We start from the raw sequence: 42,157 nt of genomic DNA on the forward strand, positions 1-42,157 counted from the left end.
CGGGGCCAGTTCGGTTTGACCGAACAGATTGTGTACCGCCGCACCGAAAACCCGCGCCGCGCCCTCGATCATCACCTGCGGCACATTCGCCGCACCACCGACGATGCTGCCGATTTTCGGTGCGCCAGACTCGTTTCCGCGAGTAGTTTCCAGCAAGGCGCCGAGGATCGTGGGCACGAAGAACAGCACGTCGGCGTTCTCGGCGGCGACCAACTCGAGAACCTTGCTGGGGACGAAGGTCTCCACCAGCACGGTCGTGCCATTCATCCAGACAGGTCCGAGGGTACCGATCACACAGGCCGCGGTGTGGAACATCGGCAACGGGTTCACGAACACCGATCCATCCGAGAGTTCGGCGGCCGCCATCGTCATCCTCGCGACATTGACCAGCGAACGATGCTGCAGCAAAACACCTTTCGGGTTGCCTGTAGTGCCCGAGGTGTATTGAAGCATCGCCGGATCGCCGGGATCGATGTCCGGCGAGACGAAGTTCGGCGTGTCCGACCTCCAGCGTGCGGTGTCTGCCAGGCTGATCCGCTGCCGAACGCTCGGTACCCGATCGACTGCCGCCGCGGCGACCGTCGCCATGTCGTAGCCTCGGTATTCGTCGGCGTGGATGAGCACGGCTGCTCCAGAATGCTCGAGTGTGTAGACCAGCTCGCCTTCGCGGAATGCAGGGTTGAGCGCCACGAGCACCCGGCCCGCCAATGCGGCGCCGAATTCGATGATGGGCCACTCGATAACGTTCGGTGCCCACAGAGCCACGAACTCGCCCGGCTCGGTGAGTTCCGTCAATGCAGCCGCAACTCGCCTCGCCTCGTCGTAGAACTCACCGTATGTGAGGTGGCGAAGTTCCGAACCGCCATGCGGTGTTCCGACCAAAGCTACTGTCGCGGAATGGTTCTGGGCTCGATCGGCAAGTAGCGAACCGACAGTGTGGTCCGAGAGCGGCACGCTGTCGTCGGCCGCCCAATAGGACTCAGTGAGGTTGCGTTCAGCCACGGCTGTCATAGGCATGCGCTTCCGCTATTTCCCGCGAAATACGGGAGTTCTCTTCTCATGGAACGCCGAGACACCCTCGGCGAAATCTTCGGAGTCGAACAGCTTCACCTGGTTGTCGACTTCGTTGGCCAGCACCGTCATCGGATCGCGCGGCCAGCGCACGAACATCTCCTTCAGCGCGGCGACCGCCAGCGGCGGCGCGATGGCCATGCGCTCGGCATCGGCGAGCGCGGACTCCAAGGCTGTGCCCGGAGCCACGACCGCGTCGGCGAGGCGGATTTCGACTGCCTCGGTACCGGTGAGCCGGGTGGGCAGCAGCATCAGTTCGCGGGCCTTGGCCATGCCGACACGCGCAGGCAGCGAGGCGAAAATGCCCATGTCCCCGGCCAAGCCGACACCGGTGAACGCGGTGCTGAAAACGGCGTCCGCCGCAGCGACGACCCGATCGCATGCCAAGGCCAACGACACACCCGCGCCGAACGCTGCGCCCTCGACCGCTGCGATGACCGGTTTGCCGCCCTGCCAGATCGCGCGCACCACCCGCTGTGCAGCCTCGGCGCGCGGGCGAGCCTGCGCCTCGTCCATACGGCGCATGGTCGAAATATCACCGCCCGCACAGAATCCCGCTCCCGCGCCGGTCAGCACGATCACCCGCACACTCGGGTCGGCCATGGCCTCCTCGAGCCGTTCGGCCAGTGCGTAGCGCAGCGGCAGATCGATGGCATTGCGCCGCTGCGGCCGGTTCAAGGTGATGATCCGGATCGGCCCGCGGTCCTCGGTCAGAACGGGTGAATCATTGCCGGACAATGCTATTCACCTCGAAACTTCGGTGCGCGGCGCTCGATGACGGCGGCCAGACCCTCGCGGGAATCGGCAGTGCCCGACAGCTCGGACACCGTGCGGGCTTCTTCCGGCAGCCGGTCGGCCAGCGTCGCACCAACACCGCCCCACAGCAAGCGCTTCGTGGCACCGATCGCTTTCGGCGCGGTCGACGTGAATTGGCGTGCGTAGGTGAGAGATTCGGTTGCCAAGTCAGCGGCGGGCACCACCTTGGTCAGCAGTCCGATCTCGAGCGCCTCGGCGGCGTCGAGAACCGGGTTGGTCAGCAGAATGTGCATGGCCCTGCGCAGGCCGACCAACTGAGTCAGGGTCACCGAAACGCCTGCGTCCGGGGCCATGCCCACGCGAACCGCCCCGGACATGAATTTCGCGGTGTCGGCGGCGATCACGAAGTCCGCGGCACAGACCAGGCCGAAACCACCTCCGCCGGCGGCGAACCCGTGCACCGCTGCGATGACCGGCACGTTCAGCTGGGTGAGAGCGGACACGGCGATCTGCAACCAAGCCGTGGCCTCGCGCAGATAGTCGGGCAGCTGTTCCCCTTTGGACGCGAATACCCGCACGTTGCCGCCGGCGCAGAAGTTCTTCCCGGCACCGGACAGCAGCACCGCCCGGACCCGCGGGTCACCGTGGGTACGCAGAATCGCGGAATGCAATGCCTGCAGGAACGGGACGTCCATCCCATTCGAGGTGTCCGGGCTGTTCAGCAGCACATGGGCAATACCGTCGTCATCGACATCGACACGGACCAGATCATTCATCGGTTGCTCCCTGTGGTGAACGAGCCGATTCCGTCGGCCGCGGACGGACTGGCGAGATGGTCCAGGACCGTCTCGAATTCCAGGCCCAGCCCTACCTCGAGCGACGTGCCCAGACCCTGGTAGACGAGCCGTTTGCTCCTGGCCAGTGCGGCGGGATTCTTCGTGGACAGCTGCTCGGCGAAAGCCCGCACACCGGATTCGAACTCGGATGCGCAGTATTTCCGGTACGCCAGTCCCCAGGCCACCGCGTCGTCGGCCGTGAGACGGTCTCCGGTGAGAATGTGCGCCAGTGCGCGTTGCCGTCCGACCAGCCGCGGGAGTCGTTGCGTACTGCCGCCGCCCGGGACCTGCCCGTACCGCGAGTGGATGTCCGCGAGCACCGCGTTCTCGTGGACCAGCACGATATCGGCGGCCTGAGCGAGTTCGAACCCACCGGCCGTGGCATAACCCTCGACCGCGCACATCACCGGCACCGACAGCTCGGCGATCGCGTCGCAAGCGGCCCGGAAGTTGGCGAACAGCGGAGCCATGGCGTCTCGGCCTTCTTCCCGCAGCCGTTCCAGTTCATGGAAATCACCTCCGGCGCAGAAGTTTCCACCGCTGCCGCGAATCACGATCACCTTCGCTCGTGCGGCCGCCTCGATCAGCGCCAGGTGCAACCGCGCACCCAATTCGACGGTGATGGCGTTCATCTGTTCGGGCCGGTTGAGGGTGATGGTGCCGACGCCGTCGGTCACCTCTGTCAGCACCACCTCCGCCGACGCGGCGCCGAGACCGGCCTGTGGCTCCGGTTGACTCACATCAATCGCCCTCCCCCGACCTCGAGCACCGCTCCGGTCATATAGCTGGACAGATCCGAGGCGAGAAACAGTGCGGCCCCCGCCACTTCGTGCGGCTCACCGGCTCGCTTCATCGGAATGGCCGCCTCACGTTCGGCGAAAACCTCCGGCGGCATGGCCTCGGTCATGGCCGTGCGGATGAGTCCAGGTTGGATGGCATTGACGCGAACTCCTTTGTGCGCCAGTTCCTTCGCACCGGCCTTGGTCATGCCGACGATGCCGGCCTTGGCGGCGCTGTAGTTGGTCTGCCCCGGATTCCCTGACTTGCCCGACAGCGAGGACATATTGATGATCGCCCCATGCCCGGCCTCGCGCATGACCGCCGACGCCGCCCGCAGCCCAAGCCAAGTGCCGCGCAGATGCACTGCGATCACAGTGTCGAAGTCGGCCACGGTCATCTTGCGCAGCGACGCGTCCCGGGTGACACCGGCATTGTTGACAAACACATCCAAGCCACCGGCCCAGCGCACCGTCTCGTCCACCAGCCCCTGCACCGAATCCTCGTCGGTCATATCGCAGCCGATCCCGATCGCGTGTCCACCGACCGATTCGGCCGCCGCATGGGCACCCTTTTCGTTCAGATCGGCCAGCACCACCCCAGCACCGTGCTCATGGAACAGCTGCGCGATGGCCAGCCCGATACCTCCTGCGGCACCGGTGACGACGGCGGTCTTCCCGCTGAGCAGCTTGGTCATGCGATGAACCGTGCGATCGACTCGGCGACACAAGCCGGTTTCGCCGAACCCTCCGCCTCGATGGTGGTGATCAGCTTGGCCTGGATGCCGCCGGGCACCTCGTCGACCGAATCGATACTCGTCGTGGCACGCACTCGCGAATTGACCGGCACTGGCGAGATGAAGCGCACCTTGTCGAAGCCGTAATTCACGGCCATGGACAGCTTTTCGATGCTGTAGAGCTGGTGATTCAGCACCGGCAGCAGCGACAGTGTCAGCAGCCCGTGCGCGATGGTGCCCTTGAACGGCCCCTCCGCGGCGCGCTCCGGATCCACGTGGATCCATTGGTGATCACCGGTCGCGTCCGCGAAGGTGTCGATCCGCTTCTGATCGACCTCGAGCCACTCGGTGGTACCCAGCGACGTCCCCGCAGCGGCGGCGAACTCCTCAATGGTGGCGAAAACTCGCACGTCAGCACTCCTCACTAGACTTTGAATTTAATATAGATTTGAATGGAGGCCAGGTCAATCCTGCAGCACAGCCGGACCGCCCCGGGAACCGGGCGCAAGCGAAGATCGGAGGCACCGACATGGCAATGCCCGTCATCGACGAGGGCCCGGAGTCGAAATCGGCCCGCACCCGCAAGCGCATCCTCGACGCGGCGGCATACACGCTCAGCCGTAAGGGCTATGCGGGCACCCGACTGTCCGATGTCGCCGAACGAGCCGAACTGCAGGCGCCAGCCATCTACTACTACTTCCCCTCTCGCGACGATCTGGTCGAGGAGGTGATGTGGTCCGGCATCGCCGAAATGCGCGAGCACATCTCGGAGATTCTCGACGCGCTGCCGGAAGCGACTCCCCCGATCGAGCGGATCATGGTCGCCGTCGGAGCCCATCTGCGCCACGAACTCGAAATCTCCGACTACACGACCGCCGCCATCCGCAACGCCGCACAGGTTCCGGAGAAGATCCGCGCCCGGCAGGTAGCCGAAGAAGCCGCCTACGGCCAAGTCTGGAAACAGCTATTCCAGGACGCCGCAGAAGCCGGAGACCTGTCCGATCATCTCGATCTGCGCACCGCACGCATGCTGACGCTCGGCGCCTTGAACTGGGCCTCGGAGTGGTGGACTCCCTCCGCCGGCCCGCTCGACGTGGTAGTCCATACAGCGCAGACCATCATCCGCAGCGGACTCAGCGGCACAGCCCACCCCTCGACCTAGATATTTAATTGAACATAAATTAGACTTTGTCATCGGTCCTGAACGAAGGAGTTAGACCGCATGGATCTGCAGCTGCGCAATGCCCGTGTTCTAGTCACCGGCGGTGGTTCCAATATCGGCCGCGGCATCGTGCACGGCTTCGCCCGCGAGGGCGCGCGCATCGTCATCAGCGATATCGACGCCGAACAAGCGGAGAAAGTTCGAGCCGAAGCGCTCGAGCTCGGCGCCGCGGCAGTCGAAGTCGCAGCCGGAGACCTCACCGCCGAGGGCATTGCGCAAGTCGCTGTAGATCGCACTGTGCGGGACTGGAAAGGGCTCGACGTCCTGGTCAACAACGCCGGGTGGAGCGTACCTGGGTTCATCGCCGAGGACACCGATCGTGCCAAATGGCAGCGCACCGTGGAGGTCAATCTCTACACCGCCATCGCGACCACCCAGGCTGCCATCGGGGTGATGCGGGAGGCCGGCCAAGGTTCGATCGTCTTCATCTCGAGCGATGCCGCGTTCGGGCAGATCCGGCAGGGCGTGTACGGGGCCACCAAAGCCGCGCTCATCGCGTTGGCGCGAACCACGGCCCGCGAGCACGGCCGCCACGGGATCCGCTCGAATGTGGTCTGCCCGGGATTGGTCATCCCCGAAGGGCCCGACGCCGTTGGCAAGGAGAGTCTCTGGGCCGCCGGCGAGGACTCGGTGTTCAACGAGAAGCAGATCGAATTCCTGCGCAAGGACATTCCGCTGCGGCGCCTCACCACGGCCGAGGACATCGCCAACGCTGTCGTGTGGGTGTCGTCCGAGACCGCCGCCCGCCAGGTCACGGGTCAGGTGTTCTCGGTCAGCGGCGGCTACACCATGCCGTAACGCACGTCCATGCGCAGCCCGTCCGGTCGCAGTTCAACTCTCTCACAACAGTATTCGGAGGAATACATGCCGGAGGCATACATCGTCGATGCCGTTCGCACCCCCGTCGGACGCCGTAAGGGCGGCTACGCCGATGCGCACCCCGCCGACATGGCCGCCCATGTCATCGGCACGCTCGTCGAGCGCGGCAGTTTCGATCCGGCCGCGATCGACGACGTCGTGCTCGGTTGCATCGACCAGATCGGTTCGCAGGCGGGCGATATCGCGCGCACCGCCGCCCTCGCCGCCGGTCTGCCGGAGACAGTGCCCGGCGTCACCATCGACCGGCAATGCGGATCATCCCAGCAGGCAGTACATTTCGCCGCCATGGGCGTCATGAGTGGCGCCCAGGATCTGGTGATCGCCGGTGGCGTGCAGAAGATGACCCAGTACCCGATCCTTTCGGCCTTCGCCGCCGGAGCGCAGGCATGCGGCGGCCCCGAGGATCCGTGGACCGGTTCCAAGGGCTGGGAAGCGCGGTACACCACCGAGATTTCGCAGTTCAAATCCGCCGAGATGATCGCGGAGAAGTGGGGCATCTCCAGGGAGGAGATGGAGCTCTTCGCGCTCGAGAGCCACGCTCGGGCCATCGCGGCGCGCGCCGAGGGCCGTTTCGATCGGGAGATCCTGGCGTTCGGTGACATGAAGCAGGACGAGGGTCCGCGCGACACCAGCCTGGAGAAGATGGCGGCACTCGACACGCTGGTGCCTGGTGGGCGTCTCACTGCCGCGGTCTCCAGTCAGGTCTCCGACGGCGCGTCGGCCATGCTCATCGCTTCCGAGGCCGCCGTGAAAGCCCATGGCCTGACACCACGGGCTCGCATTCACCACATCTCGGTGCGCGGCGCGGACCCGGTGATGATGCTGCACGCACCCATCCCGGCCACCCAGTACGCGTTGAAGAAGACCGCGATGAGCCTCGACGACATCGACCTTGTAGAGATCAACGAAGCCTTCGCCTCCGTCGTCATCGCCTGGGAACGGGATCTGAAGGCCGACCACACCAAGATCAACGTAAACGGTGGCGCCATTGCCCTGGGCCACCCGATCGGCGCCACCGGCACCCGCCTCATGGCCACCCTGTTGCACGAACTCGAGCGCACCGGCGGCCGCTACGGCCTGCAAACGATGTGCGAAGGCGGCGGCCAGGCCAATGTCACCATCATCGAGCGGATCTGACATGGACACAACAGCATTCGACCTCTCTCCCACCCAGGCCGACATCCAGGACCGCGCCCGTGCCTTCGGCGAGAAGTGGGCGCAGCTGGCCACGCAGATCGACCGCGACGACGCCGCGCCCATCGCCGATATGGTCCGCGACACCGTCGACATGGGTCTGGCCGGGATCACCATCCCCACCGAATACGGCGGAAAGGGACTGTCTGCCATCGAATTCGCACTTGCTGTCGAATCCGCCTGCCGCGCCATGAAATCCTGGATGGCGGGCGACATCCTGTTCGCCACCACCTGCACCGGACCGTCGGTGATCATGATGTCGGACAACAAGACCGCACACGCGAAGTACCTGCCGCGCATTGCAGCCGGCGAGCTGACCGCCTCCATCGCGTTGTCTGAGCCCGCGCACGGCTCGGCGGTCACCGATATCGAGACCACCGCGGTGATCGAGGGCGACGAGATCGTCATCAACGGCAGCAAGCGCTTCATCACTGGTGCACCGGATTACGACCTCTACATCACGTTTGTCCGGTTGAACGAAACACTAGGGATGAAGGGCATCGGCGCCGTCGTCGTCGAAAAGGGCACGCCCGGATTCACTCTCGGCAACGGACCGGAGTACATGGGCTCGCGCGGCTCCAAGCACGGCGACCTGACATTCACAGATTGCCGCATCCCCGGGGAAAACCTGCTGATGGGCGAAGGCTCTTTCCCCACCCTCATGCAGGCGTTCAACATGGAGCGCCTCTACATCTCCGCGCTGTGCCTCGGCTTGGCCGAAGGCGCATTCGACGAAGCCGTGGCCTACTCCAACGAGCGAATTCAATTCGGTCGCCCGGTCAACGAGTTCCAGGCGATCTACCATCTGATCGCCGAGATGTGGACGCAGATCGAGTCGGTCCGCTACCTCACCTACAAGGCCGCCATGACCGCCGAAAAGGGCAAGTTCCCACAGCCTTTGGATGTCTCAGTCGCAAAGCTGCACGCCGCTGACGTAGGGCGCGACGTGTGCTGGAATGCCATGCAGATCCTCGGCGGGAACGGCTTGGTCACCGGATTCCCACCGGAACGATGCTTCCGCGACGTCATCGTCTCCTCCATCGCCGGCGGAACCATGCAGGTTCTCAAGAACACCATCGCCGCACAGGTTCTGGGTAAGAAGCTCGATCAGCGCCGGTAGCCGACGGCGCTCGAACCGCACCGTGCGGAATCGGCATCGCGCGGGCTCGATAGGGACGCGATGGCCGGATAATGCCACGACAACGCCGTCATCGAATCCTTCTGGGACAGAATGCAAACCGAGCTACTGAACAGGCAACGATGGAGACCCAGAATCGAGCTGGCGAACGCAATCTTCGAATACCTAGAGATCTTCCACAACCGTCGACGCCGTCATTCGGCCCTCGGTATGCGATCTCCGCTCGAGTACGAGATGATGCAGCCATCCAACCCGTGGCCTGAAGTCCAGTACCCCGACTCCACGAAACCCGGGGAACATCATCTCCAGACAAGCCGGGGGGATTCAACTACCAGCACCGACTCAAACAAGTGTCGTTGCAGTACTAAGCCCGCCCACAGCCATGGGTGCCGTCGATACAACGCCCGACCTTGCTCCAGCATGACGAAGACGTCGGTGCGCACGTTCCCGGTCAGGGGCGGGTATTCGTATTCCGCGGCGACGCGGTTCACCATGAGCGCGAGTAGGTCGTTCTTGCCGTCGACGTACCGATAGAGCGAAGCCGCGGCGGCCCCGAGGTCATCCGCAATGTGACGCATCGATAGCGCGCAGCCCCTCCGCGTCGGCGAGCCGGATACACACCGCGAGCTGGTCCAGGGTGTAGGTGCGACGCGGCCCCGGTTTGGGATCGTCGCCTCGCAACCACAACGAGGTCGAGGAACCGGCAGGTGTCATGCCAGTCAGCATGTCCCTACTGGAGTGTTGCGAACGTCGTTAGCAAACACCTAGACTGCAACTGCTAACATCGTTCACAGTTGATAGGAGGTTTGGTGCCCGCCATTGAAGCCGCGGCGCTGACCAAGCGATATAGCTCAGGCGCCGCACCGGACGGAGTGGATTGCGGATGCTCATGGCCAGGTCCATACCTGCTCGGACTGAACAGTTCGAGCGAGATCCACCGTGCGCATACTGGCAACACGTGTCGCACGTCAGCGTCCATATTTCCGACCGGGGTCGATGCAGGGTTACCGCGGTTTCGTCGCGTTCGCCATTGCCGGGGAAGTGGTGCGTTGCATCACCGGGCAGTAGATTCAGAATATTTTTGAGGAACGCATCCGAGAGCCAGATCACTCTAATCGCCCGTCGGGACAACCGGCAGGACCGACCGATGTTCACTTTTTGATGCGATAAACGACGAACATGTCGAGGTCTTCGACACCATTCGAAAACCGGTGGCGATGTTTCCACGGCACCGCAATCGCCATTTCGAGGCCTGAAAGAATCGTGAAGATCTGCAGACAGGCTCCACTTCGATCACTCGAATGGAGTTGACTGGAGTGGTAGCGATCGAATCATACAACCGCACCAGGCTGGTGAGGAAAACGCTACCTGACCTCACTCCAGCCAACGCCGATAAACGGGAGTCGAGTGTCGCCATGACACCAGAGTCACACGAAGGAATGATGGAGCGAGCAGCGGCCCTCGCGTCGAGCTTCTTCCCCGCAGGTAACGAGAGCACACTGCGCCAATACTCGGAAGCATGGATAGACATCGGCGAACGCTTGGAGGCCATGGCGCAAATTCATGAAAATATATATCGTCAGTATTCTGCCCGGAACTCCTCCGGCCGGACCGACAGGTCGATCGCCCAGCTGAACGTCCGATTGTTCGCAGATCTACACCATCAGGTCCTGTACTGCTACGGCATGGCGACGCACCTGGACAAGATTTCCGACATAATCGAGCTGGGAAAACTTGAGATCACCGCTATCGCTTGGGCCCTGATAGCCGATCTTGATTCGGACATGTCGACACTTCCAGCAGGCCACAGCACGAATTCCAAGCCAGACCTCGCAATCGCAGAACAAGCAATGCGGAAGATAGCGAGACGCACACAGCAACAGGTCGATGAACTTCCTCCCCCGACCGTGGGCACCCTCGAAAAAATGTAGATTCCGCAGAAGTCGAACTACCCCCGGCACCATAAGAACGGCCGACCGCGTGACCACCCGTTCGACCATTGACAGCCCGATGTTGCGTGAGTCCTCGCGTATCCGACGGTGAAGTACTCATGCGCTCCTGGGTCAAGTGATATACGGCGTTGACAGCCGGTTGGGCACCGAGATGTAGCAAAGACCGATCCTGTGATATGCAGGTCGGGGTTCTACCTTGCATTTGAGCTTCGAAGATCTGAATAGGTTTCGCGCAGCGCGGGCCCGTCGACCTCCAGGCTCGATGCCGAGCTCACGGCATCTCGAAATCTGAATTACTCCAGGTAATTACGAGTCCGGAAAGGATTTCTGCGTAGATATTCGCACGACTGGGGGCCGTGGTGGTCCACAATCCGTGGAAGGTGATCGGCCTGTGGGCGCTGCTCGCCATCGCGGCGGTGGCTTCGGCGCCGGAACTCAAATCAACGACCGATCAATCCGCTTTCCTGCCTTCGTATTATGAGTCGATCCAGGCGTTGGAGATGCTGCAGGAGGCGTTTCCGCAGAGCTCCGCGCCAGCGGCGATCATCGTGTTCGCCCGGCACGACGGGGCGCCGCTGACCGAAGGCGATTCGGCCTCGGTCGTCGCGATCGGCACCGAACTGCTCGGCGAGCAGATCAAGGACGTCACCGCGATCCAGGCAACGCCGCCGTCGGAGAACCGGCTGATCCAGATCATTGCCGTGCAGATGACCAAGGTGACCAATCCGAACGACACCACGCAGAGTGACGCGGTCAAGGCGCTGCGCGGAACTGAAAGAGCGCGCGGCGGGCACGGACCTGAAGGCGGGTATGACCGGCCAGGCGGCTCAGGTGCTGGACCAGCAGGAATCCAGCGAAAAGGGTAGGGCGATCATCGGTGTCGCCACCATCGTGCTGATTCTGGTGCTGCTGGTCATCTTCCGCAGCCCGGTGATCGCGTTGCTGCCGATCGTCGTCATCGGCGCAATCTCCAGCATGGTCAATGGGTTGATCGCCATGGTGGCCAAGGCATTCAACTTGCAGATCGACGCCTCGATCAACGCCATCCTGCTGGTCGTGCTGTTCGGCGTCGGCACCGACTACATCCTGTTCCTGATGTTCCGCCACCGCGAGCGGCTGCGTGCGGGCGAAGATCCGAAGACCGCCATGGCCAGTGCCGTCACCCGCGTCGGTGAGGCCATCATCTCGCCTGGCCGGTGCGTCAGCTTCGATTCACGTTCACCAGAACCTCCCACTAACCATGAACAAAGTTTGAACGAACGTTTGCCAACGGTGTTCGCAACTCTGGGTGGTGGCATGCTGACTGGCATGACATCCGCTGCTTCCTCGACCTCGTTGTGGTTGCGAGGCGACAACCCCAAACCGGGACCGCGCCCCGCCTACACCCTGGACCAGCTCGCTGACGTGGGTGTCCGGCTCGCCGACGTAGACGGGCTGCGCGCGTTATCGATGCGCCGCATCGCGGACGAACTCGGCACCGCCGCGGCCTCGCTCTATCGGTACGTCGACGGCAAGAACGACCTGATCGCGCTCATGGCTGACCACGTCGCCGCGGAATACGACTACCCACCCCTGACCGGGAACGTGCGCACCGATGTCTTCGCTATGCTGGACCAGGCGCGGGCGTTGCATCAACGGCACCCATGGTTGAGGGAGGGCTTAGGGGAGGTCGCTTCGTTGTCGTCGAACCTCGGTCCGAATTCGATACGATTCCTCGACCGTATGGTCGGCGCCTTGGCCTCGGCGGGACTCGACGCCAACGCGACCATGGTGGGTGTCAGCCTCCTGTCGGCGTGGGTGCGCACCTTCACCGGGATAGAAGCAGCGGGGTTTTCCGCCCCCGTCATGGATGCGTCCGACCACCCTCCGGCAATGCTGGCACACGGCGACTACCCCCATCTGACCAGGCTGCTTGCCACCGCCGAGTCCGAGACCGCACCAGTCGACAATGACGCCGTGTTCCGGGCCGGCGTCGAAGCACTGCTGTTCGGCATCGTGCGATGAGGTCCGCACACGGTGCTCCGCGCATGGTAGCCATTGCACCTCAACCGAATAGTGTTCGTCGCCCGAGGGCGTGATCAGCGCTTATGGCAGCGGCAGTGGAGCGTTTGCGTTCGAGGCGGCGTTACGCAGGTCGTGCACAATCGCTTCCGCCGGCATCGAGCGTCATCATTACCCCTGCCGATCAGGACTCTTCGGCCGCGCGTATCGGCGCGGCTGCACCCGCGGAGTCACCGCCGGGCGTCAGCGCACCGCCCGTCACGGTCTTGCTCTGCCTCTGCTCTGCGGCCGCTTCGATGCCGTGCGGGTGGTCGAACCCGGTGAACACGCCGAACTCCGCCCGTCGCTGGTTCAGATCCTGATCGGCGAGACGCCGCATCTCGGCTTGCCGCGCGATCATCGGCAGAATCGTCCCCACCAGCAAGTCCAAACCCGGTCCCGGGAACGACCCGCCCTCGGCCCCAACCACACCCGTCCCCGGCATGGCTCCGGCCCGGCGCTCGGCATCTGGCGCCGCGCCTGTACGCCCGGCGAAATGGTCCTCTCGCACACCAGGATCCGGTCCGATCGGTGTCGCCGCATTCACCCGATCGGCCACACGGTTCGTTGCACGCGTCTGACCAGGCCTTCCACTATTTCTTCGTGTCACTGGTATTACCTTCTTGCTTGATTCACGGAGTAGAGGAATAGATCCGAGATTGCGGCGACTCCACGCTGTGTCCTTCGATTCGTCGAAATAAATCGGCCAGTGCTGCGCCGCCGGCGTCAGGTCGCGGGCACCGCAGCTTCCGACGCCGCGGTAGCAGCCGACGCATCCGCGGGCGGCGAAGCCGGGGCGGCCGAATCCGGCGCGGGAGCGGTGACCTCGATGCCGCGTGGGTGGCGGAATCCGGCGAACGCGCCGAAGTCTCCTGCGCTGTCGGACATTTCCGCGGCGAACGGCCGCAGCTGCCCGTTGACGACGACCTCCGGCGGGCCGCCCTCGAAGGAACCGAAAACCACAACGATCGCGGAATGATCCTTCTCCCACGTAGCGACATCGCCGGTCATCAACTGGTACGGGTCGACCGGATCGATCTGCTTGTTGTCCGACCACTTCGCCGACGTATTCGCGTACGCGGCTTTCGCATCGGTACCGCTCGCGTTGCCGAAAGCCGCATCCAATGCCTGAGCAACCACGGCGGAAACCCACTGTCTCTCCCCGCCCGGGAACGGGTAGTACCTATCCCCACTCCCGTCCTGCGCGGGCGTCCGCGTCGGCAGCCCACTCTGCGCGGACGTGACATTCGGCCCGATCGGCTGGCTGTGATTCGGCACCGCGCCAGCGGGGGGTTGGCTCCCTGCCGTCGCCACAGGAGCTGCGGTGACCGCTGGAATCGGCGACGGCGCGACTGCTTCGTCGTCGCGGGGGAGCCTGTCCGGATCCGGCTCGTTGCGCACGCCGGGTTGCATGCTGTTGGCCAGTGCTGGGATCATCCAAGGGTTAATCCCCGTTGTCTGGTCGTCTCGGGAGCCCATCGCCGAGCCAATAGGTGTCGCCGCTGGAGCCGCCGGTCCAGCGACCGCTTCTTGCGGATCCAGATCCACATCGCTCCGATACGGCGACGCACCAGGATCTTCCGTCAAGTCCGGATCCAGTGACTGGTTCGAATCCAGCGGCAGGCGTGAATCCATCGGAGGACTCGGGTCGTACGGGATGCCCGGGTCAAACGGCATACCGGGCTCTTTCGGCACGCCCAGATCCTTTGGATCCAGCTCCCCGGGCCGTGGGTCGCCCTCATCCCCGACCTGCTGCTTCAGCTTTTTCACCTGCTGCGCCAGCGTTTCCGACTGCTGCGTCAGCTTCTCCACCTGCTGCGCCAGCTTCTCGATCTCGTCTGCTTCTTTCTTCTGGCCGTTCACTGCGTCGGCCATGATCGCGTTCAAGTTGTCGATCGTCTTGGTGATTTCATTCATGCAGTTCTCGTCGTAACTCACACCGCCCGGAGGAGGTTCACTTATAGCCGCGTTGTGATCCTCGATGAATTTTGACGTCCACACTCTCACTTCCTTGGAATACTCAGCTGACCTGCGTATCCGGTCCGGCACATCGCCGTACGCCTCCACTAGTTTGACCCCCGTCATCCGGAGCTTCTCTTGCTTGACTTCATAATTCTCGATACCACTGAACTGTTTGTCGCCCTCAATGTCCAGCTCCGGCGGCTTCAGATCCGGCGCTTCCTCCGGGGACTCCTCACCCGTACTCAAATAATGATCACGCAAGCTCACAGCGAGCCCCTGCGGTCCCTCGTAATAATTTTGGACCGACGGGGAGAGATCAACTTTATCCGGGTCGGGCATAAACAATCGCGGCAATTTATCAGGCCATGGCGCCGACATCGTCTTCCATCGCTCACGCAGTCGGATTTACTGGGACGAGAGGAACAGGACCACGTTTCTCCTTATCATATAAAAATGGTGCCACAAAGTGGTTACCCAACGCGCTACCTGCGCCGGTGGCAAACGCGCCTCGTACGGGGTGGGCCACAGCGCCACGACCGTACCTGGCCGCAGCACCGACTCTGGCTTTACCCATTCGGATCCAGCCGCCCTCTGTCCAGCCCTCCACGCCCACTCCACGCAAGCCGTTCTTGATACCGTTGGCATTGTCTGCCAGCCCCCGAATTCCCTGGCGCAACCCTCGAGCGACTCCACCAGCCGCGGCATCCGCCGCTACGGTCCCGGCGCGACCAGCAAATGCGCCTCCGGGGATTGCGCCAGTCGCAGCATCGACTACAGCGGTTTCGAACGCGTCTTCCAAACTCTTGCCCTGCGTCATGGCAACCGCGCCGCCTACGAGGCCACTCGCGACCGCGCCGCCGACCGGCCCGGCCGCACTTCCAATGAGACCTGCTGCTCCAACCAATGCATCCTTCCAATCCATACCAAAAATCCCCATGGTTTCCCTTTCTTGTCGGAGGAATATCTTTGGGAATTCGCCAGCCGCCTTCGACCAGAGACCTAAAACTACGGCCGGGTCGTCGATCTCCGCGTCCGACCGGTCGATGAGATTTGTGTCGACGGTTCCGGCCGGTCAGATCTGCGGTGGTTCAACCGGCGGCGGACCGGCAGGCGATTTCGGTGCTGCCACGTTCGGCGGAGCTGCCGCCGCGAGTACGGGGTCGCCGCCGGCGGCGCTATCCAGGCCGGTCGGGTGGACGTAGCCCGTGCAAAGCCCGTACTTTTCCTCCAGCGGAGGTTTGCCGGGATCAAAGGGAATGAGCTGGCCGTTGTCCAGGACAAATAATTGGTTCGATTCCTTGACGATCAGCGCGTTATGTCTCTCCCACTGGATAATATCGCCCGTATTAAACGCTTGCGGGTCACGACTATTGATCACTGCGGGCGGATGATCCGCTGACAACTCACCCGCAGTTCCCCGGTACGCGGACATCGCATCGATGGCGGTGTTCTGCACCTGCTTCTGCAAAGCCTCCGCCACCGGCTGCGACGCCTTCACGGTATTCTCGCCGATTTGGACATCCACCATCGCGCCCGGTGTCGTCACCGGCGGCGGAGAACCCACATAGGCTGGCGCCACCACGCCGGGAGGAGCTGTCTGGGCCGCGGGATTGGTTGTGGCCGTCTGGGCTGCGCGGTTCCGCTCCCGTTCTCGTTGCCGGTCCTCACGCGATTCTCTGTCTTCGTAGCCCCTGTCATCGCCGGGAACCCGGTTCTGGTTGAGAGCGTTCATCGCCATCATCTGCCCTATCTGCCCCATAGCATCGCCACTGCTATTCGTGGGTTGCTGCGGGGCGCTGGGCGCAACGGTCGATCCCGTTCCGGCATCCTGCGTCGCCGTCCGGATCAGAGAACGAAGGTCTGTGCCCGACGGGGTGTCGCCGCTAGTGCTGTCCGCAATGGGCTGGGTACCGGTCGGGGAATCCGTGCTGTCCGTAGATCCCAGGCCAAGATCGTCCAACGTGGGGTTCGAATCCGGACTCGGGAACATGTCTTGTGGCGTGGGAGTAGTCGGCGGCGGAGTGTAGGAGGGAGGGGTGATGGTCGTAGGGGAAGGGGTGGTTTTTGTGGCGGGCTTTTCCTCCTCCTTCTTCTCGGGCTTCTCCTTCTCCTTCTTCTCGGGCTTCTCTTCCTCCTTCTTCTTGGGCTTCTCCTCCTTCGCGCCCTTCTTCTCGCTGGGGTACCCCGGAAAATCCCCACCCCGTTTTGCGCGTTCCTCAGCCTGCTTCGCGTAGTCGGCGACGTCTTTCCTGCAGTCCAGGACCACTTGCTTGAGGATGGGATAGATAGGCCATTCTTCGACAATGTTCTGGATACCGAACTCGCGGGTTTGCTTCCCCGACTCCAGCCTGACATTATTTTTGAGGATTTTCCAGATATCCTCACGGGCTTCTTGAACCGTATCATACATACGCTTGAAGACCCGCCAATTCTCTTTGGTGAGTTCCCGGTCCTCTTGCTGGAACTTCGAATCCATTTCGTCCCACGTCGACGCCAGGGCGCCGACCTGGCCTGCGGCTGCTTCATACGCCTCTACGGCCTCACCCTTCGCCCCCGATTTGGCGGCCGCCCCGTCTTGAAGCTTCTTGATAAGATCGTCTTCCAGTTTGCCATTCCAGAAGCGACTTTCCGACTGTAAGGCCACCGGCTTCCTCTTATGCCCCATCTGGAAAGCTAAATAGGCAAGCCGATCGTTCACTACACTTATGACGTCCATCAGTTCGGGCGACGCCTTGCCAGGGGGGACCTCGATCCTCAGCCGGAAGTCGGGATCTTCGCCCTTGTCGCCCGCTTCCGGATCGCGAGTGGAGTAAGTATCACCCATTTCCGGATCGCGAGTAAAGCTCTTCACGTAGTTTCGGTAGGCGACCAGTTCGAGATTTGGCCTTTCGTCGAACCAGAGGACATTTTTAGCGTCTGCGCCTAGGTTACCCTTCCAATCACCTAAGGCATGCTTGACCCCAACCACAGCGCCATCGTTCGTAAGAGCGAACTGTCGCACCCTCTGGTCGGCATCATCATCGGTGTCCCACTCGTCATAATGATCGTTGTACCCACCCCCTCGTCTTTTTTTGTCGTCAGGATTCGCCGACCATAGCTCGTCGCCGGCATCATTGTGGGCCTCGAGCCTGTACTCGCTACCGTTTTTTTTGGTTTCGAATACGATTTTGCTGGCGTCTCCGCTATTGTATATTGTCTTGGTATCTCCGGTCGGGACGAAAACCTTGACTACGTCGCCGTTCTTGAGCCCGAACCGGTAATTGCCGTCCGGCGATTCAACCCAGTCGCCTTCATTGAGGCTATCGCCCGGGTTGAGGACCTTGACGACCTTTGAGTCAGCCATTAGAACACCCTTTGATCACATACGTCGCGCCGGGCTGTTCGCGAGTCCCAGCCGCCACCCCGAATCCTTCTACCGAGATACTCACGGACACTAGAGCCTCACATCTCCGGTGCCGTCCGCCGAATCCACGCGCTACCCGCGCAATCGGCTTCCTCGAGACCACCCGCTGTCGTATGTGATTCGTCGCTCAAACTTTGACAACCGTCCGCCACCGAGGTCCAACCGTCTGGACGAGCACTCAGGTACGGCACGGCATATCTCACTAAAAATGCGTGGGCCGCGTAGCCCTTTTCCAAATAGAAGTTGGCCAAATAGTCCGGATCGTTCTTCGCCCGCTCATGATAGACGGGAGCCATACCGTTGTTTATGTCGCGCTGTCGACGCCAATCTTCTGGATCTTGATTTAATTCAGTGCCCATATCGACAGAATCCCTCCATTTCGATCAACTTCGCCATCGGCCGAAGAAAACTTCACCGAACTCAAGTCAGGACTGCGGCCACGGCATCTTCGGCCACGTCGTCTCCTGGATGGCAAGTTCATGCTGCCGCACGGCATCTGAGGTGCTTTCCCGAATCGCAGTCATGATGTCGACCACCAACTCCTGGCTGCTCGCACAGTTCGCGGTCGTCCCGTCGGCGATGTATAGATCGGTGAGTCTGCCCATCCCATCCACTTCGGGAATCACCCGGGAGCTGGGCGAGGGGCGCCGGGCGCGGATCCGGTCGATCCGTTCCATGAGATCATCGATGGCATGCGCCAGGGCTCGGCCGGATTCCAGCGCCGATTCCGTATATGGATGCATCATGATGGCGCGGTCCCTTCGGTTGGTTGTTCTTTCACCATCACGGGTTCCTTCTTTTCACGTCGATGGATTCGAGTCGGTTGCGCCGAGGGTTTGGATCTGACGAACGCTTCCCATCCATCACCGCATGCAAGGCCCTTTATCTTGTCCGGGTGGAAAATGTTGCCGTCGTCGGTGACTAACATATGATTCTTCGCTGGTGCACCCTCGGCATCACGGACATTCATCCAACCGAGCACGTCTATGTTGGCGCCACTACTCGTTGAAGTCCCGGTCTGTCCGTGAGCGATCACATCGAAGATTCCCGGGATAGCGAGAAACGCCGCAGCAAGAAAACCGATCCTCGAACCGTCCGGTCCGGGCAAGGCGTGGACTCGACCGGCGGGCACCCGCAGAGTCACCCGGTCCACCACGGTGCGGTGGGCTTCGATGTCGTTCACCAGAACCTCCAGCCAACCGTGAACAGCGTTCGCAGTCGCGAGCGTACACTTCTGCTAACGATGTTCGCAACTATGATGGCACGCCAGCTGCCGATGACGCCCACTCCCCCGACCCCGCCGTTGGCTACGCAACGACGATCCCGAACCGGGATCGCACCCCGCCTACACCCCAGGTGGCCGTGGCGGTAGCGATGAAGTCGTCACCCGAAAGAGCTGACCTGCCCAAACTCGCCCCCTCCGGATCGACCGGTGAAGTCGCCCCGGGCTGCCGGAATCAGTATTGAATATGAATACATATTCAATTACTATTCCGCCAAGTCGTGAAGTAGCTCAACGAGAGGTCGCTCGATGGTCCAGGTAGAGAGTGTTCGCGGCCCGGTGCCGGTGGACGAACTCGGCACGGTGCTGATGCATGAGCACGTGTTCGTGCTCAGCGAAGAGATTCGCCGCAACTACCCGGAGTTGTGGGATGAGGAGCAGCGGGTCGCGGACGCGATCGAACGTTTGCGCGCGCTGAAGGCCCGGGGCGTGGATACGATCGTCGACCCGACAGTCCTCGGGTTGGGGCGGGACATCGAGCGTGTGGCTCGCATCAATGCCGGGGTGGACCTCAACATCATCGCCGCCACCGGTTTGTACACCTACAACGACGTGCCACTCTTCTTCCGGCTGCACGGGCCCGGCACAATGCTCGACGGTGACGAGCCCATGGTCGATATGTTCGTCAAAGACATCACCGCGGGCATCGCAGGCACGTCGATCAAGGCAGCGTTCCTGAAGTGCGCGATCGAAGAGGAACTGACCCCTGGTGTCGAGCGAGTACTCCTCGCCGTCGCCGAGGCGCACAAGCGCACCGGGGTACCGATCACCGTGCACAGTTCGCCAGCGCACCGGACCGGGCTGATCGCCCAGGACGTGCTCCGGTGGGAAGGTGTCGATCTGGGCCGGGTGGTGATCGGGCACAGCGGCGACACCGCCGATCTGGACTACCTACACGAGGTGATCGACAACGGTTCCTATGTAGGGATGGACCGATTCGGGCTGGACATCCTGCTCCCGGATGACCAGCGCATCGCCTCTGTCGCCAAACTTGCGGCCGAGGGGCTTTCCGACCGGATGGTGCTCGCGCAGGATGCCTCCTGCCATATCGACTGGCTCCCACCTGGTGTACGGGAACAGGTGGCGCCGAACTGGCATTACACCCACATTCACGATGCGGTGCTGCCCGCGCTGCGTGGTGCCGGAGTCACCGAGCAACAGTTGACGACCATGCTCGTGGACAACCCACGCCGCTACTTCAGCATGGGCAAGGAGGGGTGGGCGCGATGAGCACCGACCGGATGATCATCCTGCGGCGAAGCGCGGAGAATCCGTTCTCCATCCACGGTGTCCACCGTGATGGGAAGGGTGTGGCACAGTACGAGGGCTTGCCGGAATCGCTGGTGGCGCTGCTGCGGCAGCAAGCCGACTCAACCCCGGATGCCGAGGCGGTCGTCGAGGTCGACGGGCCTCGATTGAGCTATCGGCAACTCTACGAGCGGGCATCCCAGGTCTCGGGCGGCCTGCGAGCGGAGGGGCTGAAAGCGGGTGACCGGGTGGCATTGCGGTACCCTGCCGGGATTCGCTGGGTGCTGGCCTTCTGGGGCACGCTGATGGCCGGCGGGATTCCGGTTGCCGTTAACACGCGCTTTGCCGTACCAGAGATCGCCTATGTATTAGATGACGCCGGTGTGGCGGTCGACCTCGATGAGAGCGATCCACTACCCGAGGGCGATCCGCATGTCGCCGAGCCGCAGCGTGACGATGTCGCCGCGATCTTCTACACCTCGGGCACCACCGGCAGGCCCAAGGGAGTGCCGACCACACACCGCGCGTTTCTCAGCAACGCCGAGACCGCGATCCGATGCTTCGAGCTGCCCCGCGATCTCGGCGCCGAATTGCGCACGCTGATCTCGGTGCCGCTGTTCCACGTGACCGGCTGCAATTCCCAGCTTCTGGTGGCTACCGCGCTCGGTGGCACGTCGATTATCATGCCGAACCGGGATCTGGCTCGCATGTCCGAGGTTATTGCTGAGGAGCGGATCTCGTTCCTGGTCACGGTTCCCGCGATCTACGCTCTCCTGCTCCAGAACCCAGCGTTCGGTAACACCGATGTCCGGTCGGTGCGCCACGTCGGTTACGGCGGCGCGCCGATCACGTCGACGCTTGTTCGGAAGTTGCAGAACGCGTTTCCGGATGCGGTGGTCTTCAATGGTTACGGGATGACCGAAACCGCCTCGCTGCTGACGGTACTGCCGGATGCCGACGCGGCCGACCATGCCGATTCGGTCGGATACGCGGCGCCAGTGGTGGACTTGGCCATCGATCCGGTCGACGGGCCATATCACGGCGAGCTGCTGGCCAGAGGACCCAACATCACGACCGGCTATTGGAATCAGCCCGGCGCCACAGCCCCAACCTTCACCGACGGATGGGTACACACCGGCGACATCGTCACCGTCGACCAGGCCGGGCGCGTCACCATCGTCGACCGGGCCAAGGACCTGATCAACCGGGGTGGGGAGAATATCTCCAGCCTGGAGGTCGAACAGGTGCTCGGCGGTGCCCCAGGGGTGGTCGAGGCTGCGGTGATCGGTGTGCCCGACGAGGTGATGGGCGAAAAGGTAGGAGCGATCCTGGTCGCCGGAGCCGGTGGCATCGATATCGATGCGGTTATCAGCTACACCATCTCCCGTTTGGCCGACTACAAGATCCCGCAGTACGTTGAAGTGATGCACGGACCATTGCCACGGAACCCTGCCGGCAAGCTCCTCAAAGCTCAGCTGCGTGACAGTATCGTCTGGGCCGATCCGGTGCGATGACCACAGACACCGAGCTGGACAGTCCGGGCGACCCGATCGGTATGGCCGCGCGGGATCTGTTTCACACCCGTGGCTACGTCGGTACCCACATCAAGGACATTGCACGCGAAGCCGGCGTATCGGTGTCCACCTTCTACGCCAGGTTCGGCTCCAAAGAACAGGCATATCGCTCGGTAATGGGTACCGAGCCGCCGCTCGGCGACCCCGCGGAACAAATCCTCACCGGCCGAGCGCAACGCACCAGGGAAGCACTGATAGCCGCCGCTCGTGAATGCATCGAGCGGGACGGCTACCAGGCCGCCAGAATCACCAGCATCGCCGACCTGGCCGGGGTAGCGGTCGGATCGTTCTATACCTACTTTCCGTCCAAACTGGAGGTCTTCACCGAGATCATCCACCGAGCAGTGGCCGAGTTGCGCCAGCTCGCGCCCGAACCGCTCGACAAGCCGATCACCGACGACACAGATGTGCGTGAGCGAGTCCGCGAGCGGATACGGCGCGCTATCGAGCACTATATCGATGGCTACTCCCGCTATGCGGCAATCGTGCTCAGAATCGACGAAGCCGTCGGCGCCCACCCGGAGCTGATCCCGATGCGGCTGGGCGGACATCGCGGATTCGCGCAGCGCATCGAACGCAGCCTGCGTCACTGGCAGGAACTCGGAATCATCGACCCGGAACTCGACCCCGAGCACGCCGCACACGCCCTGGCCGCTATGGTCGGCCACGCCAGCCGGATCTGGATCACCTACGGCGAACCACACGACCGGGACACGGCTATCGCCACGTTGACCCGACTGTGGGTCAACGGAATCGGTTTGGCCCAGCCGGAATAGTCTCGCCCTCTGGTGAGAGTCAAGCGGTATTGCAATCTATTCGATCTCTGCACGAATTCGATCGGCTGTGACGAGAAGGATTGTCCGGCAGCCGATCCCGAGACCGCCGGGCCAGCTGTCGGCCACGCTGGCGACAATCCAGCATGCGCTCCGAAGCCGCGTTCGCCCACCTCGTCGGGATCGCATAGATCGAGACGGCGGTAAATGTCGCCCGCTGAAGAACGCGTCTTTCACCGGCTCCGCCGATCTGGTTCGCCTGTTCGAATCTCCCGGATCACCGGTATCGATGAACGGGCTTCGAGTGCGGTCGCACACCGATGCGCTGTTCGAGAACCACCGCCTGTCGTCGGGTGAATGGGCCAAGTCACCGCAGGGCTCGGAAGCCATGGAGCAGGAGCGCAATCGGCCGCTGACGCCCGTGGAGCAGCGTGCCTACGCCGACCAGATGCAGGATTTGCGCGACGGCATCGCCGCAGGCCGACAGCTGCGCCCCGACGACGAGCACATCTGGGTGCGCTTGTCCAGGGAGGCCGATGAGCTCGAAGCCCTGGCCAGCCCCTTGCTCCGGCCCGGGCCATCCGGCGGTCCGTCATAATGGCCTGCATGACCGCAGCAGCCGAGCTGCCCCCGCAGTGGGAGCGTGTGCTGCGCTACGAGGCCGCGGTCGACATCGTCACGAGCTTGATGGCGCAGTGCACCGCAGTCGAGTGGCTGGCCGAGCGCGCCGACGACGTTGTCGTGCGACAGGATATGCGTTCTTTGCGCCGGGCATATCTCGCCGAACTGTCCGAGCTCGACCCTCGGAACACCACGGCCGTGGCCAGGGCAATTCGCGACTATGGCACAACACTGGCGGGGAAGGTCGAAGCACCACGGCTGCACCTGCCTTCTTGGAACGAACCAGCCGCCTGTCGACTCGACCGCGCGGCGCACGCGGCGGTATTCCGGGATCGGATCGCGTCGGAGACCCTCAGCACGCCACACCCTCGCGAGCGACCGATGGCGATGATCCTCACCGGCCCACCCGGATCCGGAAAGACCACCGCGCTGCGCTGCTGGTATCACAGCTGGGACGATGCCGCCCCGGTGCTGATCGATCCCGGTATCTACCCCGCATTTCACCCGCGCAGCTGGGATCTCGTCCGCGCCGACGATGCGCGCGCCGGCGCTGCCGTCGAGGCAGATGTGCTGGAGTGGGCCGCCATGGCGGTCGACTACACGATCGGCCACCGCAATGATGTGCTGCTCGCAGTCGGGACCAGACGCCCAGGCGACGCGGACGCCTACGCCGCCAGTTTCCGGAATGCCGGCTACCGAGTGGAGAGAGAGGCATTGGCGGTCCCTGAGGCGGTCAGCGATCATGCGCTCACGCTCCCCTACTACTGCCGCCGCGGCAACTGGCCGGTGCTGAACGTGTAGGAGCACCGCCTGGGTGGATTGTGCTCGAGTAAGCCCACGCACGCCGACCACCGTTGCCGGTGGACGGTCCTCGGCGTAATTGCGTTTGCCTCGGTAGTCGCGTGCATCTCGCGAGCCTTGATCAGCTGGAGTTCGGGTGAGGCCAGCGGGTCAGCGCCGACGCGGCAACGCGCTCAGGCGGATTGCACTCCTTCGCCAGCGCCTTGGCTGATGAGGGCGGCCGGCATCTCGTCGGGCGAATCATAAAGCGACTGCTCGGGAACCGGTCCGCGAAAGTCGCTCCGCCTCAGGTCTCGATCGTGTGAAGCCCAAGCTCAGCCACCTGTGCAGCCGATTCGGGCCTCCGTCGGCGGGGCGGAAGTGAAGGTCAAGTGCCCACGAACAGTTGCAAACACTGTTAGCAAACAAGTATCGTGCGAATTGCGAACATTGTTCACAATAGGAGGTCTTGGTGGGCTGTTGTCGACGATCCATGGTCGTCGTGGGAGGAGCCGGTTCCACTCACCTGGCCGTGCCCGCGGAGGCGCTCAGCCGCTGCGTCGTGGTCGATCCGCTCGGGCTGAGTTCGTGCGGAATGTCCGAACTGACTTGGTGGCCACGGAGTCGCAGGTGTTCTGAACCGGGTTCGCTTGGTCCACGACCTCTGGGTGGGCATCGATGAGGTCGCGGATTTCGCGGTGCCGGCTTTCGTTGCCGACGTGGGAGTCGGTGTTCACGGCCCTTGCCGAGTGGCACCCCAGCATGCTCAGCCGACAGATTCCGGCATGGGTTCGCGCCTCGCGGCGGCGGACCAGGATCGTGTGGTTCATCGTTTTGGCCTTCGCGCTGGTTGTTTGGCCCGGCTTACTCGGCGCGGTCGCCATGGCGCAAACCGATACTGTGTCGGACGGACCGCCCGGGATCGCAGGAGTGGGCTGGATGAATGGTCTGCCGCCAGAGGAGACCGGTCTGCCGCCAGAGGATCGGGGGGCTCCGCAAGAAGTAACCGGTGAGCAAGGTTTGAGTGACCTCGGTTTGACTCCAGGAGATGTGGACACTGGCTCGTCGGATTCGACAATGCCATCCAACCCACTGGCGCCGCCTCCACAGACGGGACAACCGGCAGCCGGTTCGGCGCCCCCTCCGAGTCAATCAGTTGCAGCCCCCAGCGGCACGTCCGCAGCGCCCGCGGACAACGGGATGTCGCCGCGGGCGCCTGGCACTGACGGGGCCGTCGACTCTACCTTCCCGGACGGGGAGACTCAGAAGGTCTCGGTGGTGGCAGCTCTGGGACTCACTGCTCCCGTATCGATCGACATATAGGACGCGGGCGGCGATGGCGATCTGGATACGGCGGGTGCGGTTTCGGCGGCCGCCCGCCGTGGTGCCGCCGAGTGGATGTGGTCGGAAGCTGGTACGGACGGTGAGAGGGCCTCAGGGCAGGCGTAGGTGCTCGTCGGCATTGGAGCCGGAGGAGTTCTGGAATCCGGAGCGGTGGCGGCCGGGTGCCGTGGCAGGACGCTGCTTCGTATGGATCAATTCCGGCCTGCGTCGGCGTCGGGTGGTCTGGATCTTGATTGCTGTTGTTGTGTTCCTGGCTATACCAGGGATCTTTGATGGAATGGCACGCGGGCAGACCGGGACTGGGGGCGGTGGCGGCTCCGGCATCGACGTACTCGATTGGATGGATATCCGGGACTCCGAGGGTGTGCCAGCGACGAGCTATCAGATCTCGACAGATGATGGAGGCCTTTTTCACCCGGGTGACACGGTGAGATCTGCCGTGCTCAATTTGGAGGTCCAGTTCTGGCTGTTCCTGCAGATTCCCGCGTGCGAGTTCGTGGGCTTTTCGGCTGGTTACGAATGGCTGGACCCGTTTCATCGTGCTTTGACCGGTGTTGCGGAGAATCTTACCAGGCAGATTGCCACACCGCAGGTGCTTTTCACTGCAGCAGCGATCGGCTCTTTAATTGTTGCACTGTTCGTTGTGCGGGGCTATTTTGCTCGGGCTACGACGCAGGTATGTTTCATGCTGTTGGTGGCAGTGTTGGGTCCGGTATTTCTTGCGGAGCCTCTAGCCGAAGTGCTGGCTCCGAACGGGCTCCTGGCTCAAGGGCGTGATCTCGGCATCTCGGTGGCGGCCGGTCTAAACGGTGATGCTGACCCGAATCCGGCCGATCAGGTGGAAGTCATGCAGGCTGGTTTGGTCGACAACCTGCTGCGGCATCCGCTGCAGGTATTGAATTTCGGTCACGTCGTCGATCGGTCGCCGGCCTGCCGTGATGCTTGGTCGACCGCGACTCTCTCGGGCGATGATTCCGATATCAGGGAAGCAATGCGTGACTGTGGCGACTCGGCTGCTTATGAGAGGGCTTCCGACCCGACCTGGGGACAGGTCGGGTCCGGTTTGGTGATCATTTTTCTGTCCCCACTTGCATCGCTGGTATTGATAATGGTCTCATTCATGATTATCAGAGACGGTTGTTATGCTATCTATCACGGTTTCATGACAATTTTTGGTTTTGCTGCAGGTGGATTCATTTACGGACCGACGCAAACGTTTCTGATTAGGAATGTGGTGGATGCGTTTATAGCTGCCGGTCGAATGGCCGCATACACGATATTCCTAGGTGTATACACACTTTTTCTCAACAATATGTTTCTGCAGGCAGGCGGCTAGGTGATGGAAATATTGTTCCTCTGCGCTGTTGTGAACGTGGTCGCAATCTTCCAGGTCCGCAACCTGAGTCGGGCAATGCGCAGCGGTAGTGACTGGATCGCCAACCGGCTCGGGCTCGCGGCGCAGGGCTCCTCGAGCCCAGGCCATGGTGGTGGAGGCGGTTCTCGCGCCTTGGGGATGGGCGTGGTCGGTGCTGCCCATTCCATGCCGGCCCATGTGCTTGCCGGGTTCGCTGCGGCGAGTACAGTCAACAGTTCGCCCATCGCCGAATGGCTTTTCGGTGGGCGGGGTCGGCCGCTGAGCTCCGATGCGAAACGGCGGCGCAGGGTGGAGAAGAAGCAGCTGTCGGGGTGGGATGAAATAGCCGCCGAGTGGGCCAATTCGTATCAGAATATTCGGCAGTTCAATAATGCTGGACTCCATGCGTTTCGTGACCCGGATCATTTCGCTGCGAATATCGGTCGTGTTGTCGGGCACCGCAATGCTCGGTCGGTAATCGGCCGAGGCGGTGTCAATACGGCGAGGGAAGCAGCCGCGATCATCGAAGCTGTGATCGAGGACGGTGCTGGGTCGATAGAAAGAGTTCGCGGCGCTATGATTGCCGCAGGGTTCACCGATGAGAGAATAATGTACGAGGCCGCCGCGGCTCGCAACCACGTCGACAAAAGTGCCAAGCGTGAGCCATGGCAGAATGATGATTTGTCGATGTATATGGCTGCGTTACGGAACTTTCAAGACGATCGGACTGAGTTCAATCTCGCCGAGGTCGAGACCTCGGCGCTAAGGTTACGCAATAGATACCGCGGGGGTGTTAATTTCGATGATCCGGAACATGAGCGGCTTGCTCGGCATTACTTTGAGAACCCCACTCCTGGTTCATGGCAGCAACTCCGAGATATAGCGGATGGCAAGGACCCCTTAGGTAATAGCGTGCCAGCGAATGCCCGTATACCGATCAATTTGGGTACCGGACTGGTGACTGTGAACAGAGAAGAGGCGCAGCGCATTACCACTTGGGTCGGCAACGAGCACGCAGGGCAGATTGTGGAGTCACTCGACAGGGTCATGGCCTTGCCCGAGGGCGAGTTGCATTCGGCCCGAGCCGACCGTCTGATCGCAGACCTACGGTGGCATAGCGTCCGCGCGAGCAACGACGACGTCAGGGCTGCCGGGCTGCACAGGAATCCGTGGAGCTCGCCGCCCCCGCGGCCGTCCAGCCGGACACCCGGCCGGGTATTTCCCCCGACAGCGTGACAGCAGATGGCTCGAATGCCGAAGACGGGCTGTAGCCGCCGTCAATCCCATCACCTCTGAGAAACGTCATACATTGCGAATCCGAACACCGGACACCGCCCAACTATTTCGGGAGCAGCCACTACCCTCCGGGGTATTCGGTAACACTTCTACCTGCATCGAGACGCCCGCCGCGACCCGGAAGTTTCTCAGCCTGTCGCTGGATCTCTCGGGTATGTTTGCGCGTGATGGCTCACTGCGGCAAACGCTGGTTGGCGGGAGCTCGCCCCAACGGTCTAACGCGGTCCCGCCGTGGACGATTGATGGTCGTGAGGGTGTACTTGTCGCACAATGGTGGCGATGAAATGTCGGCTTATAGTTCGGGGGGCGTAGCGGAAAGCGACGGCGGTGGCGCGATTGATGGTGCCCGGAACAATGATCGCTCGTCCGCGTCGGTAGCCGCGCCAGCCGACCCGAGCGACGGTATCAGCGCTCATCCAGGACATGCGGGACAGGCCGCTCGCATCGACGCCCGCCGCATCCTGTAATTCGGTCCGGGTGTACCCGGGACAGAGGCAGCTCACCCGGACACCGAAGGGTTTGACTTCGTGATGGACCGACTCGCTGAGGGTGATCAGCGCCGCCTTGCTGGCGCTGTATGCGGCCAGACCCGGGCTTGCTTGTAGTCCGGCGGTGGAAGCGATGTTGAGCACGCCGCCGCTGCCCTGCTGCACCAGCTGCGGCAGTATGGCACGCATCAGGCGCATCGGGACCGCGGTATGTAACGCCAATTGTGCTACCGCCCGGTCGATTTCACTGTTGGCGAAGAAGGTGTAGTCGGTGACGCCGGCATTGTTGACCAGGTGCTGGACGGGCTCGGCCCGACTTCGCAACCGATCCTCCACCCGCCGCACATCACTGTCGTCCTGCAGATCGGCGACGAGGACCTCGATGTTCGCTCCCGTGTCCTGCATCTGTTCGGCCAGCTCGTCGAGCCGGTCGGCGCGCCGGGCGACCACGATCAGGTCGTGGCCGCTGCCGACGAGTATCCGGGCGAACGCCGACCCGATTCCGCTGCTGGCTCCCGTTATCAGGACCCCGCCTCGCCGCGTTGTTTCCACGTGTACCCCACTAGCGACAGTCCTCTCTGTGCCGTAGTCGCGAATCGCCGGTCAGAAGCTCCAGCGGCCGATCTTGGCAAGCCGGCGCAACCCCGGAATGTAGCGGGTCATTGCGAATTGCAGTCGTACACTGCGGGAAAATCCGAAATTCTGCCCCTCGGGCGTCCGTGGGTCGAACCAGTCGGCGGCGTCGAGACACGCGGTCGTGTGGTAGCCGAGTTGATCGAGTTCGGTTGGGTCGTCGATGCCCCAGTGCAATGTCGAACCGGTGTTGCGGGCGATCGGTGTGGCCTTCTGCAGCTTGACGCCAAATCGACTGAGCATGTCGGCGATCAGCTCGCCCGACGGGAACCTGCGGGCAAGCTGTCGCAGTAACTCACCGCCTGCTTCCGGCTTCAGGTACACCAGCAGCCCTTCGGCCACGATGAGCGCGGGGCGATCGGAGGGGATGCGGTCGAGCCAGGCGAGATCGGTGATCGGCGTGCCGATGAGTTGATAGTTGGCGCGCTGCGGATAGATACGGGTACGCAGGTCGATCACCTCCGGATAGTCGATGTCGAACCATTGCACCGCTGGTGGTGGGTCGAGCCGGAAGACTCGGCTGTCCATACCGCAGCCCATGTGCAGCACGATAGCGTTGGGGTGGTCGTGCAGATACTCGGCGGCCCAATCGTCGATGACCTTCGCACGAGCTGCGATCCCCTCGGCGGAAGCCGTTGTGACGCCGAGTTTTTCGAAGTCGTAGTCGATGTGCTCGAGAGCATCTTCGGCAGCTTGATCGCCCAGGATCGGGTTCGCCAGCCGGTTGTCGACCGCCTTGCTGTAGAGCGTGGCGAGCATGGTCGCCTTTTCCTCGGTGAAAGTTACTTTTTCCATCTGAACCCTCCTCGAAACATCGGGACGGACCCGAACTCGTTGTAGGACAAGCTTTTCAGCGCAGCAGCCAGATTCCGTTGGGCGCTCGGCGGTCCTGATGCGATCTCGACGGCAAGACGGTGCTGCCGCCTGGCGGATGGGCTCTCACCACACAGCTCGATGTGCCGGGGTCGGCAACAGCCACCAAGACCTCCGATTGTGAACAATATTCGCAATTCGCACGATACTTGCTTGCTAACAACGTTCGCAGCTATTCGTGGACGCTCGACCTTCACCCCCGCCACGCCGCCGGAGGCCCGAATCGGCCGCACAGGTGGCCGGGCCCGGGCTTCACGCGGTCGAGACCCGAGGCGGAGCGAGTTTCGCGGACCGGTTCCCGAGCAGTCGTTTCATGATTCGCGCACCCGATCGGGGACGGTACGGATCGGCAATCGTGCCGGTGACGACGAGCTCGAGGTTGTCGAAGATGCGCTCACTGATAGCGTCGTGGCTGTGGCGTAACGCCACCGTCCACACGAGGTACGGGATGATCGATGGCTCGGCCGACAGCACGTGGCTGATCCGAGTGCCTCCGTCGACGGGCTCCAGGACATATCCGCGACTTCCGTCGATGCCGGGAATTCCACCGAACCACAGCCGCCGCGGTGGCTCGACTTCCGTGATGCGGTAGCCGATCGGGCCGGCACCGTTGTACTGAACCATCCTGGCACCCGAGTGCAGACCGTCGGGAAAGCGCACCCAGCCCCACTCCGGCGGGTAGAGCGGATCGCTATCCGTGCCGAGCAATGTCAATGTGGCCCATACATTTTCGGGAGTTGCCGGAAGCACTCGCCAGTGCAGGTTGTGGATGCGGTGGGACATGACTCACCTTTGCCGGAAGAAAGTTGTCATTGTTCATATCTGACGAGGAGATAATGTGAACGATGTCAACATCGAAAGAAAGAATACATCTCCATCAGCGCACAGGCCGCGTTACCGAGCCGCGCATGGCGGTCGGCCGCATAGTCGGGATCGACTTTCGCCCGCTCGAGATCGGTCTCGACAGAGCTGTAGTGACCGTCGCGTATCTTGTGCACCGCTTCCGGATCATGACCGGAAATATTGCTCATATCGACGAACCCTTCCTCCTCGAAAGATAACTAACGGCAGCGTTCTCACACCGCATCCATGACCGAACCAACCGACCGTCTCGCTCGGCCGGAATCAGAAGCCTTCACCGGACTCAGACCCGGCATCGCCCGATTCGTCCGAATCCGCCACTGCACCACTCCCCCGGGAGCGCCGACCGGACCGACGAACATGGTGGATCCTCAAGGGGTAGGGGACGGGGATGGTCAGGGTGGCGGGCCGACCGCGAGCACGGCCCGCACGGCGCCGCGGAGGCATTCCGCGCATGGGGATCGGCGAGCCGCTCGCGGCGCAGCAGTACGGCGGTGGGCAGGTCGACCAGGCACAGGGTGATCGCGTCGACGGCGCGGCGGTCGCCGCGCTGCCACAGGTGTTGCGACAGCCGGGTCATCAGCTCGATCAGCATCTCGCCGGTCGCGGCGAGTTCGGCGGCGACACTCTCGGGCAGCTCGCCCAGCAACTCCTCACGCCGCACGGCGAGCAGCAGCCGCGACGAGTCCAGATGCCGCTCGACGAAGATCGCGGGCGCCTCGGCGGCCGCGACCACGGCTTCGACCTCGTCATGGCTGCCGAGCGCCGTCTGAACCAGCGTGGTTTGCAGGTCGAGGAAGCGGCGCGCGGCACGTAACCAGGTGCGCCCGAGCAGTTCCGCGCGCGATCCGAAGGTGTGGTAGATCGCGCCGTTGGAGATGCCGGTGGCAGCGGCGACCGCACGCGCGGTGACCGCGGCAGGGCCGCGGCGGACGGCCAGTGATTCCGCTGCGTCGAGGACGGCGATTTCGTGCCGCCGCACAGCGTCGAGCGCGCTCTCCCGAATCGCTCCCATAATCTCGGCCACCAACTCCTGGCGAGCCATGCTCACGATCGTCCCGGGAGCGATATACAGGTCGGCGAGCCGACCGACCCCATCCGATCACCCCTGGAGGTGCACGAAGGCCACCGAGCACGGATCTTGCCGATCCGTTCCTCCACGTCATCGACGGCATAACCCAGTGCCCGGCTCGACCCCAGCGCAGCTGCCGTCTCGGGATGCATCATGCCGACCTCGCTTTCCGTATTGCGCCTTCACCCGAGCCACCGCCCGGGTCCGCCGCGCCGTAGACGGCAGAATCGGACGCTTCCGAGGTCGGGCCGGAGCGGACATTGCCCCTGTTCATTGCGCATCCGCTCGTACTCGGCGTCGAGCAGGCCCCGGCGCTCGCGTCCATTGCAAACATCGTCCGCAGATGCAGAATACGCATCTGCTAACAACGTTCGCAACTATCTGATGATGGCGTGGTTCCTGGAACCCGCTGACGTGCGTAGCGGATGCGATGGGACATGAACTCGCCTCCATCGAAGAATGTTATCTTCGTCAACATATGACGGGAAGGTAATGTGAATGATGTCAACATCGAAGCGCAAGGCATATCGGCCCAGGAATCCTGAAGCTGTCACGAGCCGCAAAGTAGATCCGGTGCGCGGATCACGGGCGTATGTGTCGGCGTCCAGTGGCAGGATCCGGTAGCTGAGGCCGGTGTCTGTCCCCTTCGGGCATCAGTCGGGTAGGGGTAGGAACCGAATACGCCGGAAAGGGGCCGTGGCTGGGTGTAGCCGCTGGCCGGTGGTTGATGGGATGTGTGGGGTGAGGTGGTCTCACGCAAACGGTCGTCTGCGATAGATCGAGATTCGACCTTGATCTTGACGGCGTTGCCCCAGGACAGACCTCAACAAATCCCGCCACACAATCAACCCCGCGAAACCCTGTCCTGTCGGTGAGTTCCGATATGGTCCGGCGGCATGGGACACAAGATCGGCTACGCCCGAGTCTCCACCGCCGACCAGAAACCCTCAGTCGCAACTGGACGCCCTCGCCGCTGAGGAGTGCCTGAAGGTCTACACCGACCATGCCTCCGGAACCAAGGTCGACCGGCCGCAGTGGCAGGCGTGCCTGGCCGACCTGCGCCCCGGTGACACCCTCGTCGTCTGGAAGATCGACCGGCTCGGCCGCAACCTGCGCGACCTCATCGACATCGTCACCGGTCTTGGGCAGCGAGGTGTGGGCGTGAGGTCGCTGACCAACGGCATCGTCGACACCACCACCGCACACGGCAAGCTCGTGTTCGGCATGTTCGCCCTCATGGCCGAGTACGAGGCCGCCCTGATCGCCGAGCGCACCGCCGCTGGGCTTGCTGCCGCCCGTGCTCGAGGCCGCACAGGCGGCCGTAAGCCCAAGATGACCCCAGCCCTGGTCGACAAGGCCCAGCGCATGTACGACTCCCGGTCCTTCACCATGGCCGAGATCGCCCAGTCCTGCGGCGTTACACCCATGACCGTCTACCGCAACATCCGCGTGGACCCGCGCACCACCGCCAGCTGACCACTCGTGCACACGAGTGCGGACATCCCGTGCACTCGACTTCGAAAATCGACAGGAAACCCGCAGCTCACACACCCCACAATTTGGGACACAACCCGTGCGCGGAAACTACGGGACGGAGCCGGAACATGTCAGCCCTTTATGGGGCAGTTCGCGGCATGGGCCGTTTCGGATACGCGCGGGTGTCGACCCGCGGGCAGAAAGACGACTCCCAGATCGATGCACTCGAAGCTGCCGGGTGCGAACGGATCTGGGTCGACAAAGCATCGGGCAAACTCGCACGGCGCCCGGAGTGGGACAAGTGCTTCGAGCATCTGCGCCGCGGCGACGAGCTGGTGATCACCAGGCTGTCGCGGCCGTTCCGGTCGGTGCGGCACATGACCGAACTCGCCGCCCAGCTCGACGAACGTGGCATCGACCTGATCGTGCTCAAACAAGGTATCGACACCATCACCCCGCCGGGCGGTTCCTGTTCCACGTCATCGCCGCGATGGATGACCGCGGACCTGACCAGCGAGGGCACCCTCGAGAGACTGGAGTCAGTGCGAGCCCGCGGCCGGGTCGGCGGCCGGCCACCGGCGCTGACCAAGCTGCAGGCGCTCAAGGCCCGCGAGATGTACGACGAACTCGACCAGCGCGGTAAACGCCGATACACCGTCGCCCAGATCGCCGACACCTTCAGCGTCTCCCACAAAACCATCTACCGCCACCTCACCACAACCTGAAACACAGCCTCTACCACGCGAAATGCTGAAAATCGTTGGATTTTCGGCGATTACTACCGGAACCCCAAATCGCTTAGCCTGAATTTTCACGGATCTGGATCCCGCACCCCCGATCGTGGCGGTGGATAGTGACGTCACTGCACCCCCAGCGATGGGAGCAAGGCACAATCGCGGCATATCGGGGGGCGGCTTCATAGTGCCGCGAACTCACTGGGCGGTGTCGACCCCCCAGCCGAGGGCGTGGTTCCCGCTCCAGACAGATTGAATGTGAAAGGACTGCGGCGTGCGGGAAGTGGCGAGCCACCGTATCGATGAGTGGCGAATGGCCTACGCGCTGGACGGAATCCCCGAGCGCACAAGGATCCACTGGGAGCACTGGTACGACGGCCCGTCTCTCGGGACTCTGCAGGAAATGTGCGACACGCTCCTCGACCACCTCGCCGCGCGCATCGCGCAGGACCCCGAGCTGTGTTCGCCTTCTTCGGCCGTAGTCCTGCGCACTGCAGCGGAGTGCGCTCTCGGGGCTTTGAGCTATGGCGCGTCCCCCAACGGCGACCAAGAGGTGCCTCTCCCGCTCATCGGCGAGACGTTCAGTAGTGAGGTAGCCGGCTACGATCCTCCTGTCGACCAGGCGCCGACCGCACGAACCTGGCGGCAAGTGTTCTCATTGTGCCTGATCAGCGGCCCATGGGAGCGAGACCGAGCGATCGGCGGGCTGCTGCGCGTCGACTTTGCGCCCACGATCCGTGAGGGAGTGCCGTACTCGCCGCTGGAATCACAGTCGGATCCAGCGGATATCGCGGAGATGGACGCGTTGTGCAGCTACCTGGTCGGGCCGTGGCGATCGAACTATTCCGAGTCCGGGCTGGTTCTGTGCAAGCCCGACGCGGACGAGCGCGCCGAGGCAGCACGACAGTTGGACGCAGTCGGTGCGCTGACATCGGATCAGCAGCTGCTCCGGACACTGCTGGAAGACGACCGGTCGACCTTCGAAGACGCATTGACCACCCGTCTCACTCAGTATCGCGATAACGCAGCAATCGACGCGCCTCCACGAACCCTGTTGCCGTTCGGCACGATCTCGCTGGTCAAGCTCGCCACCCAGGTTCACGGGTGGGAGTTGGGCATCCGATCCGACTACCTACCGGGGGGCCTACTGCACGGCGAATACAGCCTTCCCGCGGACCCGGAGGTTGAGGGAGATCTCTGCGAAAAGTGACGTTGAGGATTTATGGCAGATAAGTGCCCACTATCTGCCATAATTCGCTACCGTCGGATTTCTGGCGGAAGAGCCTCTACCGCCGAATACACGAACGCAGGCCAAGCGCCGGACCCGGTGCGGGGACTGGCTCGACGCGCAGGGCTGGCAGCAGACCCCTGCCGGGCCGATCTGCCCGGGTCACCCCGTGTAGGCGGCGCACCGGATGCCGCAGCGCGCCTACGTAAGTTGCAGCTCGTACACCGCGCAAGTCTTACCGGATGCGCTCCGGCATCGAACCGATCCCCGTCGAGCAGTACAGGCAGACCGGCCGCGACTGGGACTACCCGCAACGCTGAAACCCGCTGCTATGCGGCTTGCCTGGCTAGGTCGAGGCGACGGTTCATGTCCAGCAGGAACCGCCCGTAGGGGTTGATGTTGGACCAGAACAGCGCCGACAGGGCGCGGCGCTCGTTGTCTCCCATGAGGTTACGGAACTCCGGGTCTTGCAGCACCCGTTGCAGCAGCAGGGTGTTGATGTGGACCAGCGATGATTGCAGCAGGTGCAGTGCGAGCATGGACACCTCGGTATGCTCGCGGTCCGGGCCGGTCAATGCTCCGTCTTTGCCGTAGTAGATGACGCCGTTGCCGGAGTTCCAGTTCTCCACCACCTGCAACCCGCTGTGGATCTCGTGACGCAGCTCCTCGGAGCTGAGGTATTGGCAGGCGAAGATGGTGCGCACCGCGCGGCCGAGTTCTTCGAGGGCCTGGTAGGTGGGGTGTTTCGGGCCGCCGCGGGTGAACCGGCGCAGGATCGACTCCGACTCGGCGGTGCCCAGCCGCAGCGCGGTCGCGTACTTGACCATCTGGTCGTACTGCTGGGCTATCAGATCCCAGCGGATCGGGCGGCTCAGCACCGGCCCGAGATTCCCGTAGGCGGCGTTGTCGTCGGGTCGGTACAGCCGGATGCTGCCGATGTTCTTCAACCTGGGCAACAGCCGAAAACCCAGCAGTTCGGTGAACGCGAACCCGACGATGTTCGCGCCATGGGTATCGACATAGTTGGATTCGATCTCGGCATCGGTGCAATGCCGCAGCAGGCCCTCGATCATCGACGCCACGTCCGACGACGAACACGACTTCAGCTGCGAATAGATGCAGACCCGGTTGCGCTCGACGTGCCAGTAGATCATCACCCCGGCCCCGCCGTAGCGCTGGTGATACTCGGTCATGAAGTTCGACTCCCACGACCCGAACTTCTTCGAATCACTCGCGCACGCCGTCCCCTGGCCCCACCACTGCGGATCCCGGTCGGCGAACGTCGCGTTGACCAGCTTGACGATCGCCCGGCGCATGTTGTCGCGGGTCACGAAGTGCCGCCGCACATGCCGCAACGTGGCTGCGGTCTCCTCGTGCTCGCCGGTATTCACGATCGCCTTGATGCCCATATTGGTGCCCAACGCGAACAGCACCAGCAGCAACCGCCGCCGCAGCGTGTCGCGGTCCATCGACTCACGCGAGGCCACCGACACGAACTCCATCGCGAAGTCGGTCAGGAAGTCGGCTTCCTTCAACACGTCGAGCAGGTCGATCGTGCCCCAGCGGCGGGCTACCTCGTCCTTGATCGCAGTCAGGTTCTCCGGCTCGACCAGTTTGTCCAGCTTCGGTACCGAGATCCACGGCTCGCCACGGCGCTTGGTGATCCGCACCCCGCCGGTACTCCCCTCGATCAGGCCCCTGTCCAACCCTTCCAGCCCGGCCGTCATCCGTGCGCGCAGATCGGTGATGAACTCGGTCGCATCCAGCGGCTGACGCAGCGCGGCGTAATGGACCTCGCGGGCCTGCTCGAAATCACCCGGCAGGTCGTCTTCCGGGTTGCGCCACCGGTTGCCGCCCTCGACATAGATTTCGCGCCGGCGCAGCGCGTCACGCAACGCGACCAGCACGCACAGCTCGTACGGTATGCGCTCGACCCGGTCGCGGTCGTCGACCACAGCTCCACGCCAGGCTTTCGGGACCACGCCGTCCAACGGCACCAGGGCGTGCTGGTCGTAGAAGCGGACCTTGCCGTCGATCGTGGCATAGCGCTGCAACAGTTCCATCGCCACCATCACCGGCCGGTAGGCGGTGTTGTTGCACCGGAAGTCCAGCGCGGCCAGCAGCGGCGGCAGCATCCGCCGGTAGTGATTGGAGTACGAGCTGCGCAGCGCCGTGCGGACCCGCTCCTGGAATACCTGCTCATTGGCCTTGGCTTCCTTGACCAGCTCCCGCAGCGTCTTCTCCCCCGACCACCGGGAACAGTGCCTTGCGCACTATGTCGTCGGGGTGCTCCACGGCAGCCTCGGCCAGCTTGAACAGGATTCCCTCCTTCCCCCGAACCCGCCGCAGATCCTCGGTCAGCTCGCGCTCCACCCGCCGATCTGCGCGGGTATTGATCCGCAACACCAGACTGATCAGCAGATCCACCAGGGCGTCGGTGATCTCCGAGGACCGCATCCAGCACAGCACCGCCAGCAGCGTCAGCCGCACCGGCTCCGGGGCGTCGCGCAGGTCTGACGGGAACATCCGCGCCGCGCGTGCCCGCCAGGCGTCGACAAGTTTCTCGCTGGCATCGGCGAACAGCTCCGCCGGCAGCTTCAGCGAACGGACCGCAGTCAGCTTCTCGATCTCCCGCAGCAGCGTCTCCAGGCTGACCTTGCCGGGGTCGGACTTCAACTCCGCCAACAGATTCCGGCCACTCGCCAACGGAGTGGCGGTCTCGGCGACCAGCTCGTTCAGAGCCTGGACCGACGCCGCACTCAGACGCGACATCGTGCGGGCGCAGAATCGCTGATCGAACGTCGATCGCGCCGAACCCACCAGGCGATCGATCCGACCGGGTGTCGGCGGCTCCAACTTCTCGGCCCGGCACCGCACCAGCACAGCCTCGCGCAGCCGATCCTCACGCAACTCGACCGGGCACATCTCCTCAGCCAACCAGCCGATCAGCTGGTCCTCGTCGCTGACAGCGAACTCCCGGAAACCGAAAGCAGCACGAACCTGGGCACGGTGATACTCGATCGTCCGACCCGACCACCGATACGAGGCGAACAGCGCCGGATCGACCTTCACCTGCTCGGCGACGTAGCTCACCACCGCAGGCGGCACCTCCGCCGCCGCACGAGGGAACCTCGCCTCGATCTCGAAGAACTTCAGCAATACAGCGAACCCGAGCCTGGTAGCTCCCGACTTGTTGCCCACCAACCGCCAGTCGTTCTTGCCGATCAGCGTCCACGACCCGATCAGATCCTCGGGCGACCACTCCAACTGCACGAAACGAAACCGTAAGGCGGATCAACGGTTACCCTCGCGTCCTACTTTGCGGCTCATGACAGCTTCAGGATTCCTGGGCCATATCACCATGGAGACCTGCGCCGGGCCTTGGTCGATGCCGGACGCGCACTGGTACAGGAGGGAGGAGTCGCCGGGCTGACGCTGCGGGCAGCCGCGACACGAGCGGGTGTGTCCGCAGCGGCGCCGTATCGGCACTTCGCCGACAACAAGGAGGCGTTGCTCGCCGCTGTGATGACTCAGGGGTTCGCGGAGTTGGGGGAAGCTCTCTCCATCATCGAGGTCGATGACCCGCTGCCACGGCTGCACGCCATCGGCCATCGCTACCTGGAATTCGTGGCGGCAGAGCCCGCTCTGTCCCAGCTGATGTTCGGCGGAGCCGTCACCGATGGCGATGCTCACCCGGAGTTGGCCGCGGTGCGTGACACCTTCGCGGGAGCGATCAGGGATGCATGGCGTGCGGGGGCGATCCGTGGGCCTTCAGTGGATGCGATCATGCTCACGATGCGCTGCGTCATGCAGGGCTTGGCCACGTTCGTCGCTACTGGTGAAATCCCCGCCGCACGTGTGCGGTCCCTGGCCGACTCCGTCTTCGCTACCGTCGATACCGGCCTAGTGCCACGCTGATCAGGGGAGCCGATGCCGCTACCGGGAACACCGCGCTGGAGCTGTTCATTGAACGCGGCGCGGAGGCGACCAGCGTCGAGCGGGTCTGGTCCACCGCGATGGTCACGTTGCTGGCCCAGTCGATCCTGAGCCGCTTCGAGATCTGTTCCGGGCTCCACGCTTGCACCCATTGCCGGTCCGAGCGGTGTGGCTTGTTCCGGCCGGTCCAGGATCCTGTCAACGGACCGGCGGCAACCTTGCCGTTGACGTCGGCGATCTGCCCCGCCAGGCGTTGTTGGACATACTCCTGAAGTTGCTGGTTATCAACGAGTTCGCTGTTTTCGGACGTCTGGCGAACAACTCGGCTTTCCACTGTGCAACCGAAGCGCGGTAGTCGAGCTTGCCGCCGCGGGTCGCAGCGGTTCGCCGCAACTCACGCGAGATAGTCGACGGGCTGCGGCCCAGCGCCTGCGCGATCTGCCGTACTCCCTTGCCCTGCGCTTTGAGCAACGCGATCTCCTCGCGCTCGGCGAACGACAGGTAACGGCCTCCGGGCCGACTCCAGGAATACGGCGACATCCCGCCGGCATCGCGGAACCATCGAGTGCCCGCGACAGGCGATACCCCTACTGCGACACCGGCTTCCGTCGGCAGCACACCTTCTGCGATCTTGTCCCAGAAGAGACGTTCCACTGCGCGCTGGTGCCCAGGGTGTCCCGGTGACCTCATCGGAGCCCGTCCGGTGACCTCCCGCATCCAGTCCGATGGCCTTCCCATACCCCCTCCGTGACCTCGGGTGTTGCATCCACCGGTTGAACCTGAGCAATACACATCGATCGCCTTCACCGACCGACTGATCGAAGCCAGTATCGACCCCTCGATCGGCTCGACCGGCGACAGCTACGACAACGCGCTCGCGGAGTCGATCAACAGGCTCTACAAAACCGAATTGATCAAACCCCGAAAACCTTGGCGCACAGTAGAACACGTCGAGATCGCCACCCTCGAATGGGTCGACTGGTACAACCACCGCCGACTCTACGAGTACTGCGGCGACATACCACCAGCCGAACTCGAAGCCCTCTACTACAGTCAACAAGAGACCTCAGCAAACCGCTGAACTCTCAAACCAGAAAATCTCCGGACTCACCGGGGGGATTCACCCGAACACGCCCGCCAGGATTACCAGCCGTGGCCAGGACCCCCACAGCGACACGCCGGACTGAACCTCACAGAGAGTGCGCCAGAACCCCTCCTCCTGGCAACCGACACGGCGCCCGACAGATTGACGAAAACCATAGATCTCCGATCCGCTATGACTTTCTCGGCCAACTGGCCCCGGACCGGCTACGGGCTGCAAATCAGCCCACCGGCTATCCTGTGCTCCCCGGTCCACATCTATTCGACTCCGCCACCGCAGCCCACATAGCGCTGCTCGACCTACCACTGATCATTTGGAGACACAACCAAATCAGCCAGCCGGCCTGAGCTCGTCGAACTTCTCGCGTAAGGTCGGACCAAGGCGATCGACGACGTCGTAGCCGGGTTCGGAGGGCCATGGCAGGTGCATCAGGAACGACGTGCCGATAGCGGCCCTGACCTCCCCGCCGAGCGGGGCCTTCTCGAACTCGGTGGACAGGAAGTGGATCAGTCCTTGCCAGTTGAGGTCTTTGAACTCGCCGTCCTCGCCGACAAATGCGGAAACCACTGCGGGAGTCACATACATACAGAGAAATACGTGGGTGAGTGGCCCGCCGTCGTTCTCGATATGGCACTCGAGGTCCTCGGCCAACCGAGGGAAGCCCTCGGCGATCCTGGATATGAAAGTGGATGGGTTATCGGCGTAGTCGTACATCGACAGTTGAGCTCCTTGCCCTCAGGCCAAACCATCACGATAAACCGCGCTTGTTGAACCGAAACTCCTTGATTGCCTTGCTCGTCGACAATGCGTGAGCGAGTTGGACGTGCGGCGGTCGTCGCCTGCCAACAGGAGGTGGTGCGGCTGCGGGTGGTAGCTGCGCCGGAGTCGCCTGGCCAGATCATGCGGGCTAGCGAGTTCCTGACCTGGCTGAACGTGCAAGACCTCTCGCGGCCGCGCTGCAATCAGGCCGCGCTCGATCGCTGGCACGCAACCTATCTGGGCTACCAACGGGCCAGCACCAAGCCGTTCTTCATCTGGACAATGCACACCGTGTCATTGACACCGGTGCCCAAACTGGGCATCCTGGCGACATCGGTCAAGCCCGGCCAACGGCTCACCCGGCATTCCGCACAGCGACGGCCAGGCCGTCGCTGTGCGTTCGCTCATCGGTGCATGCTCAAATTCGGTTGCGCCGCCGAAGAAATCCACACCGCGCTCCTCGAGGACCAGGACAGCCCGATCAGATGTTCGAGAGACCGCGGCCGAGCCGTTCGACAATCCGAGCGTATCGATAACCCCCGACATGTTGACACTGCCGCGTACAGTGCAACCTCTACAGAAACGACTGAAGGCGGTCTGCGCGGGAACACGCAGCGGTCCAAAGTGTCCCATCAACGGACGCTGATGAGACGTCACATCGAGGTGGGCTGCTCCCAATGAATGAGACCATCTGGTACTAGAGTCCCGTTTGGCCTGATGAGGGCCGAGAAGGGACACTGATCGACATGGCAGGACG

General features: G+C 63.0%; 40 protein-coding genes and 4 pseudogenes (1 of these 44 running past the window's edge). 21 read left to right on the top strand and 23 right to left on the bottom strand.

What is annotated here, in order from left to right; translation table 11 throughout:
* The 6 genes in view from ACIBW7_RS30565 to ACIBW7_RS30590 are tightly spaced (at most 15 nt apart) and all read right to left on the bottom strand, a layout consistent with a single transcriptional unit that may run on beyond the window.
* Window positions 1-1,011 carry the 5' portion of a class I adenylate-forming enzyme family protein gene (locus ACIBW7_RS30565; RefSeq protein WP_397052402.1) on the bottom strand. Its footprint begins 615 nt before the window's first position, so only the first 1,011 of its 1,626 coding nucleotides appear in the window; it begins with the start codon at window positions 1,009-1,011; the stop codon falls past the left edge of the window.
* A 15-nt stretch (window positions 1,012-1,026) separates the two neighbouring features.
* Entirely contained in the window at window positions 1,027-1,809 is a 783-nt protein-coding gene (locus tag ACIBW7_RS30570; protein ID WP_397052300.1) for an enoyl-CoA hydratase/isomerase family protein, read from the bottom strand.
* Window positions 1,810-1,811: 2 nt separating this feature from the next.
* A complete protein-coding gene (locus tag ACIBW7_RS30575) occupies window positions 1,812-2,603 on the bottom strand; it encodes an enoyl-CoA hydratase/isomerase family protein (RefSeq protein WP_397052302.1) in 792 nt (263 codons plus the stop codon).
* Window positions 2,600-3,403, bottom strand: a complete 804-nt coding sequence (locus ACIBW7_RS30580; protein ID WP_397052304.1) for an enoyl-CoA hydratase/isomerase family protein — start codon at window positions 3,401-3,403, stop codon at window positions 2,600-2,602. The genes ACIBW7_RS30575 and ACIBW7_RS30580 overlap by 4 nt, the downstream gene beginning before the upstream one ends.
* Window positions 3,400-4,137, bottom strand: coding sequence for a 3-oxoacyl-ACP reductase FabG (gene fabG / locus ACIBW7_RS30585; protein WP_397052306.1), 738 nt, complete (start codon window positions 4,135-4,137; stop codon window positions 3,400-3,402). Before fabG ends, ACIBW7_RS30580 begins: the two co-directional genes overlap by 4 nt.
* Window positions 4,134-4,586, bottom strand: a complete 453-nt coding sequence (locus ACIBW7_RS30590) for a MaoC family dehydratase (protein ID WP_397052308.1) — start codon at window positions 4,584-4,586, stop codon at window positions 4,134-4,136. The genes fabG and ACIBW7_RS30590 overlap by 4 nt, the downstream gene beginning before the upstream one ends.
* 119 nt (window positions 4,587-4,705) lie before the next feature.
* Here ACIBW7_RS30590 and ACIBW7_RS30595 point away from each other — a divergent pair, with 119 nt between their 5' ends.
* The 5 genes and pseudogenes from ACIBW7_RS30595 to ACIBW7_RS30615 all read left to right on the top strand — a co-directional run.
* Window positions 4,706-5,338 (top strand): TetR/AcrR family transcriptional regulator, encoded by a 633-nt coding sequence (locus ACIBW7_RS30595; protein WP_397052310.1) that lies wholly within the window; start codon window positions 4,706-4,708, stop codon window positions 5,336-5,338.
* Window positions 5,339-5,398: 60 nt separating this feature from the next.
* Entirely contained in the window at window positions 5,399-6,196 is a 798-nt protein-coding gene (locus tag ACIBW7_RS30600) for an SDR family NAD(P)-dependent oxidoreductase (protein WP_397052312.1), read from the top strand.
* A gap of 66 nt (window positions 6,197-6,262) precedes the next feature.
* Window positions 6,263-7,414: an acetyl-CoA C-acetyltransferase gene (locus ACIBW7_RS30605; RefSeq protein WP_397052314.1), complete on the top strand. Its 1,152-nt coding sequence runs from the start codon at window positions 6,263-6,265 to the stop codon at window positions 7,412-7,414.
* 1 nt (window position 7,415) lies between these two features.
* Window positions 7,416-8,591: an acyl-CoA dehydrogenase family protein gene (locus tag ACIBW7_RS30610; protein WP_397052316.1), complete on the top strand. Its 1,176-nt coding sequence runs from the start codon at window positions 7,416-7,418 to the stop codon at window positions 8,589-8,591.
* Window positions 8,592-8,669: 78 nt separating this feature from the next.
* Window positions 8,670-8,846 (top strand): annotated as a pseudogene (locus ACIBW7_RS30615) (IS3 family transposase); the annotation flags it as partial.
* 321 nt (window positions 8,847-9,167) lie between these two features.
* Here the strand turns inward: ACIBW7_RS30615 and ACIBW7_RS30620 are convergent.
* Window positions 9,168-9,323 (bottom strand): hypothetical protein, encoded by a 156-nt coding sequence (locus tag ACIBW7_RS30620; protein ID WP_397052318.1) that lies wholly within the window; start codon window positions 9,321-9,323, stop codon window positions 9,168-9,170.
* Between the two features lie 587 nt (window positions 9,324-9,910).
* Here ACIBW7_RS30620 and ACIBW7_RS30625 point away from each other — a divergent pair.
* The 3 genes from ACIBW7_RS30625 (at window position 9,911) to ACIBW7_RS30635 (ending at window position 12,565) form a co-directional block, all read left to right on the top strand.
* Window positions 9,911-10,540: a hypothetical protein gene (locus tag ACIBW7_RS30625; protein ID WP_397052320.1), complete on the top strand. Its 630-nt coding sequence runs from the start codon at window positions 9,911-9,913 to the stop codon at window positions 10,538-10,540.
* Between the two features lie 377 nt (window positions 10,541-10,917).
* Complete coding sequence (locus tag ACIBW7_RS30630; RefSeq protein ID WP_397052322.1) at window positions 10,918-11,427, top strand: hypothetical protein; 510 nt, start codon at window positions 10,918-10,920, stop codon at window positions 11,425-11,427.
* Window positions 11,372-12,565, top strand: coding sequence for an MMPL family transporter (locus tag ACIBW7_RS30635; protein ID WP_397052324.1), 1,194 nt, complete (start codon window positions 11,372-11,374; stop codon window positions 12,563-12,565). Before ACIBW7_RS30630 ends, ACIBW7_RS30635 begins: the two co-directional genes overlap by 56 nt.
* Before the next feature lie 181 nt (window positions 12,566-12,746).
* Here the strand turns inward: ACIBW7_RS30635 and ACIBW7_RS30640 are convergent, their stop codons facing one another.
* From ACIBW7_RS30640 to ACIBW7_RS30665, 6 genes are all read right to left on the bottom strand, one after another.
* Entirely contained in the window at window positions 12,747-13,160 is a 414-nt protein-coding gene (locus tag ACIBW7_RS30640; RefSeq protein ID WP_397052326.1) for a hypothetical protein, read from the bottom strand.
* A 167-nt stretch (window positions 13,161-13,327) separates the two neighbouring features.
* The gene (locus tag ACIBW7_RS30645) at window positions 13,328-14,830 is read right to left on the bottom strand and encodes a hypothetical protein (protein ID WP_397052328.1); all 1,503 of its coding nucleotides are present in this window, start codon (window positions 14,828-14,830) and stop codon (window positions 13,328-13,330) included.
* A gap of 805 nt (window positions 14,831-15,635) precedes the next feature.
* Window positions 15,636-17,906: a hypothetical protein gene (locus ACIBW7_RS30650; protein WP_397052330.1), complete on the bottom strand. Its 2,271-nt coding sequence runs from the start codon at window positions 17,904-17,906 to the stop codon at window positions 15,636-15,638.
* Between the two features lie 98 nt (window positions 17,907-18,004).
* Entirely contained in the window at window positions 18,005-18,325 is a 321-nt protein-coding gene (locus ACIBW7_RS30655; protein WP_397052332.1) for a hypothetical protein, read from the bottom strand.
* Window positions 18,326-18,391: 66 nt separating this feature from the next.
* A complete protein-coding gene (locus ACIBW7_RS30660) occupies window positions 18,392-18,712 on the bottom strand; it encodes a hypothetical protein (protein WP_397052334.1) in 321 nt (106 codons plus the stop codon).
* Entirely contained in the window at window positions 18,709-19,149 is a 441-nt protein-coding gene (locus ACIBW7_RS30665) for a hypothetical protein (protein WP_397052336.1), read from the bottom strand. The genes ACIBW7_RS30660 and ACIBW7_RS30665 overlap by 4 nt, the downstream gene beginning before the upstream one ends.
* Window positions 19,150-19,497: 348 nt before the next feature.
* Here ACIBW7_RS30665 and ACIBW7_RS30670 point away from each other — a divergent pair, with 348 nt between their 5' ends.
* From ACIBW7_RS30670 to ACIBW7_RS30700, 7 genes are all read left to right on the top strand, one after another.
* The gene (locus tag ACIBW7_RS30670; protein ID WP_397052338.1) at window positions 19,498-20,478 is read left to right on the top strand and encodes a phosphotriesterase; all 981 of its coding nucleotides are present in this window, start codon (window positions 19,498-19,500) and stop codon (window positions 20,476-20,478) included.
* Between the two features lie 11 nt (window positions 20,479-20,489).
* The gene (locus tag ACIBW7_RS30675) at window positions 20,490-22,010 is read left to right on the top strand and encodes a class I adenylate-forming enzyme family protein (RefSeq protein WP_397052404.1); all 1,521 of its coding nucleotides are present in this window, start codon (window positions 20,490-20,492) and stop codon (window positions 22,008-22,010) included.
* Entirely contained in the window at window positions 22,007-22,846 is an 840-nt protein-coding gene (locus ACIBW7_RS30680) for a TetR/AcrR family transcriptional regulator (protein WP_397052340.1), read from the top strand. Before ACIBW7_RS30675 ends, ACIBW7_RS30680 begins: the two co-directional genes overlap by 4 nt.
* A gap of 286 nt (window positions 22,847-23,132) precedes the next feature.
* Window positions 23,133-23,441 carry a hypothetical protein gene (locus ACIBW7_RS30685; RefSeq protein WP_397052342.1) on the top strand — a complete coding sequence of 103 codons (309 nt, stop codon included), beginning with the start codon at window positions 23,133-23,135 and terminating at the stop codon, window positions 23,439-23,441.
* An 8-nt stretch (window positions 23,442-23,449) separates the two neighbouring features.
* A complete protein-coding gene (locus ACIBW7_RS30690) occupies window positions 23,450-24,265 on the top strand; it encodes a zeta toxin family protein (RefSeq protein ID WP_397052344.1) in 816 nt (271 codons plus the stop codon).
* A gap of 1,441 nt (window positions 24,266-25,706) precedes the next feature.
* Window positions 25,707-26,924 (top strand): hypothetical protein, encoded by a 1,218-nt coding sequence (locus ACIBW7_RS30695; protein ID WP_397052346.1) that lies wholly within the window; start codon window positions 25,707-25,709, stop codon window positions 26,922-26,924.
* Complete coding sequence (locus tag ACIBW7_RS30700) at window positions 26,925-28,178, top strand: hypothetical protein (RefSeq protein WP_397052348.1); 1,254 nt, start codon at window positions 26,925-26,927, stop codon at window positions 28,176-28,178.
* A 275-nt stretch (window positions 28,179-28,453) separates the two neighbouring features.
* On the opposite strand, the gene ACIBW7_RS30705 is transcribed toward ACIBW7_RS30700, so the two are convergent.
* From ACIBW7_RS30705 to ACIBW7_RS30725, 5 genes and pseudogenes are all read right to left on the bottom strand, one after another.
* Window positions 28,454-29,278, bottom strand: a complete 825-nt coding sequence (locus ACIBW7_RS30705) for an SDR family NAD(P)-dependent oxidoreductase (RefSeq protein WP_397052350.1) — start codon at window positions 29,276-29,278, stop codon at window positions 28,454-28,456.
* A gap of 51 nt (window positions 29,279-29,329) precedes the next feature.
* Entirely contained in the window at window positions 29,330-30,154 is an 825-nt protein-coding gene (locus ACIBW7_RS30710; RefSeq protein ID WP_397052352.1) for a class I SAM-dependent methyltransferase, read from the bottom strand.
* Between the two features lie 330 nt (window positions 30,155-30,484).
* Window positions 30,485-31,015 carry a hypothetical protein gene (locus tag ACIBW7_RS30715; RefSeq protein ID WP_397052354.1) on the bottom strand — a complete coding sequence of 177 codons (531 nt, stop codon included), beginning with the start codon at window positions 31,013-31,015 and terminating at the stop codon, window positions 30,485-30,487.
* Between the two features lie 65 nt (window positions 31,016-31,080).
* Window positions 31,081-31,263, bottom strand: coding sequence for a hypothetical protein (locus tag ACIBW7_RS30720; RefSeq protein WP_397052356.1), 183 nt, complete (start codon window positions 31,261-31,263; stop codon window positions 31,081-31,083).
* A 225-nt stretch (window positions 31,264-31,488) separates the two neighbouring features.
* Window positions 31,489-32,108: pseudogene (locus tag ACIBW7_RS30725) on the bottom strand (TetR family transcriptional regulator).
* 1,041 nt (window positions 32,109-33,149) lie between these two features.
* On the opposite strand from ACIBW7_RS30725, the gene ACIBW7_RS30730 reads away from it, so the two are divergent.
* The 3 genes from ACIBW7_RS30730 to ACIBW7_RS30740 all read left to right on the top strand — a co-directional run bounded on the left by ACIBW7_RS30730 (window position 33,150) and on the right by ACIBW7_RS30740 (window position 35,585).
* On the top strand, window positions 33,150-33,641 hold the full coding sequence (locus tag ACIBW7_RS30730) for a recombinase family protein (protein ID WP_397052406.1): 492 nt from the start codon (window positions 33,150-33,152) through the stop codon (window positions 33,639-33,641).
* Window positions 33,642-33,769: 128 nt separating this feature from the next.
* Window positions 33,770-34,366 (top strand): recombinase family protein, encoded by a 597-nt coding sequence (locus ACIBW7_RS30735; protein WP_397052359.1) that lies wholly within the window; start codon window positions 33,770-33,772, stop codon window positions 34,364-34,366.
* A 283-nt stretch (window positions 34,367-34,649) separates the two neighbouring features.
* Window positions 34,650-35,585: an immunity 49 family protein gene (locus ACIBW7_RS30740; RefSeq protein ID WP_397052361.1), complete on the top strand. Its 936-nt coding sequence runs from the start codon at window positions 34,650-34,652 to the stop codon at window positions 35,583-35,585.
* Between the two features lie 347 nt (window positions 35,586-35,932).
* On the opposite strand, the gene ACIBW7_RS30745 is transcribed toward ACIBW7_RS30740, so the two are convergent.
* Both ACIBW7_RS30745 and ACIBW7_RS30750 read right to left on the bottom strand, forming a co-directional pair.
* A complete protein-coding gene (locus ACIBW7_RS30745) occupies window positions 35,933-37,837 on the bottom strand; it encodes a Tn3 family transposase (protein WP_397052408.1) in 1,905 nt (634 codons plus the stop codon).
* Complete coding sequence (locus ACIBW7_RS30750; protein ID WP_397052363.1) at window positions 37,803-38,876, bottom strand: DUF4158 domain-containing protein; 1,074 nt, start codon at window positions 38,874-38,876, stop codon at window positions 37,803-37,805. The genes ACIBW7_RS30745 and ACIBW7_RS30750 overlap by 35 nt, the downstream gene beginning before the upstream one ends.
* Before the next feature lie 108 nt (window positions 38,877-38,984).
* Here ACIBW7_RS30750 and ACIBW7_RS30755 point away from each other — a divergent pair, with 108 nt between their 5' ends.
* On the top strand, window positions 38,985-39,521 hold the full coding sequence (locus tag ACIBW7_RS30755) for a TetR/AcrR family transcriptional regulator (protein ID WP_397052365.1): 537 nt from the start codon (window positions 38,985-38,987) through the stop codon (window positions 39,519-39,521).
* On the opposite strand, the gene ACIBW7_RS30760 is transcribed toward ACIBW7_RS30755, so the two are convergent.
* Window positions 39,490-39,873 (bottom strand): hypothetical protein, encoded by a 384-nt coding sequence (locus ACIBW7_RS30760; RefSeq protein WP_397052410.1) that lies wholly within the window; start codon window positions 39,871-39,873, stop codon window positions 39,490-39,492. The genes ACIBW7_RS30755 and ACIBW7_RS30760 overlap by 32 nt on opposite strands.
* Before the next feature lie 101 nt (window positions 39,874-39,974).
* Window positions 39,975-40,277: pseudogene (locus ACIBW7_RS30765) on the bottom strand (helix-turn-helix domain-containing protein); the annotation flags it as partial.
* Between the two features lie 46 nt (window positions 40,278-40,323).
* Here ACIBW7_RS30765 and ACIBW7_RS30770 point away from each other — a divergent pair.
* Window positions 40,324-40,620 (top strand): annotated as a pseudogene (locus ACIBW7_RS30770) (integrase core domain-containing protein); the annotation flags it as partial.
* 351 nt (window positions 40,621-40,971) lie between these two features.
* On the opposite strand, the gene ACIBW7_RS30775 reads toward ACIBW7_RS30770, so the two are convergent.
* On the bottom strand, window positions 40,972-41,355 hold the full coding sequence (locus ACIBW7_RS30775; protein ID WP_397052367.1) for a hypothetical protein: 384 nt from the start codon (window positions 41,353-41,355) through the stop codon (window positions 40,972-40,974).
* A gap of 90 nt (window positions 41,356-41,445) precedes the next feature.
* On the opposite strand from ACIBW7_RS30775, the gene ACIBW7_RS30780 reads away from it, so the two are divergent.
* Window positions 41,446-42,081, top strand: a complete 636-nt coding sequence (locus ACIBW7_RS30780) for a hypothetical protein (RefSeq protein ID WP_397052369.1) — start codon at window positions 41,446-41,448, stop codon at window positions 42,079-42,081.
* Window positions 42,082-42,157 lie beyond the last annotated feature (76 nt).

The sequence above is a fragment of the Nocardia sp. NPDC049526 genome (assembly GCF_044465765.1).
Classification (GTDB): domain Bacteria; phylum Actinomycetota; class Actinomycetes; order Mycobacteriales; family Mycobacteriaceae; genus Nocardia.

Bases quoted from the DNA above. Each gene is read 5' to 3' on its own strand.
- ACIBW7_RS30675 (WP_397052404.1), top strand. From the start codon at position 20,490: ATGATCATCCTGCGGCGAAGCGCGGAGAATCCGTTCTCCATCCACGGT.
- ACIBW7_RS30595 (WP_397052310.1), top strand. From the start codon at position 4,706: ATGGCAATGCCCGTCATCGACGAGGGCCCGGAGTCGAAATCGGCCCGC.
- fabG (WP_397052306.1), bottom strand. From the start codon at position 4,137: ATGACCAAGCTGCTCAGCGGGAAGACCGCCGTCGTCACCGGTGCCGCA.
- ACIBW7_RS30575 (WP_397052302.1), bottom strand. From the start codon at position 2,603: ATGAATGATCTGGTCCGTGTCGATGTCGATGACGACGGTATTGCCCAT.
- ACIBW7_RS30685 (WP_397052342.1), top strand. From the start codon at position 23,133: ATGAACGGGCTTCGAGTGCGGTCGCACACCGATGCGCTGTTCGAGAAC.
- ACIBW7_RS30710 (WP_397052352.1), bottom strand. From the start codon at position 30,154: ATGGAAAAAGTAACTTTCACCGAGGAAAAGGCGACCATGCTCGCCACG.
- ACIBW7_RS30610 (WP_397052316.1), top strand. From the start codon at position 7,416: ATGGACACAACAGCATTCGACCTCTCTCCCACCCAGGCCGACATCCAG.
- ACIBW7_RS30635 (WP_397052324.1), top strand. From the start codon at position 11,372: ATGACCGGCCAGGCGGCTCAGGTGCTGGACCAGCAGGAATCCAGCGAA.
- ACIBW7_RS30600 (WP_397052312.1), top strand. From the start codon at position 5,399: ATGGATCTGCAGCTGCGCAATGCCCGTGTTCTAGTCACCGGCGGTGGT.
- ACIBW7_RS30605 (WP_397052314.1), top strand. From the start codon at position 6,263: ATGCCGGAGGCATACATCGTCGATGCCGTTCGCACCCCCGTCGGACGC.
- ACIBW7_RS30715 (WP_397052354.1), bottom strand. From the start codon at position 31,015: ATGTCCCACCGCATCCACAACCTGCACTGGCGAGTGCTTCCGGCAACT.
- ACIBW7_RS30775 (WP_397052367.1), bottom strand. From the start codon at position 41,355: ATGTACGACTACGCCGATAACCCATCCACTTTCATATCCAGGATCGCC.
- ACIBW7_RS30780 (WP_397052369.1), top strand. From the start codon at position 41,446: ATGCGTGAGCGAGTTGGACGTGCGGCGGTCGTCGCCTGCCAACAGGAG.
- ACIBW7_RS30625 (WP_397052320.1), top strand. From the start codon at position 9,911: ATGGAGTTGACTGGAGTGGTAGCGATCGAATCATACAACCGCACCAGG.
- ACIBW7_RS30655 (WP_397052332.1), bottom strand. From the start codon at position 18,325: ATGGGCACTGAATTAAATCAAGATCCAGAAGATTGGCGTCGACAGCGC.
- ACIBW7_RS30720 (WP_397052356.1), bottom strand. From the start codon at position 31,263: ATGAGCAATATTTCCGGTCATGATCCGGAAGCGGTGCACAAGATACGC.
- ACIBW7_RS30670 (WP_397052338.1), top strand. From the start codon at position 19,498: ATGGTCCAGGTAGAGAGTGTTCGCGGCCCGGTGCCGGTGGACGAACTC.
- ACIBW7_RS30660 (WP_397052334.1), bottom strand. From the start codon at position 18,712: ATGATGCATCCATATACGGAATCGGCGCTGGAATCCGGCCGAGCCCTG.
- ACIBW7_RS30735 (WP_397052359.1), top strand. From the start codon at position 33,770: ATGTCAGCCCTTTATGGGGCAGTTCGCGGCATGGGCCGTTTCGGATAC.
- ACIBW7_RS30620 (WP_397052318.1), bottom strand. From the start codon at position 9,323: ATGACACCTGCCGGTTCCTCGACCTCGTTGTGGTTGCGAGGCGACGAT.
- ACIBW7_RS30680 (WP_397052340.1), top strand. From the start codon at position 22,007: ATGACCACAGACACCGAGCTGGACAGTCCGGGCGACCCGATCGGTATG.
- ACIBW7_RS30650 (WP_397052330.1), bottom strand. From the start codon at position 17,906: ATGGCTGACTCAAAGGTCGTCAAGGTCCTCAACCCGGGCGATAGCCTC.
- ACIBW7_RS30690 (WP_397052344.1), top strand. From the start codon at position 23,450: ATGACCGCAGCAGCCGAGCTGCCCCCGCAGTGGGAGCGTGTGCTGCGC.